The organism is Microcoleus sp. AT3-D2 (assembly GCF_036705715.1).
Classification (GTDB): domain Bacteria; phylum Cyanobacteriota; class Cyanobacteriia; order Cyanobacteriales; family Microcoleaceae; genus Microcoleus.
In genome coordinates, this window is record NZ_JAUBVE010000018.1 from 1 (window position 1) to 57,671 (window position 57,671).

Annotated in this window: 48 protein-coding genes, 1 tRNA gene and 1 pseudogene (1 of these 50 running past the window's edge); 16 read left to right on the forward strand and 34 right to left on the reverse strand. The window is 45.2% G+C overall.

What is annotated here, in order from left to right:
- Positions 1-16 precede the first annotated feature (16 nt).
- Both QUB44_RS10655 and QUB44_RS10660 read left to right on the forward strand, forming a co-directional pair.
- A complete protein-coding gene (locus QUB44_RS10655) occupies positions 17-961 on the forward strand; it encodes a hypothetical protein (RefSeq protein ID WP_333366681.1) in 945 nt (314 codons plus the stop codon).
- 78 nt (positions 962-1,039) lie between these two features.
- Positions 1,040-1,600 (forward strand): Uma2 family endonuclease, encoded by a 561-nt coding sequence (locus QUB44_RS10660; protein ID WP_333366495.1) that lies wholly within the window; start codon positions 1,040-1,042, stop codon positions 1,598-1,600.
- 94 nt (positions 1,601-1,694) lie between these two features.
- Here the strand turns inward: QUB44_RS10660 and QUB44_RS10665 are convergent.
- The 4 genes and pseudogenes from QUB44_RS10665 to QUB44_RS10680 all read right to left on the reverse strand — a co-directional run bounded on the left by QUB44_RS10665 (position 1,695) and on the right by QUB44_RS10680 (position 7,352).
- Positions 1,695-3,063, reverse strand: a pseudogene (locus tag QUB44_RS10665) (IS4 family transposase).
- A 144-nt stretch (positions 3,064-3,207) separates the two neighbouring features.
- Complete coding sequence (locus tag QUB44_RS10670) at positions 3,208-3,603, reverse strand: SH3 domain-containing protein (protein ID WP_333300690.1); 396 nt, start codon at positions 3,601-3,603, stop codon at positions 3,208-3,210.
- Positions 3,604-3,683: 80 nt separating this feature from the next.
- Positions 3,684-5,477, reverse strand: coding sequence for an N-acetylmuramoyl-L-alanine amidase (locus QUB44_RS10675; protein WP_333366498.1), 1,794 nt, complete (start codon positions 5,475-5,477; stop codon positions 3,684-3,686).
- Positions 5,478-5,666: 189 nt separating this feature from the next.
- Complete coding sequence (locus tag QUB44_RS10680) at positions 5,667-7,352, reverse strand: NAD(P)-binding protein (RefSeq protein ID WP_333366502.1); 1,686 nt, start codon at positions 7,350-7,352, stop codon at positions 5,667-5,669.
- A gap of 326 nt (positions 7,353-7,678) precedes the next feature.
- On the opposite strand from QUB44_RS10680, the gene QUB44_RS10685 reads away from it, so the two are divergent.
- Positions 7,679-8,338, forward strand: coding sequence for a COP23 domain-containing protein (locus QUB44_RS10685; RefSeq protein ID WP_333366504.1), 660 nt, complete (start codon positions 7,679-7,681; stop codon positions 8,336-8,338).
- 98 nt (positions 8,339-8,436) lie between these two features.
- Here QUB44_RS10685 and bchH read toward each other — a convergent pair whose 3' ends face one another.
- On the reverse strand, positions 8,437-12,276 hold the full coding sequence (gene bchH, locus QUB44_RS10690) for a magnesium chelatase subunit H (RefSeq protein WP_333366508.1): 3,840 nt from the start codon (positions 12,274-12,276) through the stop codon (positions 8,437-8,439).
- Between the two features lie 208 nt (positions 12,277-12,484).
- On the opposite strand from bchH, the gene cobJ reads away from it, so the two are divergent.
- The 3 genes from cobJ to QUB44_RS10705 all read left to right on the forward strand — a co-directional run bounded on the left by cobJ (position 12,485) and on the right by QUB44_RS10705 (position 17,110).
- Positions 12,485-14,260 (forward strand): precorrin-3B C(17)-methyltransferase, encoded by a 1,776-nt coding sequence (cobJ, locus tag QUB44_RS10695; RefSeq protein WP_333366510.1) that lies wholly within the window; start codon positions 12,485-12,487, stop codon positions 14,258-14,260.
- A gap of 525 nt (positions 14,261-14,785) precedes the next feature.
- Positions 14,786-15,571 (forward strand): hypothetical protein, encoded by a 786-nt coding sequence (locus QUB44_RS10700; RefSeq protein ID WP_333366513.1) that lies wholly within the window; start codon positions 14,786-14,788, stop codon positions 15,569-15,571.
- A gap of 750 nt (positions 15,572-16,321) precedes the next feature.
- A complete protein-coding gene (locus QUB44_RS10705; RefSeq protein WP_333366516.1) occupies positions 16,322-17,110 on the forward strand; it encodes a hypothetical protein in 789 nt (262 codons plus the stop codon).
- Between the two features lie 183 nt (positions 17,111-17,293).
- Here the strand turns inward: QUB44_RS10705 and QUB44_RS10710 are convergent, their stop codons facing one another.
- The 11 genes from QUB44_RS10710 to QUB44_RS10760 all read right to left on the reverse strand — a co-directional run bounded on the left by QUB44_RS10710 (position 17,294) and on the right by QUB44_RS10760 (position 28,063).
- On the reverse strand, positions 17,294-18,055 hold the full coding sequence (locus tag QUB44_RS10710) for a nucleotidyltransferase domain-containing protein (RefSeq protein WP_333366519.1): 762 nt from the start codon (positions 18,053-18,055) through the stop codon (positions 17,294-17,296).
- Between the two features lie 119 nt (positions 18,056-18,174).
- Positions 18,175-19,116: a DNA polymerase beta superfamily protein gene (locus tag QUB44_RS10715; protein WP_333366522.1), complete on the reverse strand. Its 942-nt coding sequence runs from the start codon at positions 19,114-19,116 to the stop codon at positions 18,175-18,177.
- A 172-nt stretch (positions 19,117-19,288) separates the two neighbouring features.
- Positions 19,289-19,882 (reverse strand): hypothetical protein, encoded by a 594-nt coding sequence (locus tag QUB44_RS10720; RefSeq protein ID WP_333366525.1) that lies wholly within the window; start codon positions 19,880-19,882, stop codon positions 19,289-19,291.
- Between the two features lie 6 nt (positions 19,883-19,888).
- The gene (locus QUB44_RS10725) at positions 19,889-20,293 is read right to left on the reverse strand and encodes a hypothetical protein (protein ID WP_333366528.1); all 405 of its coding nucleotides are present in this window, start codon (positions 20,291-20,293) and stop codon (positions 19,889-19,891) included.
- A gap of 4 nt (positions 20,294-20,297) precedes the next feature.
- Positions 20,298-21,098, reverse strand: coding sequence for a TIGR04255 family protein (locus QUB44_RS10730; protein WP_333366531.1), 801 nt, complete (start codon positions 21,096-21,098; stop codon positions 20,298-20,300).
- Positions 21,099-21,225: 127 nt separating this feature from the next.
- Positions 21,226-21,297, reverse strand: a tRNA-Val gene (locus QUB44_RS10735).
- Positions 21,298-21,422: 125 nt separating this feature from the next.
- Positions 21,423-21,635 carry a DUF2839 domain-containing protein gene (locus tag QUB44_RS10740; RefSeq protein WP_333366535.1) on the reverse strand — a complete coding sequence of 71 codons (213 nt, stop codon included), beginning with the start codon at positions 21,633-21,635 and terminating at the stop codon, positions 21,423-21,425.
- Positions 21,636-21,700: 65 nt separating this feature from the next.
- The gene (locus QUB44_RS10745) at positions 21,701-23,209 is read right to left on the reverse strand and encodes a helicase C-terminal domain-containing protein (RefSeq protein ID WP_333366538.1); all 1,509 of its coding nucleotides are present in this window, start codon (positions 23,207-23,209) and stop codon (positions 21,701-21,703) included.
- A gap of 22 nt (positions 23,210-23,231) precedes the next feature.
- A complete protein-coding gene (locus tag QUB44_RS10750) occupies positions 23,232-24,761 on the reverse strand; it encodes a pentapeptide repeat-containing protein (protein WP_333366541.1) in 1,530 nt (509 codons plus the stop codon).
- 80 nt (positions 24,762-24,841) lie between these two features.
- Complete coding sequence (locus QUB44_RS10755) at positions 24,842-26,404, reverse strand: pentapeptide repeat-containing protein (protein WP_333366544.1); 1,563 nt, start codon at positions 26,402-26,404, stop codon at positions 24,842-24,844.
- 96 nt (positions 26,405-26,500) lie between these two features.
- Complete coding sequence (locus QUB44_RS10760; RefSeq protein ID WP_333366547.1) at positions 26,501-28,063, reverse strand: pentapeptide repeat-containing protein; 1,563 nt, start codon at positions 28,061-28,063, stop codon at positions 26,501-26,503.
- 38 nt (positions 28,064-28,101) lie between these two features.
- Between QUB44_RS10760 and QUB44_RS10765 the strand changes: the two genes are divergently transcribed.
- The 3 genes from QUB44_RS10765 to ccmS all read left to right on the forward strand — a co-directional run bounded on the left by QUB44_RS10765 (position 28,102) and on the right by ccmS (position 31,713).
- Entirely contained in the window at positions 28,102-28,941 is an 840-nt protein-coding gene (locus QUB44_RS10765) for a prephenate/arogenate dehydrogenase (protein ID WP_333366549.1), read from the forward strand.
- A gap of 207 nt (positions 28,942-29,148) precedes the next feature.
- Positions 29,149-30,945 carry an ABC transporter ATP-binding protein gene (locus QUB44_RS10770; protein WP_333366552.1) on the forward strand — a complete coding sequence of 599 codons (1,797 nt, stop codon included), beginning with the start codon at positions 29,149-29,151 and terminating at the stop codon, positions 30,943-30,945.
- A gap of 333 nt (positions 30,946-31,278) precedes the next feature.
- Positions 31,279-31,713 carry a beta-carboxysome assembly chaperone CcmS gene (gene ccmS / locus QUB44_RS10775; RefSeq protein ID WP_333366555.1) on the forward strand — a complete coding sequence of 145 codons (435 nt, stop codon included), beginning with the start codon at positions 31,279-31,281 and terminating at the stop codon, positions 31,711-31,713.
- 88 nt (positions 31,714-31,801) lie between these two features.
- Here ccmS and QUB44_RS10780 read toward each other — a convergent pair whose 3' ends face one another.
- The 3 genes from QUB44_RS10780 to QUB44_RS10790 form a co-directional block, all read right to left on the reverse strand.
- On the reverse strand, positions 31,802-32,737 hold the full coding sequence (locus QUB44_RS10780) for a fused MFS/spermidine synthase (protein WP_333366558.1): 936 nt from the start codon (positions 32,735-32,737) through the stop codon (positions 31,802-31,804).
- 86 nt (positions 32,738-32,823) lie between these two features.
- The gene (locus QUB44_RS10785; RefSeq protein WP_333366562.1) at positions 32,824-33,432 is read right to left on the reverse strand and encodes an adenylate/guanylate cyclase domain-containing protein; all 609 of its coding nucleotides are present in this window, start codon (positions 33,430-33,432) and stop codon (positions 32,824-32,826) included.
- Between the two features lie 6 nt (positions 33,433-33,438).
- Complete coding sequence (locus tag QUB44_RS10790) at positions 33,439-34,170, reverse strand: response regulator (protein ID WP_333366565.1); 732 nt, start codon at positions 34,168-34,170, stop codon at positions 33,439-33,441.
- A 325-nt stretch (positions 34,171-34,495) separates the two neighbouring features.
- Between QUB44_RS10790 and QUB44_RS10795 the strand changes: the two genes are divergently transcribed.
- Positions 34,496-34,858, forward strand: coding sequence for a hypothetical protein (locus tag QUB44_RS10795; protein ID WP_333144108.1), 363 nt, complete (start codon positions 34,496-34,498; stop codon positions 34,856-34,858).
- A 152-nt stretch (positions 34,859-35,010) separates the two neighbouring features.
- Here QUB44_RS10795 and QUB44_RS10800 read toward each other — a convergent pair whose 3' ends face one another.
- From QUB44_RS10800 to QUB44_RS10810, 3 genes are all read right to left on the reverse strand, one after another.
- On the reverse strand, positions 35,011-35,919 hold the full coding sequence (locus tag QUB44_RS10800; protein WP_333366568.1) for an ABC transporter substrate-binding protein: 909 nt from the start codon (positions 35,917-35,919) through the stop codon (positions 35,011-35,013).
- A 415-nt stretch (positions 35,920-36,334) separates the two neighbouring features.
- Entirely contained in the window at positions 36,335-37,120 is a 786-nt protein-coding gene (locus QUB44_RS10805; protein ID WP_333366571.1) for an ABC transporter ATP-binding protein, read from the reverse strand.
- Between the two features lie 125 nt (positions 37,121-37,245).
- The gene (locus QUB44_RS10810; protein ID WP_333366574.1) at positions 37,246-38,238 is read right to left on the reverse strand and encodes an iron ABC transporter permease; all 993 of its coding nucleotides are present in this window, start codon (positions 38,236-38,238) and stop codon (positions 37,246-37,248) included.
- A gap of 380 nt (positions 38,239-38,618) precedes the next feature.
- Between QUB44_RS10810 and QUB44_RS10815 the strand changes: the two genes are divergently transcribed.
- The 4 genes from QUB44_RS10815 (at position 38,619) to QUB44_RS10830 (ending at position 42,241) form a co-directional block, all read left to right on the forward strand.
- The gene (locus QUB44_RS10815; RefSeq protein ID WP_333366577.1) at positions 38,619-39,689 is read left to right on the forward strand and encodes a GTP-binding protein; all 1,071 of its coding nucleotides are present in this window, start codon (positions 38,619-38,621) and stop codon (positions 39,687-39,689) included.
- 156 nt (positions 39,690-39,845) lie between these two features.
- Positions 39,846-40,292, forward strand: coding sequence for a SufE family protein (locus tag QUB44_RS10820; RefSeq protein WP_333366580.1), 447 nt, complete (start codon positions 39,846-39,848; stop codon positions 40,290-40,292).
- An 18-nt stretch (positions 40,293-40,310) separates the two neighbouring features.
- Complete coding sequence (locus QUB44_RS10825; protein WP_333366583.1) at positions 40,311-41,216, forward strand: alpha/beta fold hydrolase; 906 nt, start codon at positions 40,311-40,313, stop codon at positions 41,214-41,216.
- A 68-nt stretch (positions 41,217-41,284) separates the two neighbouring features.
- Complete coding sequence (locus tag QUB44_RS10830; protein ID WP_333366586.1) at positions 41,285-42,241, forward strand: DUF6282 family protein; 957 nt, start codon at positions 41,285-41,287, stop codon at positions 42,239-42,241.
- Between the two features lie 75 nt (positions 42,242-42,316).
- On the opposite strand, the gene QUB44_RS10835 is transcribed toward QUB44_RS10830, so the two are convergent.
- The 4 genes from QUB44_RS10835 to QUB44_RS10850 form a co-directional block, all read right to left on the reverse strand.
- On the reverse strand, positions 42,317-43,255 hold the full coding sequence (locus QUB44_RS10835) for a hypothetical protein (protein ID WP_333366589.1): 939 nt from the start codon (positions 43,253-43,255) through the stop codon (positions 42,317-42,319).
- Positions 43,256-43,442: 187 nt separating this feature from the next.
- Complete coding sequence (locus tag QUB44_RS10840) at positions 43,443-44,618, reverse strand: D-alanyl-alanine synthetase (RefSeq protein ID WP_333366591.1); 1,176 nt, start codon at positions 44,616-44,618, stop codon at positions 43,443-43,445.
- Between the two features lie 23 nt (positions 44,619-44,641).
- Positions 44,642-45,703 (reverse strand): DMT family transporter, encoded by a 1,062-nt coding sequence (locus QUB44_RS10845; RefSeq protein ID WP_333366594.1) that lies wholly within the window; start codon positions 45,701-45,703, stop codon positions 44,642-44,644.
- Positions 45,704-45,845: 142 nt separating this feature from the next.
- On the reverse strand, positions 45,846-46,346 hold the full coding sequence (locus QUB44_RS10850) for a thioesterase family protein (RefSeq protein WP_333134979.1): 501 nt from the start codon (positions 46,344-46,346) through the stop codon (positions 45,846-45,848).
- 141 nt (positions 46,347-46,487) lie between these two features.
- Between QUB44_RS10850 and QUB44_RS10855 the strand changes: the two genes are divergently transcribed.
- A complete protein-coding gene (locus tag QUB44_RS10855; RefSeq protein WP_333164049.1) occupies positions 46,488-47,339 on the forward strand; it encodes a universal stress protein in 852 nt (283 codons plus the stop codon).
- Between the two features lie 121 nt (positions 47,340-47,460).
- Here QUB44_RS10855 and psbM read toward each other — a convergent pair whose 3' ends face one another.
- The 8 genes from psbM to QUB44_RS10895 all read right to left on the reverse strand — a co-directional run bounded on the left by psbM (position 47,461) and on the right by QUB44_RS10895 (position 56,422).
- A complete protein-coding gene (psbM, locus tag QUB44_RS10860; protein ID WP_015177760.1) occupies positions 47,461-47,574 on the reverse strand; it encodes a photosystem II reaction center protein PsbM in 114 nt (37 codons plus the stop codon).
- A gap of 294 nt (positions 47,575-47,868) precedes the next feature.
- A complete protein-coding gene (locus QUB44_RS10865; RefSeq protein ID WP_333083505.1) occupies positions 47,869-48,165 on the reverse strand; it encodes a 2Fe-2S iron-sulfur cluster-binding protein in 297 nt (98 codons plus the stop codon).
- 146 nt (positions 48,166-48,311) lie between these two features.
- On the reverse strand, positions 48,312-50,210 hold the full coding sequence (locus QUB44_RS10870; protein ID WP_333366598.1) for a TolC family protein: 1,899 nt from the start codon (positions 50,208-50,210) through the stop codon (positions 48,312-48,314).
- A gap of 140 nt (positions 50,211-50,350) precedes the next feature.
- The gene (locus QUB44_RS10875; RefSeq protein ID WP_333366601.1) at positions 50,351-51,736 is read right to left on the reverse strand and encodes a TIGR03279 family radical SAM protein; all 1,386 of its coding nucleotides are present in this window, start codon (positions 51,734-51,736) and stop codon (positions 50,351-50,353) included.
- A 253-nt stretch (positions 51,737-51,989) separates the two neighbouring features.
- The gene (locus QUB44_RS10880) at positions 51,990-52,577 is read right to left on the reverse strand and encodes a methyltransferase domain-containing protein (protein WP_333366604.1); all 588 of its coding nucleotides are present in this window, start codon (positions 52,575-52,577) and stop codon (positions 51,990-51,992) included.
- Positions 52,578-52,795: 218 nt separating this feature from the next.
- The gene (locus QUB44_RS10885; RefSeq protein ID WP_333366607.1) at positions 52,796-55,354 is read right to left on the reverse strand and encodes a sigma 54-interacting transcriptional regulator; all 2,559 of its coding nucleotides are present in this window, start codon (positions 55,352-55,354) and stop codon (positions 52,796-52,798) included.
- Positions 55,355-55,510: 156 nt separating this feature from the next.
- Positions 55,511-56,014 (reverse strand): ImmA/IrrE family metallo-endopeptidase, encoded by a 504-nt coding sequence (locus QUB44_RS10890; RefSeq protein ID WP_333366610.1) that lies wholly within the window; start codon positions 56,012-56,014, stop codon positions 55,511-55,513.
- 48 nt (positions 56,015-56,062) lie between these two features.
- Complete coding sequence (locus tag QUB44_RS10895; RefSeq protein ID WP_333366613.1) at positions 56,063-56,422, reverse strand: helix-turn-helix domain-containing protein; 360 nt, start codon at positions 56,420-56,422, stop codon at positions 56,063-56,065.
- 355 nt (positions 56,423-56,777) lie between these two features.
- Here QUB44_RS10895 and QUB44_RS10900 point away from each other — a divergent pair, with 355 nt between their 5' ends.
- Positions 56,778-57,671: the 5' portion of a restriction endonuclease-related protein gene (locus QUB44_RS10900; RefSeq protein WP_333366615.1), read on the forward strand. The gene runs 261 nt beyond the window's last position; 894 of the gene's 1,155 nt are visible here — the first part of the coding sequence; it begins with the start codon at positions 56,778-56,780; its stop codon lies beyond the right edge, outside the window.

A 57,671-nucleotide genomic window follows, 5' to 3' on the forward strand; every position in this document is an offset into this window, starting at 1 on the left:
AAATGCTAAAACTTCGTTGTGCTTACCTCAACGACCTCTTGGCTATTTGAGGCTTTTGCAAAACCGGGATGCTCCCTTTGAATTTGCCTTGATTGGCGATTTGCCCTACAGTGCAGAACAGGAAGCAAAATTTCCGAGTTTGATTGCAGATATCAATCGATCGCCCGCAGCGTTTGTCGTCCACGACGGCGACATTAAAAACGGTTCTAGTGTCTGCGATGATGCAACTTTTCTCAGCCGTAAGCAGTTATTTGACAATTTTGAGATGCCGTTTATTCTAGCTTATGGCGATAATGAATGGACGGATTGCCACCGTTCAAAAAATGGCAGTTACGATCCAGTAGAAAGACTCGCTAAACTGCGGGAAATATTTAGCAACGGTAATCAAAGTTTGGGAAAGCGCACCTTAACTCTCACCCGTCAAAGCGAAAATCCGCAGTTTGCTAAATTCCGCGAAAATGTGCGCTGGATTTATCATGGAGTTGTGTTTTTCGCGATTAATATGCCGGGAAGCAACAACAATTTTGGCCGCACTCCCGAAGGCGATGCAGAATATGCCGATCGCAATTGGGCTAACTTAGCCTGGATTAAAGAATGTTTTGCTTTAGCCAAACGCAGCAACAGCAAAGGAATTGTGTTAGTTGCACAGGCAAATCCGGGGTTTGAATTCGTCGATCCGACGGACAAAAGAAGAAGCGGCTACAACGATTTTATCGCAACTCTGGAAACAGAAACAGGCAATTTCCCAGGGCAAGTCGTATTCGTCCACGGCGATACTCACTATTTCCGCATCGATAAACCTTTACCCTATTTTACTGATGAGACTCAACTACCGAGAATGAAAAATTTTACGAGAGTTGAAACTTTTGGTTCTCCAAACGTGTATTGGTTGCGGGCTTTTTATGACCCTACAAATCCTAATTTGTTTGAATTTAAACAACAAATTGTTCCGCAAAATTAGGCTATGTAACACCATTATTATGCAAAATAAATAATTTTTGAATTACACTGAAGATAGGTAGAATTGAGGAATTTATTTATGACAGTCGCAACTAGGCGCTTCACCCTGGAAGAATTTTTGAAACTGCCAGAAACTAAACCTGCTAGCGAATACATTGAGGGGGAAATTCTCCAAAAACCTATGCCGAAAACTAAACATTCTCGTCTCCAGGGGCAATTCCTGCGTGTCATTAATGAAGTGGTAGAGGAACCCAAGATAGCTTACGCTTTTCCAGAGTTGCGGTGTACGTTTGGCGGTCGCTCGATTGTTCCAGATATTGCGGTACTATTGTGGGAACAGATTCAATTTGATGAGAGCGGCGAACCAGTGGATGATGTGCGAATTGCGCCATATTGGACGATCGAAATCCTGTCGCCACAACAAAGCTCAAATCGCGTCACTAGAAAAATTATTCACTGTCTCCAACATAATTGTCAGTTGGGGTGGCTAATCGATCCAGACGATCGATCGATCTTAGCATTTTTGCCCAACCAACAACCGCAATTCTGCGAAGGTAGCGATGTCCTTCCCGTGCCCGAAATGATTCCCCTGAATATCACCGCCGAACAGGTGTTTAGCTGGTTGAGAATGCAACAATGAATCAGGGCGATCGTCTTTTTTGTACTACTTTTAAAAATGTCCCGATTTGGTTGCTAGTGAGGACTTTAGTCCAATGGCACTGAAAAAGTCTCAATCACCTAGCCTGTTTACTTTTTAAGATAGAGCGAGGTTCCTGCATTCGAGGATACGGCTTCGGTCTGCATTTCAAAACTCTAGGTTAGGAACGATCGGGTCGCATCGTGAGTAAATTAGTTGCCACCTGTTCCAACAGCAATTGATGCCATTGTCGCTGTTGGCGTTTTCCTGTAGTTGCCAACAGCGTCAAGAACTGATTAAACTGCTGCCGAGTCGATTGGAATGAGAGTTGAAAAGCGGTATCTTCTGACGAAGATACCGCTTGCCACATTATGGTACGCAATAAAGTGTAAGCCAATAAGTGTGTCCAGATATCTTTTCTTACCATTGCCGGAGTTTTAGCTGTTAACATCTCCATTTTTAATGTTGTTTTGAGATAGCGTAAATTGACTTCAGCGGCTAACCAGCGAAGTCCATATAGCCGAGTTAATTGTTGAACATTGTATTGTTTGGCATCCATCAATGTTGTGACTACAATAATACGTTCGTCTCGAAAGCCACGGCGTTGAATACGCAAGCAGACTTCCCGAACGATGAAATGAGAGGGCAATGCCTCAAATTCCTCATTAGTCATGTGTTTCGGACACTGTTGAGGCTTATCCCAGACAACTTGATGGTCGCCAATTCCCAACTTCTTTCCCCGTCGAAAGTCCGTCTTACGGAGATGATTTTTCCGAAAAACAGCGTTCGCTCCCTGCTGTTTTACCAAAACTAAATCGACATAATTACCATAAGCTCGATCCGCCTAAGATTACATCGTTGGGGAGTAAATTTGCATAAAGCAAACGGCTCATCACAATCTCACTCGTCGCCAACGAAGCAATACCAGCCGATACCACTGCTCCTGTCAGCAGTGAAAACAGCACTACCATTTTCGCGATCGGAAATCCACACCCAGTTTTTTGATTGCTGTGTTGCGGATACTCGGCTTGATTGGCGGCAGTATCACTCATTAACACCGTTGTCCCATCTAGTACCCGCACCCGCAATCCACACCATTGTTTTTCTGTTGGAACTTGCTTTTCTAGAGCTTCTGCGACTATAGGTACTAACTGTTGGACGAGTCTTTCGGGTAGTCGTTGACGAGCTTTACTGTAAGCCCCTGTGTCTGAGGAAGGAGGCTTGACTCCGGCTACACTCAGCCAGGTACTCATCCGCTTCACTGCTTGACTGAGACTTTTGTCTGGATCTAGTACCTGCGATACCATCGCCCATAAGGTCACTATCGGTGTGTAGACACTGCTGTAATACCTCACGTTCTCGTTGGCCAACAGCTCAAGGACTTGAGAGTCTGGTAGCAGTTCTCTCCAGGGTAAGGCGACACTCTGTAAAAATTGTTGCTTGAGAATGGACGCACGATTTGGCATACTAGAGGGAGATATTTTGGTTTGTAAGGCAATTATCTATGTAGATATTGCCTTACAGATTTTTTTTGCTCACTTTTTCAGTGCCATTGGACTTTAGTCTTCATCTAAACTCAGGAATGAAGTCCTCACTACAAACCCAATCCCCTATTGCCGCCACCTGTCAAATTGGTCTTCGGAACAGCCATTAATAAATTGATTGCTCACCCAACCGTCAAGGATTGTAAAAGTTTCATTAGGAGGATTTCCCGAAAATCTGGCCGCAATTTTCACCCAATTACCTTGTCTGCTGACAGCCCTAACTCCGTCTCCTCTTTTGAGTTTAGCTACAACCGGGTACTTATTGCCTGGGCCTTTGCGAATGTTAACAGCGCCACCTTCACCTGTAATAAACGAGCAATGAGTTTGCTTTTTTAAAGCTTCTGCTTTTGCGGGAGCAAGACTTTGCTGCTTGCCGAAAACAGGAAAGCTGTAAAGTGAGAAGCTAAAACTTGCAACGACGGCTGCAATAAAAAAGGCTTTTGATTGAGTAAAAATTAGCATTATTTCATTTCCTGGTATGGGCTAAACTGAAGTCCCGATTATAATTTTTTGAGAATGACTTCAGTTCTTACTACTAACTATTATTTGACCGAGGCAAACCATTCGGTAACACCTTGGGCGATCGCCTCAGCTAATTTCTTTTGTTCTGTCGGATTCACAATCCATTCAAACTCTTCGGGATTAATCAGAAATCCCAATTCCATTAAAACAGATGGAGCAACGGCAGGACGAGTCATGGCTAAGTTGTTCCAGAATACACCATAGCTCGGACGGTTCAACTTGGCAACTAAATAATTGTGCAAAAACATTGCCAAACTGTGCGATTGCGGGTGAAACCAGAAAGCGCCGACGCCTTTAGTCTTAATGGCATCCCCGTTATCCGGCAAAGCATTGTAGTGAATTGAAATTGCGATCGCAGGTTCTTCTTTTTGAATCATTTCCACCCTTGGCGGCAAATCCAAATCGACATCTTCTACCCGCGTCATTAGCACATTCGCGCCCCGATTTACCAATTCCTGTTGCACCAATTTCGACACCGTTAAAGCTACTGTTTTTTCCCTAATTCCCACTGGACTCACAGCACCTCCATCCTCCGGCCCGCCGTGTCCCGCATCGATGAGAATCTTAATTCCTGACAGCGGTTTTGCTTGCGACACAGGCGTCATGCTTGTATTCGCAGGCGGGTTTTTTAAAGACAGCACTAAAGTGGTGCCCTCGTATCTCAATTTATAGCCCCACTGCTGGGCAGATTTGAGATTAAAAGTATATTGTACTTGCAGTGGCGCGATTTGTTGCCATTCCAAACGCAAAATTACTGGGTCATCAGAGAGGCGAATAATGTCAGTTTGAGCGGTAGTATTGTACAGGGTTAAAGTGAAAGTGCGTTCTCCTTCCTGCACCGTGACTGGGACGGGTGTTTCTAAGGGAAATAACACCTCTGTCCAGCCGGAAACTTGACGCGAGCTGGCGCTGCGAATAATCGATCGCGGAGGCACTGTATCCTTGACAATTCGCACTTCCGCTGCTTTAATCCAAGCACCGTAATCGAGTCGAATCCATTCTCCCTCGCGCCCGATAATTGTTGCTCGCGTTCCCTTCGGCAGCGGTGTCATCCGAGAAAAATCTGTACTCGCTCCGGTTCTGGCAACGCCCGGTTCTGCTGTTACTTCTGCTACTTCTAAATCCGCCGGAGAGAGAATAGAAATTTTGCCAGTACCTTGTTGGCTGATAGTTTGATCGTTCATTGTTAGTTCAAACGATGGCACGCCTAAATCAACTGTTTCTCCCTTAGATGAGAGGGCGTTCTCAGGGGTTTTACCGCAGCCTTGATACTGTTGGCTGCCACCTTTTTTGATGGGGGAATTTGCGTCTAAAAGTACAGATGCGTTGTCGGGTAGTTCGACTTGCGATCGCGCTTTTAAAGGAATAGTAACGCCCGCCAATTTTACCGAAACTTGAGCATTCGCAGGTGCGATCGCCCCAAAGCAAATATATTCCCCCGGCAAACTCGCCACATCGACTTTCGGAGTCAGAGAATCTTTAGCAAAAGCCAATCCTACAGCGGCTACCGGCTGATTCGACTCGCGCGTCACCTTAATTTTGACTTCCTGATTTTCGTAACGCAAGGTAAAGACATTTTCGCCGAGTTGCAGCGGAAAAGTCGGGGCGAAATGCCCGGATGCGGTGCGCGCAATTTGGTTGCCATTTACTAATACTTGTCCCGGTGCGGGCGCTGTACCGATTAAAAAGATGCGATCGGCTATAGTTTTGTGGTTAGCGGGAGGATAAGAGACGAACAAAGGTTGAGCGGCGACAGCTACAGAGGCGATCGCCATTATCAGACCAAACACACATAATGCTAAAAATTTTCTCATTCTATATCGCAACTAATTGAGACTCTGTTGGTTATTTATACTAGGACTTGCGCTAAACCCGGGAGAAATCTGGGAAGAAACAAGGTTTCTGAGGATTAGCCGTAAGTCCAATTTACTCTACTGGCCCAATTTTATCAGGTTTGTAGTTGCAATTGAGCGATCGGCAATATAAATTCTCGCGTAAAACCATTAAGTTTTAATTAATTCCGAGGTGGTTCTCCACAGTTGCTCCAGCCGATTCGCCGGCATCGTCAAATACAAAACATCCCCCGTACTCAGACAACAATTTAGTAAATCCCAGCCGTGGAGAGTTTGACTATTAGTTTCCACATACAAAGGCACAAAATCAGCATACTTAGCAGCATCTTGAATGCGCTGACCGCAGAAAGGATGGTTTGGCGTAATCAATGTGGCCAAGCAAACCCAGAGACTGTCAGCAGTCATTCCGTTACCCAAAATTCGGCCTCCAATTGCCGCCGCCGCGAAAGCAGGAGCCGCCAATTCCGTCGGGTTCAAAACTCCTTCAAACTCAAAAACTTGCTGCACCATCAAAGCAAAATGTGGGTCTTGATTGCGAACAATAACCGATAGTTTGGGCGCCAATCCTTTAGCGCTTAAGGCAATTTCGACATTAGACATATCGCTGCTAGTTACCGCCAAAAGTGCTGCCGCTTGCTTAACATTAGCAGCTTCCAGAGTTGCGGGCAAACTGGCACTTCCCTGAATGAGCGGAATTTTCATTGAGCGGGCCGTGTTCAGAAATCGGCTGTTCGGATCTTGCTCGATCGCCACAATATCGTAACCGTTAGTGTGCAGTTCTTTAGCAATTTGGATACCCATTCCTCCGAGCCCGCAAATAATGTAATGATTGCGCTGCGGAACTCGCGCCACATCCCAATATTCGGTAAAGCGAGTTCCCAATACATAATCGTTGAGCAGTGCGTAGCAGATGCCGATGATGCCGGCTCCAACTAACATCATGATAACTGTAAATAGTTTAATGCTTTCAGGAGCTTGTTCGGCCACTTTTTCATAGCCTCCGGCTCCGGTAATCATCCCTACTGAAAAATAAAGAGAATCGACAATTGAGATATGCTTGTCAACACAAATATAGGTAGCAGTAGCAACGGCAATCATTGACAGCAGCGTCAGTACAACAATTACTGCTGCTTGGCTGTGCTGCTGAAATCTGTGCAGCCTAGTTAATGTTTTGAGCAGTTTTGGGATTAAAGTTGTTTGGGGACTGTGGATAGTCGGTTGAGTGGCAACAATTAGCCGATCGCCCTGCTGACACTGCCGATCGGCAAGCACCGCCGATACTAAATCAGTTTTGTTAGCAGCCGGCAGATAATAAATCAACATTCGCGATCGATCGTCCCACAAATCGCTGAGTTTTCGATTTTTCCAAGGATGTGTTTCATCGATATATTCTTCGTGAATCGGCCAAGTGCGATCGAACAAACGCAACTGTCCGATCGCCTGACTTCCGAGAGCCGCAAAAGCAAAAACCGGAGCCGCCAATGATGAAACGCTCATGGAAGCGTGATCGGGCAAAGTGTGGTCAATTCTGTCGCCCAAGCTAGTATTGAACAATCTGTTGATAATGCGAATCTGAGGATTGAGAATCCGCGCCTGCATCAAAATTGCCAAATTCACAGCATCATCGTCTGCTGCAATTACTAAAGTGTGAGCATTTTGAATGCCTGCTGCCAACAAGGTAGAAGCTGCTTGCAAATTACCGACAACCACATCAGAAGTTTCGCCGCGAATTGGGCGATCGCTAATACCAACCACAATCGCTCCTTGCTGTCTCAACAAACAAAAAATCTTGTGTCCCGTGTGACCCAACCCGCAAACAATGATTCGAGGTTTCATAAAAAGTTATTTGCCAGCCTATTTCGGAGCTGTCCTTGTAGTTTTACTTACCATTGTTGACTCTCCTGGCTTTGCAGAATGTAGCTAAAAAGACTATCTAGGAAACTTGTGCCGCAGTGGCCTGGAAGTTTTGAAACAAGGACACGGGACTGCCGTCTCCCTAAAGCCGCGTTCCCAAGTTTGGAAAGAAGGACACGGCAGTGCCATGTACCTACAGATATGAGGTGCAACTAACCTAATTTAATATTTGAAAAATATCCGGGTGCGACAGTCAACCAGCAGAATCTGAATAGGTAGGGACACGACACTGCCCTGTCCCTACAACTATGACATCCTACATAAATTTGACTGCCTTAGCGGCAGGAGGTATTATGAAATTGGCTGCACCCTTATTAGCATCTGCTTTAGTTTTCGCCGGTACTGTCGCCTTTGCCAGCCAAGTGCAAGCAGCTCCCAGCAACCCTTGGAATAGCACTAGAACAACATTTCAGTGCGTTACTTCCGGTCGGGATTTTGTCACAATTGCGCGGCGGGGAAATGTCACGACAGATCCAATGATTGTTTGGAAATCTACCGAGTTCGGCCGCGAATATACACCTTGGCAGCGCTGTCAAATTGTTTCCAATAGATTGACCAAAGCTGTTGCCCAGAATGGCGGAAGATTGAGCAATTTGCAGTTAACAACAGGAACTCTTAATAACTTGCCAGTAGTTTGTTACGTGAACGGACGGGGGCGCTGCAACTCTCAAAATCTGCTGTTCACCCTAGACAAGCGCAATGCTAAAAATCCCGGTGAAGCTTTAACGAGATTGATTAATTTTGCCCAAGACGGCAGCGGGCCAGTTACAACGTTGAGAACCAGCAGAGGTCCATCGTCTGCACCGCAGTTTGTTCCCTTTGGAGATATGGTCGATCGGGCTCTTAATTCTCCAAACAATAAACCGTCCGTTCCTGTAACAAAACCGCAGCGCGATCGAGGTATTTAATAGTCGCGCCTCTAACTTGCACCTGAAAAATTTTGAAACTATTGTGGGGAGTAGGGGTTGGGCTTCTAGCCCGCCCCTAAATATTTATATTAAAAAAACTACACTGTTACCCCTTCAATTTTCTCATCAGTCAACTCGTACAACTCGCGCAACTGCTGCAACTTATCCGCATCCGGCAGCCAAAAACCCCGCCCGTTAGCCTCCAACATTCTGCCGACAATATTGCGAAAAGCTTCAGGATTGGCCTGCCGCAACTTCTGCGCCATCTCTTCATCTAAAGCATAAGTATCAGCCGCCTGATCGTAAACCCAACCATCAGTAAAATCAGCCGTTCCGCCCCAACCAATTAACGCCGTCATCCGCTGCGAAATTTCATAAGCGCCGCCCGAACCTTGATTGACCATCGCGTTAGCCCACTTAGGATTTAGCAACTTAGTTCGATATTCCAAGCGCAGCAAATCTTCTAAATTGCGCGGAGTGGTATCCTGAGAAAAACTTTCTACAAAACTCGTGTTAACCTTTTTGCCACGCTGCTTTTCTGCGGCTTTCTTCAAACCGCCAGTATTCGCATAATACTCTTGAATATCAGTCAAACCGTATTCAACAGAATCAATTTCTTGAATTATGCGATCGCACCCTTGCAACAACTGAGTCAAAACCTCCGGCCTCGCTTCCCCCTTATCCTTCCTCCCGTAACTAAAAACATTGCGACTTTCCCAAGTTTTCCCCAACTCATCCCCCGATTCCCAACTACCATCAACAACCCTATCGTTAACCAAAGAACCAAAATCCCCAGCCGGATTAGAAAACAACCTTGCCGAATAATTTTGCACACCTTTTGCCTGCAAAATTAAAGCGTGTTTGCGAATAAAATTCTCCGATTCCGGTTCATCAGCATCCGCCGCCCGCACGAACAAATCATCCAATAATTCAATAATATTCACAAAGCTATCACGGAAAATACCCGAAAGATTTCCCAACACATCAATCCGGGGATGACCGACATCAGCTAACGGTTTTAATTCATAGCGAACAATGCGGCCAGTACCTTCTTTTAGAGGTTCAGCCCCCACCAATTCTAGCAGAATTCCAATAGATTCGCCCCGCGTTTTAATCGCATCCAAACCCCACAACATCACCGCCACAGTCTCAGGATAATTCCCATGTTCCTCAAGGTGCTTATCAATAATTTTTCGAGCAATTTCGCGTCCTCTTTCATAAGCAGCAGGAGAAGGCATCCGATAAGGGTCTAAAGCGTGAATATTCCTGCCAGTTGGCAACACCCCAGCGCCATCCCGCAACAAATCCCCACCCGGTGCAGGGAGAATATATTCCCCATTCAAACCTCGCAAAAGATTAGTCAACTCATCCGTCGTTTGCAACAACAAATCCCGCACCAACAAACCCTCCTCAAAAACCCCATCCAACCCCTCTTGTGGCACAGGCATCTTGCCTGTGCTTGTTTGTAGCACAGGCATCTTGCCTGTGCTTGCTTGCGAAACAATTGCTTTTACCTGTTCCTGTGACAACCTATCCCCAAAATAAGCCTCAAGATAAGAGGTCATTTCCTCAGAATTAGGCGGTTCCCCGAGAACGTGCAAACCAGAAGAAAACAAGCGACATTCCACCACCTGCAAATACTCGTAAAGCTTCACCAAATAGCGATTAAAAGCATCAGCACTGAACATTCCCACATTCTCAAAACAAAAAGCAATCCCCAATTTTTGAGCATCCTCAAACGGACAATCAGTCTCCAAACCGCTATCTAAAACTTTCTTGCAAATAGCCTCTTTCAGCAAATAATTTTTGGCCGTATCTTCCCGATATTCCGCAATCAGATCCCGCAAAGCCATCAATTCCTTGTACAAGCCAGCGCGACCGTATGGCGGCACGTTGTGAGAAATCAAAACACCGTAACCGCGCCGTTTTGCCAACATCGATTCGGAGGGATTGTTGGCAGCATAGATATAAAGATTCGGTAAACTTCCTAACAAAATATCCGACCAAGAATAGCCAGTATTTCCCAGAGGAGATCCCGGCAACCATTCAACAGTGCCGTGCATTCCGAAGTGAACCACAGCATCAGCCTGCAAATCATTTTGCAGCCACTTGTAAAAAGCAGCGTATTGAGGGTGAGGCGTCAAATCGCGATCGAACATTAAGCGCATCGGATCGCCGGAAATTCCCAGCGGCGGCTGCAAACCTATCCAAACATTCCCCAGTTGAATGCCGCCGATTTGGAACTCGTCGCCGTCTGTCTTAATGCCCGTACCAGTTAAAGATTTCCACTGTTTTTCGATACGACTTGTTGACAAGTAGCCAAGCCATTTCTCCAGAGTTTTAACATTAACAGTATTGCCGTAAACTCCCTCCGTATCTGCGTTCATCTGCGTTAATCCGCCTGCATCTGCGGTTGCATTATCCGCCTCTTTCACCCTGCGAATTAACTCCTCCCCGTCAGCCGGAATTTCTCCAACCGTATAACCTGCTGCTTGAAGTTTGTGCAGGAAATTTAGCAGCGATTTCGGTACATTTAATAAAGCAGCCGTACCCGCCGCACCATAACCCGGAGGAAACCCGTAGAGAATAATCGCAATTTTCCGTTCAGATGGCGGAGTTTGGCGCAATTTTACCAAATTGTTAATTCTACTTGTCAGGCGTTTCGCGCGATCGGGCACCAGATAAATATCCTCACCCACCAAACCGCCCAGGGGAACAGGATCGATCGCGCCATCCAACTCAGGCAAAGCATACAATACCACACTTTGCAAACCCCCAATCCCCTGACGAGTCCAAGAATGGATATCCTGAATCAGCAGAGGTGCGGACACAAAATAAGGTACATTTTTAGCAGTTAAAATGCGCTTAGCAACTTCCACCTGACGCCCACCTTCCATCGAACCAGCAGGCCCGCCCACCAAAGGAAAGCCAATAGTAGAAACAATCGCATCTACTTCCACAGCATCTTTAGAAAGCGAAAGAGTTTCAATATTTCCTTGTTTTCGCCGCGCAGTTTCATCAGCAGTCGTCATCCAATCCCGCACCGCCACATGGCCTTCAACGCCATTGATAAAAATCGGCAAAGGCACAATTCCCGCATCTTCAAAATAGCGAATCAATTGAGGAATATAAGGTTGTTTGGTGATAACGTGCTTCCGGTAAAGCAAGATGCCTACAACAGGGGATTTTACTTGATATGAATTTTGGAACCAATTGGTGTCAAATTTTGTGGAAGGGGCATCTTGTCCGCCCCTAGCACTTTGATTACCGAGATACCAATCCAAATATTGCCGAGGCGATTCAAAATAACCATTATAATCAGGATGCAATAAACCCATATTGGGAGTTTCCACGGGCGGCGGAATTTCTGCAACCTTCAGCCCCAAATACTTTTCTGCAATAATCCAAAACATCGAGACAACATTATCCGCACCGCCCGCATTCCAGTAACCATAAATAATCAGCCAGTTACGCAAATCTTGCACTTTTTGCACCGGCACATATTTTAATAACTTCGGCCCAACCTTCAAAAAGCTGATATAACCAGCCAGCTTATCTTCTTCTCGCCCATTGCTGAACTTATCCAGAATAAACTTAACAGGTTTCGGCATTCCCTTCGGCTTGTCGCCAATTTTAAAAGCACCGATTTGAGTAAGACTCATCAATTCCAAAGCCGACTCAAAAACCAGGCGAATCGCGATATGTTGCACCCTTTCCCGCAGCCACATTACCGCATCGTAATCAAACAGCAAACTCCCGAAAAACACATCAGCATTCGAGAGGGCGGCTGCTACAGTATCGGGTTCATCTGCGAGGGCGCGATCGCTAAAAACCCGTACTTCCAATCCCTGACACCCAGAAACAGCCAACTCGGCAGCTTTCCGGTACAACTCAGCATTAAAAGATTCAAACCCTGCAATTAAGACAATGCGTTTCACAGCCAAACCTCGGAATATTTGCTTATTTTAATGATAAACTAATCGCAGAGATTCACAGACAAGATGCCTGTCCCCGTGACCGAGAATAAAAAAGATAAACTTCTCCTTTCTCTTCCTTCGCGCCTGCGCGGTTCATCAACTATCTCTTATTGAAGTAAGAACCGATTAAAATAATCAAACCAATCCAAACACAGCCATAGTTACAAACGTGAATCGAATTCCTCCCGCAATAGTTATATTAGGTCAAAACAGCCTGCCGATCGCCAAAAAAATCTCCGCACATTTCCCCGGTTCCCAGATTTACGGTTTAATCGATCGCACTTCCAACACAGACATCAACTTTAGCAACTTCGGCGAAACATTGCGGGAATTATTTGCAACAGAAACCCCAATCATCGCCATCTGCGCCGCCGGAATTATCATCCGCACCCTCGCCCCGCTGCTGTCAGACAAACGCGCCGAACCGCCAGTTTTAGCCGTCGCAGAAGACGGAAGCGCCGTCGTACCGCTGCTGGGCGGTTTGCACGGCGTTAATGATTTGGCCAGAGAGATTGCAGCAGCCCTGGGCGTACAACCTGCAATTACCACCACCGGAGATATCCGCTTTCGCACCGCGCTGCTGAATCCTCCCCAAGGCTATTATTTGGCGAATCCAGAGGACGCGAAGACTTTTATTTCAAATTTGCTCGCCGGGGCAAAAGTACGCCTAGAAGGGGCTGCAAGCTGGCTTTCCGAGAGCAATTTGCCGTTAGCGAAGCCCTCGAAGAGGATCGCCCCCGACGCAAAATTGACGATCCGCGTCACCGAAAAAGCAATTGTGCCAACGCCCGATTGTTTAGTTTACCATCCGCAAATTGTGGCAGTTGCACTCACAAAGCTATCGAATATTGAGCCGGAAATAGCGGTTTCATGTGTCCAGCAAGTGTTGGAAAATGTAGGTTTAGCGCCAGCTTCCGTTGCGGGATTTTTTGCATTAAAAGATGAGATGGGAAATCCGGCACTTGAAGCAGTTTCACAATATTTTAAAGTCCCAGTCCGTTTTTTCAATCTCTCCGAACTTGTCGAATTAGACTCAATTGAATTCATCGAAAATAAGGTCGCACAAATTGCCCTGACAGCAGCCGGTGCAAACAGTCACTTAATCGAGTCCGATCGCCCAAACGCATTGAATTGCGCGATCGCCCTGGCCACCCAACCCTTTGATGCTAGGGCGATCGGAATTAGCCGCGGCAAACTGGCGATCGTCGGTACCGGCCCCGGAGGCGCGCCCTGGATGTCCCCGGAGGTTAAGGAAATTCTGCGCGAAGCCACGGATTGGGTGGGTTACAAATTTTATCTCGACTTAGCTGGAACCCTGCGGGAAGGGCAAAAGCGGCACGATTCCGACAACCGCGAAGAGATCGATCGCGCGCGTTTTGCCCTAGATTTAGCAGCATCCGGCAAATCTGTAGCCGTCGTTTCGTCGGGAGATCCGGGTATTTTTGCGATGGCGGCGGCGGTGTTTGAGGCGATCGACCTTGATGCCAAACCCGAATGGCAAGGCATCGATATTCGGGTAGCACCGGGCATTTCAGCCATGCAGGCAGCCGCTGCTGCGATCGGAGCACCCCTCGGACACGATTTTTGCGTGATTTCGCTTTCGGATATTCTCAAGCCTTGGGAGGTCATAGAACAGCGGATTGCGGCTGCTGCTGCTGCCGATTTAGTTATGGCATTTTACAATCCCATCTCGAAACAGCGGATTTGGCAACTCTCCAGGGCGATCGAGATTTTGTTGCAAAGTCGCGATGCTAAAACCCCCGTCATACTAGGGCGAAACCTCGGCCGGCCCGGTCAATCTGTGCGCGTTTGCACCCTCGGCGAATTCCAGCCGCAAGACGCAGACATGAGAACTTTAGTGATTGTCGGTTCGAGTCAGACTCGGATTATTCCCCGCAAATATGGAGATGTTTGGGTTTACACGCCACGCAGGTACGATAAATAAGTAAAGCCGCAAAAACTTTGGAAATAAGCAAATGATTGAAAGCTAAATGACTTTGACAAAGAGATATCTTGATATAGCTGGAGGGAGTCTAGGTTAACAAATGGTGTCGAATCACTTGATCGCGATCGGCCTGTTATTTCATCTCATAGTTGTCACTCTCGATTGAGATGCGATCGTCTTTGATTACAGACATCCTCGGTACTGAGGAATCTCGGCTTCCTGAAGCCGAGTTTTTCTGGCATAAATGGAGTCCATTTAGAACTCGACTCAACCATAGCAAGGGTTTCAGCTTCATTTTGGGAGAGATATAATTTACTTCTCAGTAAATATTTTTATTATTATATAGCAAGAATAAAATTAAGGGCGATCGATGTCTGCTAAATTCCTTAATCCTACAATCATCCTACGGTTACAAAAAGAGGGCTTTCAGCCGGAAGAGTCTTCTCTGTCTTGGGGTAGACCGAATTAGTTTTTTCTTTTGATAAAATTCCCTTAAACACAGCTTAAGAAAACTGTTAAAAAAACATGAAATTCCAAATTCCTTTAGCTCCTGGGGCTGTAACGAAATTTTTGCTTCGATTAGTGACCTGTCTAGCTTTACTCTCTTTTTTAAGTCAGATAAGTCTGTACTTCGGGCCGGAATACCCATTGAGAGAGTATTTGGCAAAGGTATTTAACGTTGATGCCGAGCGGAACCTTCCAACCTTCTACTCATTTTTGGCATTGGTGTTTAGTTCTCTCTTGCTGGGTGTAATCGCCTATGCGAAAAATTTGGATAGCGATCGCTACAAGAATCACTGGAAAATTTTATCATTTATATTTCTATATTTATCGTTAGACGAAGCTGGTCAATTGCACGAAAAGTTTATAAATCCGATGCGAAGCCTGCTAAATGCCACAGGATTTCTTTACTTTACTTGGATTGTGCCGTTTGGTTGTCTGGTAGCGATATTTCTCTCCTCCTACAATAAGTTTGTGTTCCACCTTCCTGTTGCCACAAGAAAATTATTTGTTGCAGCCTGCGCTCTTTACATTGGAGGAGCAATCGGAATAGAAATGATCGGGGGATACCTATTTTCTACCACGGGAATGGAGAGTCTACCCTACCTGATAGTAGCAACCCTTGAAGAGTCATTAGAAATGGTGGGCATCGTTGTATTTATCCACGGATTGATTTCATATATCAAGACATATTTAGGCGGTGTAAGTTGGAATATTTACATCCCAGGCAAAAATACACAAGTTACAGATCATCAAAATATCGGCTTACCTGCCCTTCGCGAAGCAGCCAACACAAATCTATTAAGGTGAATCACTTAAAACTGGGTTTAATGGACGAGGAAAATACTGCATTATGGCATTTAACCAGGAGAAAAAACCTGGTTTTTTCCTACTGATGCGTCCTGGACTGGAGGTTCTGTGATCTGCGGCGCACAAAACGACTAATATAGCAATCCTCGCATCATTTGTGAATTTTTTACTCCTTCCTCTTGATAAGGAGAGGATTGGGGTGGGGTAAAAAGTTTACGACTCATGCAAGGATTGCTATATACGGCGTATTCCAGGTTTATGAAGTACACCGCGCTCTCACGTGGTTTCTTTACATTTCTCGCATGATTACTGATTTTGTTGCTCGAAACCCGGTTGCTCGCGATCTACATCTACATGGAATATGCTTTATACATGGAGTCTGCTGTCTGCTGTAATTTACTTCTCAGTAAATATTTTATTATATATTCAAAAAAAATTAAGGGCGATCGAGGTCTGCTAAATTCCTTAATCCTACGATAATCTTACGGTTATAAAAAATAACTTCCACCCGGAGGAGTATTCGGGAGCATCTCATATTTGTAAAAACACTTCTTCTGCCTCCTTCCTCCTTCCTCCTTCCTTCTTCCTCTTTCCTTCTGGCTCCTGGCTCCTGGCTCCCGCGTCCAATTTCTAGCTTGGCTGCAAAAGTGAAATGCTCCCGGAGTCTTCTCTATCTTTAGGTAGACCTAATTGTTTTTGTCTTTTGATAGGCTTTCCTTAAACAAAGCTTAATATGATGGTTAAAAGAACATGAAATTTCAAATTCCTTTAGCTCCTGGAGCTGTAACCCAATTTTTGCTTCGAGTGGTGACCTGTCTAGCTTTACTCTCTGTCTTAACTCAGATGAGTCTGTACTTCTTACCAGATGCCAAGTTGGCAGGCTTCTTTACAAAAGCCTTCAACCTTGATGCCGAGAAGAACATTCCAACCTTATACTCATGTTTGGCACTACTGTTTAGTTCTCTCTTGCTGGGTGTGATCGCCTATGCGAAAAATTTGGATAGCGATCACTACAAGAATCACTGGAAAATTTTATCATTCATATTTTTATTTCTATCTTTAGATGAAGCTGGGAGTTTACACGAAAAGTTGATTGACCCGATGCGAGGTCTGCTAAATGCCACAGGAGTTTTTTACTTTACTTGGATTGTGCCAATCGGTTTTCTGGTAGCGATATTTCTCTTCTCCTACAGTAAGTTTGTGTTGCACCTCCCTGTTTCTACAAAAAAATTGTTTGTTGCAGCCTGCGCTATTTATATTGGAGGAGCAATCGGGATGGAAATGATCGGGGGATACATAGCTTCTACACTGGGAGAGTGGGGGCTATCCTACATCATAGTAGTGAACATTGAAGAGTCATTAGAAATGCTGGGCATAGTTGTATTTATCCACGCCTTGGTTTCATATATCAAGACATATTTAGGTGGCGTAAGTTGGAATATTTACATACCAGGAAAAAACTCACCAGCTACCGATCATCATCAAAATATTGGTCTACCTGCCCTTAGCGAACCAGCCAACACAAATCTATTAAGGTGAATCACTTAAAACCGGGTTTAATGCACACGAAAATAGTGCATTCTGGCCTTTGATCAGGATCAAAAACCCGGTTTCTTTGATACTGATGCGTCCTGGACAAGAGGTTCTGTGATCCTCGGCGCACAAAACGACTAATATATAGGCTGCTTGCTGCACCAAATGACTAATTAAAGGTGAAACAGCTTATTTCACAGATGACATCCTCACCTTTACCAGAAAATCGTTGAGAGCAACCTTTGCATTAGGACTTGATGGCAAATGACTTGTAAAACTTGCCTCTTCTAATATATTAATTAGCCGATCGCGCTCTTGCTGATAAAATTCAATATCTGTATCTTCCAGCACAGATTTTTCCTTGCCAGCCAGCTTGCGATCGATCAAATCAGGAATATACGACAACTGGAATTTCTCGTTAAGTTTCACCAAATTCGCCTCCACTTCTCCCGTTTGCATCAAGTGAATCCCAGCTAGCAACACCCGGTAAACATACAGCAGCGGCTTAACCCGACGCGGGCGTTCTTTCTCAAACAATTTCCATTGAGTTTTAGCAAAACCGAGATAGTGGTGGCTGTGGTGCTTGGTAATGCAGTGAGAGGCAATAGTCTTTAATTCCTCGTGTTCCTTTGTAGTGTAAACTATCAGTGGCGAATACAGTTGTTCTAGTACGTAGCCGTTGCGCTTCAACAGCAACTCAAAAAATTTCTTGATGTCGTGAGTTACTAAATCGAGTTGCATTCTCTCCCGAATCTCAGAAACTTCTATTGTTTCTTGTCCCGAAATCAGTCCAATTACTTCTGGTAACGGCAAAATATGGACTCCCCGCAAATCAAAGTCAGAATCTGCAGAAGGAAAGCCGTATAAGTGCGAACCGCTGACAGTCGCAAACAGCAGCGGGTAAGGTTGAACGGAGATAATTTGGGCGAGATTCGAGATGTATTCTGTCATTTTTTCAACATTTTATCAATGCTAATTTCAATTCCGGTTAAACAATCGCAAATACCTGTAGGGGCGAGTTTTACCAACCATATATGTCTCAAATTAATGATCTCGTAAACGCGCCCCTTTTAGCAGATCGCACCTCTACGCGCTTCAATCAAAAACAGATTCGCTTTCTCGTAATTAGGACGTTCCGGTAAGGAAGTTGCAGCAAAAGCGCGATCGAACTCACCGTGCAAGCTCAACCGCCAGCGATTCACCTCATCCCAGGATATTTCTTGGTTGCGGATAGATAAAAGTTGCGATCGATAATCCTGCACCCGAACGGGTACAAACCCCTCCTTGAGGACAGTAATTCCTGACAGCAGCAAGCGAATTAAGTGCATCGCGTGCTTCCAACGAATTTCCCCGGTATTGCGGAGGTCTTGCTCCATTTTTTTAAATTGAGACAAAACGTAGCTATTGTAAGTTTGATAAACCAATTGAGAAAGAAAGATTTCCCGAATTTCCAGCAATTCTTGTGCTACAGGAGAAACAGTTTCTACTAATGGGGTGTACAAACATTCTAGCACATTTGGATTAGCTTTTAGTGCCAAAACTAGAAACTTTTGCAGTTCCCAATAGCATTCCTGATTTTCCTTGTTTTCCAATTGTTCTGGAATGCCGTAAAGCGACCAATGAAGGATTGCGGGCGGCAGGTAAATCCCGCGTCTGTCTGTATCGGATTGCTCGTTATCAAGACCGTAGGCTCTGGAACCAACTATGCAGCGGTAAATTACAGAATCATAGAGGTTGTATTCTGCAAGAAAATCTCCTCCTGACTGCAATCCTTCGCTCTGAAACTGCTTGCGGATACTGAGTTCGTGCCGCCGCAGACTAACTTGTGTTCCGTCTGGGAGTTTGACTAAATATGCGTGGGAATTGTCCGTAGGCGATTGAACGATGACGCCTACTAATCCGGGTTTCCAAGATTGGTCGCTGGGGGGGTTGTTGACTTCGATTTTGGTGACAATTTGGGTTCCTGCGGGTAGGATTAAGTTGAAATTTTGGGAAATATTGGCATTTGCCATGAGCGAACCTCCTGCGGGGCACGAGCTACAATGTTAGTGTAGTGTATTTGTAATACAAAAGTTAAGCTAGAATTTATAGCAATTCGGAAAAGTACAGCTACATACAGAATTCTGTTTAGCGAAAAAGCAAAAAGTTCTCTAATTTTCTCGCTGCTTAATTTTTCGCTTTAGCTTATACCCCCTTTTCACTTTCATGTTGTGCAGGAAGTGCTACACGCCCATGAAAGTCATGATAACGATGTGAAAAGTCTTCTAAATATGGACTTTCAAGCACAGCACGTCGTTTAGCAAAATTATTATTTATTTGATGGTATAAGAAATCAGCATCTATCGCAAAAAATTTTTTAAAATCTACTGTTAATTCTGGTATGCCTTCCTGACATGATTCACGTTCTAGAGGTATTTTTTCCAAAAAATGGTATTGCTGATAACGATTAGATTTAACTAAATTCCAATTTTCTGAATTTATCGGAACTGTTTTGTTGTAGCGAGTTTCTTGAGCTGTATCTACTTGACAAAAAAGTATAGAATTTAATAACTTATTAGGTTTATCTCGATTTTGCCGAGCGCTATAGTCCCAATCTAAATCACAGTTTTGAGTGACAATAATTGCATAAGGATAAACAATAGGCTTAAACTGAGTTTGATCGAGGTTGGGAGAAGATTCACTTGGAACTGGTTTAAACTGTATAACTCCAGTCAGAATTTCCCCTTGTCTAAGAGCCTCTTTGTCATTCGAGGCTCTGTAAATCAAAGGTTTACTCATGGTTAGCTACTCAAAATCTAGAATTAAAGGTGGTATGACTTCGCTAGGTAATACGCTACCAGTAAGTAATCCTAATTCTTTAGGTAAGGTAGTTTGTCCTAAATCAGACGGACACTCACTATAATATTCCACCATTCGTTCAAGCACTTCAGATGCTTCTTGCAATCCTTCTGGAGTGTTAGCAAAAAGCAGATTGAGTAGCGTTAAGCACTTAACCCAAGTGATGGTGCTTTGATTGAATTGACCAAACCATTCACCATTAATAGGTGATTCGATGGAAACTTCGATTTTTAAGCTAGGAGTACCAGATGCTAATGTGTGCCGATACTGCGTCTGAGCAGGAGTGGGTAAAACTTCATACCTTTGTCCAATTATATTTTTGCTTTGAGTACCACCAGTTGTTATGTGCATAGGATTATATTGGTTGAGGTCGCATTGCTCTGTGCAACTCTTCCGTAATACCCCAGCGGAAGAGATTTCTGGCTGTATGGTTGTAGTTATCGAGTATTTTCCAGGCATTTTCACTCCTTTCTACTTTATCATCAGTAAAAAAATCAGTATCTAATAAATAAGCTGTTTCATCTATACCTCTTTCTGTATCCCTAACGTTAACAAGCCCATGATTAAAATTAACTTGACCGAATTGAGTTTTTAGCTGTAAATTTTTAACAAAGTTTTGAATAGAATCTGCTACTTCTGGTGTATACAGTTCAGAAGCAATATGTTGCGGTATTAATTCATGCCACTCTTTATCTTTGATATTTAGTTTTGATCTAATAATTAAATCACGATATCTTAGTCCTGTTCGTGAATAAAAAGAGGGATTATATATTTTTTCAAAAAGTTCTACAGCGCGTTTAAATTTCTCAATAAAATTTTCATATCTTTCATACTTTGTCGTAGCAAGCGTTATAGAGTTTTTGTCTAAAGATATCTGGCAACTCAAGTCTTCTGACTTAAATTGATAAGTCAAGTCAATTGAAGTCAAGTCACTGGTAAAATTTGAGCTGAATTGGGTTAAAAGATTAGATAGCTCAACTGGGATCTGCAAATTTCTAGAAGTTTCAAAAATTGGGTATTCAAACCTGATACTATCTTGAAAGTCTACAGGCTGTTGGCTGGCAATTTTCAGGATAGTTGGAAATCTAAGTTGAGCAATAACCTCAATTAGGGGGCTGTCCTCATAAATTACTCTTTCATAGTTTGGGAGCTTCATTTTTTCAAAGTATCCATTACCAATTTGAAGAGCATCTATTACTCTAGCTTAACTTACTTCTAAACAGAATCACATTCAGGATAGATGCCATCGCCTTTTCCAAATCAAATTTTACAACTTAAAAATATGGGCAATACTGGATTTGAACCAGTGACCCCTTCCGTGTGAAGGAAGTGCGCTACCACTGTGCTAATTGCCCGCAGATAATTAAGATACCATACCAAGTCCAAATTTGCAACTAAAATTTTCCTAAAAATTCAGCAGCTTGTTTCGGAGTTAAACTCGACACAATGCCAAGAATACAGGCATTTGTCGAGTCTGGCATCAGTTAACGACCCACCAACCCGCCGCGGGGCCGACAAATCGCACTACCACCCACCAAGCCACCAAAAGGCTAATCCCGATCCAGCTTCCGCGACTTGTCCACTTGACAAAATCTTCGCTTTGGGTTTTCGTGATTGGCAGCCAGGGAACGATGCGTTCTTCTTTACCGTATTCGTCGCCGATCGACTCTTTGCGACGCTTAGATTCACCCATAATCTTTGTCTACTAAATTAGATTTCAACTGGATACCTAACCAAATTATACGCCAACAGGTGATCTCAAGCCTGCGTCAGCCAAGTCGTATCCAAATAATCAATTCTCGCAAAAGGACTCAAAGCCGCTAAAACCTGCTGTCCATAACTGCGGTGAATCACCCTGCTGTCGAAAATCGCCACCACCCCTTGACGTTCTCGCACAGGCGCGATCGCCCGCTGCAACTCATTCAGCGCCGCCGGCAGCAAATACAACCGAAACCAATCCCTGCGCTGCTCCTTATAATAAGCCACACGCGCCGTCACCAAAGGATTTTCCAAAGAAGGTAGCGGCAAAGTTGCCATCGCCAGCAAGTGAGGCGCGCTCAATTCCCCCTGATGTTCCCGCCAAAACTCCCACCCAGTGACCAAAATCGCATTCTCGCCCACATCTGTTTTTTCTACCTGCACCCGAGAACCGAACTCAGAAGCCAAAATTGCCGCCAGCCGAGCCTTGAGCGGTACATCACCAACAATCAGCACCGTTAAACCCGCCACCGACGCGCTCATCAACAGCAAAGTCCGAATTTCTTCAATTAAAACACCCTGAAATTCCGGCGTATTCGGCAGCGGCAGCCAGTTGGGAATGTACAGTTGAATTAATTCGCTTTGTCGATCGGGCGAAAACTTAACGCTCGTCAATTCTGGCAGTCCCAGCATTTGCCGGAAGATCGGAGCCTTCGGTTCCACATCCACCGCCCCCCCAATCAACACGACAGGCTGATAATCCCAAATTTTGCTCAAAACCTCAGCCACCTGCACCGGCGCGCAGAACAGAGAAAATGAGCCAGCCTCCCGATGAATTTCCGCCCACCGCAGTTTTCCGTTTACTTCCCACCGCTGCCAAAAATTGCTCCAAGCAGCCGGAATCAGCGAATTCGGCTCGATCCTTTCAAACAGCCCCTCCAAAATATTTTGCTCTGCAGTTTCCAGCAAATAGCACTCCTCTGGTTTCGCCGGATGCTGAAAGAAAGCCCGCGTTAGCATTACCCGCCCTTGGAGGATTGCATCGGCTTCCAAAGGCTGAGATTGCATTAAATCATTCCAGTCAGCAGGTTGCAAACACGCCGTCAATTGCTGGCGCGTCCAAACTTCCAAGTCATCCACACCGTCGATAATTGTCGGAATATTCCTGTGAAGTTCCGAATTCCCCGCCAAGCGAGCCGCCAGCCAAGACTCGGGCTCTGCTAGCATCAATCCTTGCCCCGTGGCATTATCGGAATAAGTCTCGATCGACTTATCAGTTTGCAGCCACTCTTGCAAACGCGGAATTTCCACAGCTCTCAAATGCTCAATCAGCCGTGTCGGCGCCACCAAAATCACAGGTTCCGGCCACATCAAAATCGGCATCAAATAGCTGACTCGATACCGCTGTCGGTAAGCTCCAGCCGGAAGCCCCGTTTGGATCAGAGCGCTGCGCCCCAAGCGCAATGCCCGCGCCACGAGCCGCGCCATCGTTAAATGGTGGGGCCAGTGCGGCTCGGAGTTCGATCGCAGGAAGCGGAGCAACGAGTTGTGGACTTCTACCTCAATCAATCGGTTTTAAAATTGACATTTCTCACTCAACATAATCAAAACTTGCCAGAAAATCAACTACTTTTTGACCGAGAGGCAAACTGAATTTACTCTCCTGATGAGTTGCACGTCCCTTCCCAAAATTCCCGTGAGAATTCACCATCAAACTCTCCTGTCCCGAACTAATTAAAATAGTTTGGGTAGGTGACTCAAAAAACTTTGTGGGCTGACTCACCCGTGATATATTAGAGACCAAATTTATCAATTCATTTAATTTATTTGTAGCTGTACTCAATGCTTTACGCAACTGCACTATTCGTTTTTCATCCAAATTTTGACTTTCGATATTTTTGCCAATAACCATAATATTTCTCTGAGTTTGTACAGCATCCTTAAAAGGAAGAATCGCTAAAAAAGCTGCTGGCAATAAATGCTCATCGCTCTCAAATCTAAAAGTTAGAGTTGTGCGGCGGTAGCCGACTTCAATATTAGGAGGAAAATTCATTGCCCGGTAATGCCGAGCTATTTCGCTGTAAACTGTTGCTAAAGTGCTGTTTGCTGAGTAGTCTAAAAGTGCGTCAACCACAATTTGCACTAACCCAGGCGTGTGATTTAAAAATTTTCTCGATTCTGACGGCGAATTAAATTGTTGAATGTGAGTGCGATCGCCTGCGGGGCTGAGGTCAACCCACTGGCAAGTAATATCATCTGCGATGATGCCACATCGAGGAACCAAATACAGTTTTGCTCCTGTTAAAGTTGCTCCCCTCAAATCAGCGCCCACCCAATCTGCATTAATCAAAGTTGTTTCTGTCAAATCAGCGTGAACGAAACTAGCACTTGCTAAATTAGTATTTCTTAAATCTGCTCCGTTAAGGTTAGCTCCGCTCAATTTAGCACTGCTCAGATCGGCGCCGTTGAGGTTAGCTCCCGTCAAGTCAGCCCATTTGAGGTTAGCTCCGCTCAAATTGGCACTGCTGAGATTCACCTGTTGCAATGAAGCTTGTCTCATATCAGCATTGATCAAATTGACACCGCTAAGTTCTGCTTTCGTCAAATCTGCGCCGTGTAAGTTAGCTTCTTGAAAGTTAGCTGAAGCAGCCGAAGCACCTCTGAGATTTGCACCGGAAAGATTAGCACCGCACAGGTTAGCTTCCGTCAGTTTTACCTCTCTTAAATCTGCTTCAGTCAGGTTTGCACCGCTGAAGTTAGTTTTGCTGAGTTCGCAGCGGACTAATTCACTTCTAATCAGGGATGCTCGGATTAATTGAGCTGCACTTAAATCGGCTCTCACTAAGTTTGCTACGTTGAGAGTAGCCCCGTTTAAGATTGCCCGCGAGAGGTTGGTACTGCTGAGTCTAGCCACATTCAGGTTAGCTTCGCTCAAGTTAGCGTCGCTCAAGTTAGCGCCGCTGAGGTTGGTGACAAATAAGCTAGCCCCCCTTAAATTTGATTGGCTGAGGTTGATGCGGCTGAGATTAGCTTCATTCAGGTTGATTCCTGTGAAATCTCTGTCGCCTTCAGTGTATCTTTTGACGATTGCAAATCGTTTGAGCAGTTCTTCAGCTTGCATTTTTTTTACTTGAATAAAATGGCGATTGGCTAACTTTTATATGGCATGAATAGAAATGATATCAACTTAATTTATAGTATTTACTCACCGAGCTGATAAAAGCTTTTGACAAACTCAATGACCGTATTGAGCGGCGGGGTGGTAAATCTTTGAGCTTTAATTGAAGGACTGATAGACGTTTTGTTGACTCCGGGCAAATTTGTCAAGTTTCTGCCAAAATCTGGGTGATAGTGAATCATCAAAGTTTCGGCGCTGGAGTTGGCCAGTACAGTTTGGGTAGGCGATTGGAAAAAACTTGACATCGGTTCGCGATCGAGGCGAATCGGCTGAATTTTCATTTCCCCTATTTTTCTCATTGTTTTGGTCAGGGCTACGTTTAATTGCACTACCATATTTGAGACTCTGACGCCCAGGTTATTACCACTTTGGGGTTGAATCATCTTGATCAGAGTAATCAAATTTTTCTGAGTAAATGCTGCATCACTAAAGGGAATAATCGCCACGAAAGCGATGGGAAATAGTTGCTCGTCCTGTTCTATTTTAAATGATATGATTGTGCGTCTGGAATTAACTTCGATACTGGGAGGATGGTTCAAAGCAGGGTATTGACGGGCAATTTGGCGGTAGGTAGCTGCAAGGACAAAGTTAGCATCCGGGTCGAGGGGTCGATCGACAATAATTTGAACGGTCGGCGGTGTAGCATTGAAAAACCTTTGAGATTCTTCTGGGGTAAAGCGCTGAATGTGGCTGCGATCGCCGTTAGGACTGAGGTCAACCCAATCGCAGGTAATGTCATCTGCTTTGACATCAAACCTAGACACCGCGTAAATTTTTGCCCCCGTCAGGGCCGCCCCCGTCAAATCTGCGCCCACCCAATCAGCGTGAATCAAATTCGCTTGAGTCAAATCTGCGTGTACCAGAGTAGCGTTCAACAGATTGACATTGCTCAAATTTGCCCCGTACAAGTTGGCCCCGCTCAATCTCGCTTCATCGAGGTCAGCGCCTGTCAGGTTCGCCCCGCTGAGGTCAGCCCACCGGAGATTAGCGCCTCGCAAGTCAGCGCCACTAAGGTTGGCCTGAGATAGATTAGCTTGTCTGAGTTCGGCATTGCAGAGGTTGACTCCTCGCAAGTCTGCCCTGCTGAGGTCGGCTCTGTGCAAGTTGGCCCGTTCCAAGTTGGCCGCTGTTAGAAAAGCGCCTCTGAGGTGAGCCCCGCTGAGGTCGGCTTGCTCTAGATTAGCTTCTCTGAGGGTTGCTTCTCTCAAATCTGCTTCGCTGAGGTTTGCCCCGCTCAAGTTTGCACTGCTGAGGTTGGCTCGGATCAGTTCGGATCTGATCATTGTAGCTTCGACGAGTTGGGCTTCGCTGAGGTCGGCTCGAATCAAGTTAGCCACGTTGAGGATAGCGCCGCTGAGGTTGGCTTTGTAGAGATTTGCACCGCTGAGTCTGGCAACATTGAGTTTGGCTTTTCTCATGTTGGCGTTTGACAAATTGGTGCCGCTCATGTTGGTGAGACTCAAGATTGCCTCACTGAAATTAGCCCCACTGAGATCGATCCTGCTGAGATTTGCCTCGCAAAGGAGGATGGCAGTAAAGTCTCTTTCTCCTGCTGCATATTTGGTGATGAGTTCTTCGGCATCCATGCTTTTCAATTTCCCTGATGTCTTAGCTAGAACAAAGCTTTATTGTGCCAACCTTTAAACTAGAATAAGCATTTTTTGTAACTTGATGCAATATGCTTAGACATCTATATTGTGGAAGCCTTTTATAAAATCCAAAATGCTAGTGATATTAGTTTGAGCCAATTTTGTGCTTTCGGCTAACTTACCCGATGTTGAGTTACTTGGATCGTATTTTTTAATCAGGCGCTTGCCGAAGGCTGGGTGGTGATATACGCTCAGTCTTTGATCGCGGGAATTAATTAAGATCATCTGTGTGGGAATTTGAAAGAAATTGATACTTTCGCCGATTTTTGGAAAAGAACTGGAAATTTTTATTTGGTCTACTTTACTGATAGCTTGGTTGAGAGCTTTGCTGCATAACTGGACGTGTTTAGATTCTTTGACGTTAAGTTTGCCTGCATCGTGGGATTGAATCATTTTCATCAAAGCGATTAGGTTTTTTTGAGTTATGGCAGCGTCGTTAAAAGGAATGATGGCAACGTAAGCGGTGGCAAATAATTTATCGTCGCTGTCCATTTTAAACGCGAGTACGGTGCGCCTGGAGCTGACTTCTATGGTGGGAGGCTGACTTAAACTCGGGTATTGTTGGGCAATTTGGTAATAAGTTGCAGCTAGTGCAAAATGAGCGCCTTGGTCTAAGGGCGAGTCAATCACAATCCGAACTGTGGGTAAGGTTTCATGAAAAAATTCGTGAGTTCCTCCCGAGTTCAACCAGTAAATTTGGCTGTGGTCGCCGTTGGGGCTGAGATCAACCCACTTGCAGGTCATACCTTCGGTTTTGATGCCAAGCCGCGAAACTGCGTGAAGTTTGGCTCCGGTTAAGGTGGCTCCGGTTAAGTCTGCTCCAATCCAGTCGGCGCGGATCAGATAGGCATTTGACAGGTCGGCGTGAACTAAGCTGGCATTCAGCAAGTTGGCGTGGCAGAGGTCGGCTCGGCTGAGGTCGGCGCCGCTCAATTTGGCTTCGCTCAAGTCGGCCCAGCGGAGATTGCAGCCGCTGAGAATGGCCCAGCGCAAATTGACGCCGCTGAGGTCGGCGCCGCTGAGTACGGCTTGAGTGAGGTTGGCTTGTCTCAGTTCTGTGCCTCGCAAGTCGGCGCCGCTGAGGTCGGCGCGGCTAAGGTCGGCTCCTTGCAGGTTGGCTTGTTCGAGGTTGGCTTCTGTCAAGCACGCGCCGCTGAGGTGAGCGCCTCGAAGGTTGGCTTGAGCGAGGTTGGCTCCTCGAAGGGTGGCTTCGGTGAGGGTGGCGCCGCTGAGGTTGGCTCCGCTCAGGTTGGCTCCGCTGAGCTCGGCTCGAATGAGCTCGGCTCTGATCAGTTTGGCTCCTGTGAGTGTGGCTTTTTTGAGGTCAACTCGCACTAGGTAAGCGACGTTGAGGTCGGCGTCTGTGAGGTCGGCGCCGCCGAGATGGGCGCCGCTGAGTCTGGCGATGTTGAGTTTGGCACCTGTGAGGTTTGTTTTGCTGAGGTTGGCTCCGCTCAGGTTTGCTACACTCAGATTCGCACCCTTGAGGTTGGCTCCGCTCAAGTTGACGCCGCTGAGGTTGGCCTCAGTCAGGTTGATTCCGGCAAAGTTTCTTTCTCCGGCGGCATATTTTTTCAGGAGTTCCTCGACTGTCATGGGGGCGGCACCGTATCAAATATCCCCATTTTATTGCTATGAATATCGGTATTGTAGGACTGGGTTTAATTGGTGGCTCGATCGGGCTGGATTTACGATCGCGCGGGTTTAATGTTTTTGGGGTTTCGAGTCGGCAGCAGACTTGCGATCGGGCGCAAGCTCGCGGTGTTGTCAATGAAGCCAGCATAAACCTGTCTCTGATGGCAGCAGCCGATGTGGTTTTTATTTGCACGCCGCTGGGGTCGATCGAGCCGATCGTCCGAGAGTTAGTGCCCTATCTTTCCCCTGATACTATTGTAACCGATGTCGGTTCCGTAAAAACACCCATAGTGCAGGCTGTGTCTCCTCTGTGGCCGAATTTTGTGGGGGGACACCCGATGGCGGGGACTGCTGAAAGCGGAATCGAGGCGGCGGTGCCGGATTTGTTTGTGGGCAGGCCTTATGTGGTGACGCCGCAGGCTCAAACGCCGGCGCTTGCGGTGGATAAGGTTGAGGAAATTGCGCGGTTGCTGGGTGCTAAAGTTTACCGATGTGAGCCGGAAGAACACGATCGAGCTGTGGCTTGGATTTCTCATTTGCCGCTCATGGCGAGCGCGACGCTGGTTGCTGCGTGCGATCGTGAGGGCGATCGGGATATTGTTAATTTAGCCCAACATTTGGCGAGTTCGGGTTTTCGGGACACGAGCCGCGTTGGCGGTGGCAATCCCGAGCTGGGAGTGATGGTGGCAAAGTACAATCGAGAGGAATTATTGCGATCGCTCTCTATTTACCGCGACTGTCTCGACGAGTTCATCAACGATATCGAAGCGGAAAATTGGCAAAGTCTGGAACAAAAGCTGAAGCAGACTCAACAAGCGAGACAGAATTACAAATTGTGATCCAAAAATTACAAGCCAATTCAACCAGTAATTGACGTTCAAGTTGAGACGCAAATAGTTGGTGTAGTCGCTAAAATAAAGCCAGTGTTAACGTTTAAAGCCTAGGAACGGGGCTTTTGAGAATTTAAAATTAAACAAGAGTAAGGTGCGCGCCGATCACCCTACTAATTTCTAATTCTCGGCTCTATTTCCCATGCCCAATGCCCTATGAATGATTCTCAAGCATCACCAAATCCATCAAAACCTGTCCATCCCCTAAAGCGGCTGCTGAAGTACGGGCGCCGCTACCGCCTGAAAGCTTGGCTGGCAAGTATCTGTTCGCTACTCAATAAATTCTTTGATTTAGCCCCGCCAGCATTAATCGGTATTGCCGTTGATGTGGTGGTGAAACAGCAAGATTCTCTCCTCGCTCAGTGGGGCATAAAAGATGTCTTTTGGCAACTGGCAATTATTACTTTTGTGAGTTTGATTGTTTGGACGTTGGAATCTGTTTTTGAATATGCCTATGATTATTTGTGGCGCAATTTGGCTCAGGATATTGAACACGATTTGCGTCTGGAAGCTTACAGCCATTTGCAGGAATTAGAATTAGCTTATTTTGAAGAACGCAGCACTGGCGGTTTGATTTCTATTCTCAATGATGATATCAATCAACTGGAACGTTTTTTGGACGACGGTGCTAATGAGGTGATTCAGGTAATTACCACTGTTGTTGTGATTGGGGCGGCTTTTTTTGCTGCATCTCCTGGTGTTGCTGGGCTGTCAATGCTGCCGATACCTTTTATTATTTGGGGTTCGATCGCCTTTCAAAATCGCCTCGCTCCTCTCTATGCTGATGTGCGGGAAAAGGTGAGTTTTCTGAACGGGCAACTGTCGAATAATTTGACGGGAATTACTACTATTAAAAGCTTTACTTCCGAAGATTATGAAATTCGGCGCATCGAAACACAAAGCCAAGCTTACCGCCAAAGCAACCGACGGGCGATCGTACTTTCGGCAGCTTTTATTCCGCTGATTCGGGTTGTGATTTTCTTGGGGTTTATTGCAACGCTATTTCTAGGCGGTTTGGAGGTTGTGGCGGGTCGGTTGTCTGTAGGAACTTACAGCGTTTTGGTGTTTTTGACCCAGCGGTTGCTGTGGCCGCTGACTCGCCTGGGAGATACTCTGGATCAATACCAGCGCGCAATGGCTTCGACTAATCGGGTGATGAATTTGTTGGATACTCCGATCGCCATTCGCACGGGTGATATTCGGCGGCCAGTTAGTTCGATTAAGGGTGAGTTGGAATTTAAAAATGTTACTTTTTCTTACAATCAAAGAAAGCCGATTTTGCAGTATTTTTCCCTGACTCTGCCGGCAGGAAAAACTACTGCGATTGTTGGGGCTACTGGTTCGGGAAAAAGTACACTGGTGAAACTAATTTTGAGGCTGTACGAGGTACAGTACGGCAATATTTATCTCGACGGTATAGAATTAAATAACCTGAATTTAAAAGATTTGCGGAGAGCTATCGGATTGGTGAGTCAAGATGTGTTTTTATTTCACGGTACGGTGGCAGAAAATATTGCTTACGGCAGTTTTGAGACTAACAATCGAGAGATAGTAAATGCTGCGAAAATTGCGGAGGCTCACGAGTTTATCGTACAATTGCCGGACGGTTACAACACTATTGTAGGGGAACGCGGTCAAAAATTGTCGGGGGGTCAGCGGCAGCGAATTGCAATTGCGAGGGCTGTTTTGAAGAATCCGCCGATTTTGATTCTTGACGAAGCTACTTCAGCGGTGGATAACGAGACTGAGGCGGCAATTCAGCGATCGCTCGAACGAATTACCAAGAATCGCACTACAATTGCGATCGCCCACCGTCTTTCTACTGTCCGCAATGCCGATTGCATTTGTGTCATGGAAGAGGGGCTGGTGGTAGAATCGGGGCAGCACGAACAACTGATCGAACAGGACGGAATTTATGCGGCGCTCTGGCGCGTGCAATCTGGTATAAGATAGAAACGCAGCGGTTTTGGGTAATTGGGAATTGGGAATTGGGAATTGGGAATTGGGAATTGGGAATTGGCAATTGGGAATTGGCAATTGGTAATATCATGTCTGGTAGCATCATAAGTATATGGGCGGGGCGGGTTTATGAGATAATTAGTTTGACTGGTAGATTGTTGGTAAAACCAGCCCCCACGAGAGCGAAAATTATCCGATCGCGAATCAACCAGAGATGATATAGTTGGTAATTTGAATCCTAACTAATGACAACGGCCAACTGCTAACTGCCAACTGACTACTGACTGCTGACTGTAAAATATTAGTTTATACAAACAAGAAGAGAAAATGTTTCTATTTGATAGCCCTGAGTCCAAACCCAACGAAAATAGCTGGAGCCGCAAATTAGATAAATTTGTGAAAGCTAATGAACATGAATTGGCTGCTTTGGCTTGGGGACTATTTTTGGAAAGGGGAGAAGAAAGCGAGGAAATTTTGGCAATTGATATTGCAGAAACTGCGCGTTTTGTGTATTGTAAGAAAGAGGCGGTTGAGGAGTTGAATCGTCAAGTAAAAAGTCATATTCAGGAAGTTGTAGGTGTGTTGAACGCTCACAAACCTGAGACAGAAGTGGCGATTTTGGCGATCGGTGAAGGTCAAATTAAGTTGATTCTTTTTGAACCTAAGCCTGAACCTCCTGTTTGTTTTGAGGAAGCCGCAACAGATGTTGATACATTGTTGGCTAAGCTGGAACAGCAGATGGTTGAATGTATGAAAGGATAATGTAAAATGCAATCGCTGCTCGATACTCGCAGCCCTTAAATTGCTGCGGGGTTCAGGATATCCTGTTTTTTGAGCCGTTGCTCACTTATCAGAATAACCAGCAATCAAAATAACCAGCGGGCGGCGAATCGTCATGCAAAATTTGAGCTTTGTCTAAAGTAGGTACAGCCTCCGCCAATTCTCTACCTACTTTTACCTCAAGCGCCCTGTCTGTTAATGGAAAGGAAAATTGATAGCTATCTTGCAAATATTTTGCCTTAGCAACAATCTTATCTTTCTCCAAAATCGGGCTGTTGCTACCAATTAAAATGCTATTACTTTCCTGGCCAACACACAGGCACACCTGAGAAAACACACTTTGAAAAGTTGTGATTTTTTCGGCATAAAACTGATCTCTGTGCAGCAGATTTGCTAGCAAAACTCCCTCGCTTGACAAGTGTTTTTCGCAGATTTGATAAAATTCTTTGGTGGATAGGCGGTGCGGAAAGTAGCCGTTGCCAAAAGCTACGTCGATCATGATGATATCGTACTGAGTATCTGATTTTTGCTGCTCTAAATACTCTCGGCCGTCTTGAATTGTTACAGTTAGCCGATCGTCGAATTTCACCCCAAAACACTGTGTAGCTGCTTCGATCGCGATCGGATCGACATCCGCACATTCTATAACAGTTTCCGGCAAATAGTGGTGCAAAACTAAGGGAATTCTGCCGCCGCCAAATCCAGCCATATAGATTCTTTGAGGTTGGCTTTGCCACACTAAACCCAACATCATCGCCTGAGTATATTCAGACACTAGATGTAAAGGATTGTTGAAATCGAAAAGAGATTGCAGTAAATCTGTTTGCCGATTTACTTTTTCTACTAAAGATAGCTTAATGTGCGATCGCTCTTTTGTGACTGCAACATAGTGAACACCAGACTCTTTGCAAAAAATAACTTTGTCTGGCTGTTGCTGCAGCCAAGCCAGCCGCTGTTGAATGGCAGCTAAATTCATAAGTTGCCAATTTTTGCGATCGTCAATCATTTAATACCAAATCCCACTTATTTTTTAGTCTGTACAGGCGGACGAGAGTTTGTGTAAATGCGATTTTAATCGCCGATATGTATAAATTAAGCAGACAGTATCCGTTTATATGCCACCAACTCCAAACCTGAAACCGAAAGTTCCACTTTTTCCCAGTCTTCCTTGTCACCTTCCAACTTTTCAAAGGCTGCTGAGGTGAGCAAAATCTCTCCGCGTTCCGCCAAATCCTCTCCCAGCTTTGATGCCAGATTAAATTCAGATCCGTACATATCCTCTCCTTCCAGCATCAAAACATCGCCACAGCCAATACCAATGCAGAGGTAAATATCCATTTCCGGGGGCAGTGTCGTGTTGACAGCCGCCGTGTGTTTCAAAGAGTCGATCGCAGCTTCCACCGCTGATTTTACATCTGGAAAAACTGCAAAAATATTGTCTGCTTCCTCCTTAACTACAGTGCCACCGTATTCGGAAATTAGCGGTTTGACAATTCCGTGCATCCGGTGAATCATTGCCAAAAAATGAATAATTCCGTAGCGGACTGTCGTGCGCGAAAATCCCGACATATCCATTACTAAAATGGCGTAATTTTTGCGAAAAGTGGCATTAATTTTTTCATCAATTTCAGCAATTCTTTCGGGATATTCGTTTCTTTCTTGCAGCAGCTTTTCTAAGTTAGCGCGGTTATTTGTTTTCATTTTATTTTAATTAAATTCCCAATCGCGACACAGTTCTTGAGGGCGGCCAGCAGGATGCACCGCACAATTTATCCCATCCTTACCGTAATAATAATCGCAGACTTTGCAAGGTTTAGTTTGCTCTAATTTTTTCATCAAAATTGCCCGGATTGTCTGGACTCGGTTGCGATACTTGTTTGCATTCGAGTGACTCGGTTCAATTGCCAAAGCTTGCTCGAAAGCTGCTAAGCTGGAATCGTACAATTTAATAATTTGGGAACTGTATTTTGTCCAAGCATCGGCATGGCTTTGATACAGTTCGACTGTACTTAAGTTTAAAATTCCGTATTCTGTCCAAGCGTCGGCTGAAGCTCGATCGAACTTAATATTGGCATTGAGCAAAACTTTTTTTATCGTTGCCAAAAGTTCCCTCGGCTGCCAAGGTTTGCTAACATAAGCCTCGGCGCGATCGCCTTGGAACCTCGCAAATAAAGCTAACTGCTGTCCCTTGCCTGTTAAAAATACCACTGGTATATTCCGAGTTTCGGGATTAGCTTTAATTAAACGGCAAACACCGTAACCGTCCAGGCGGGGCATTATGACATCTAATAATACTAAATCTGGGCAATTTTTCTCAATTCTAGCCAGTGCTTCCACACCGTCAGATGCCTGAATTACATTCAATCCGCTGCATCTCAACTGATGTGAAATGCACTCGCGCTGACTGCGGGAATCTTCCACCACTAAAACTGTACTCATCACTCCCCACCTGGTTTTTGAGGTAAACTTGTTCGCTGCTTCGAGTTGCCCTTGCTGAAATCAGTTTACCCGCCTTGGATGAATTTGTTATCACTGGCGAGCTAAACTTATTAAAATTGCAACAAATCTTAAAATGGGGAGCGAAGGTGATACTTATCAGAAAATGCTGGTTGCCAATACGCGGATCATTGTTGAAGGTTTAGGCGGTAAATATTCAACTTTTAAGCCTTAATAACGGCAAATCGTACTGATATCGGACGAAAACGTTGTTGAATTGCAACAGATAATCGGCTACTGTGTACGTTGAAGCTCTTAAGGACGACAAATGAATCGATTGCTCCTCACTTTACTTGTAAGTCCGACGCTGTTTGGATCTTTGATGTCTTTGAGCGCGATCGCAAATCCCGCTCAAATTGGCGAAACACCAAGCCAATCGGCTGATTCGCCCCAATGCGTGCGATCGCCCCACACTCAGCGTCTGACTTGCGTGCGGCTTCCTGGCAAGTCTGCTGCTGTGGCTTCTAAGCCGAGAATTACTTGGCAGCGTCCGGGTGAAGAACGGGTGGCGATGCTGGATTTTTCGGAAGAAGAAAGCGATGCGGCGGCGGCGCTGTTTGGCTGCGACTGCCAAGCGTGTATCAACTCGCTGCGGCAGTTGCGCGGTTTGCCGCCTCTGGATCTAACTTGAGGCCGATCGGACAGCATTGGGAGTCAGGCTCAAAAACCAGGTTTCCGATCGCTGCGGGCTTTGGAATGCCTTTAGCTTTCTCACTTTTAGAGAAATTGTAGTCAATTTGTTCCATGATTTCTAGAGATTTTTTATGTCTCAAAATCGGGTCTCTACTTTTTAGCTAAAACTTGTCTAAGTTGAGCAGTTGCTTGCTCAATTTTTTCGATACTACCTGGGTTTACCAATCCGTAGTAGTCAAAAACGTAAACTCGATTATTTTTTGTGGCTGTTAGTTGATTCCAAAATGAATCAGATTTAAATTCATCTAAAATTCCTTCTCCCCGATCGACAATAATGATTACTTCCGGATTAGCCTCTAAAATCTTTTCCGCTGAAAGGGTCACGTAGCCTCGCATGGGGCTATCTCCTTGCAATTGGGCGGCGACATTTTTCACATTAAACTTACCCAGCAAATCTCCAGCCCAACTGTTTTGATTGGGCGATAAAATCGGTTTTCTGCTTACCAAAACTAAAGTGGCGGGGCTTTGATTCGGAATGTCTGTTAAAAATGTTTGGTAGCGTTTTAACAAAGGTTCGGGATTAACATTGAGGGATTTAGCTAAGGTTGTTGTTAACTCTTCTAGGGATGTCCAGCTATCAATTTGAGTGAGTAAAGTTTTAATTCCAAGCTGCTGCAATTTTTGCATTGTTTGGTCATGAAATCCCGATGCACCTACCACCAAATCTGGTTTCAATGCGATGATTTTTTCCAAATTAGGAGGGGTGCGTTCGGCAGTGACTGCGGTAATCCCTGTAAATTTGGAGTTGCTGCTGACTAATGCGCTGCCGGGAATTCCTACAAGTTTGGTGTTGTCGAGTTGATGGATAATATCGGCGGTTAAAGGTGTTAAAGCTACAACTTTTTGTGCTGATTCGCTGTTAGTTGTTTGTGGTTGATTAACTGGCGGCGAACCAGCAGGAGTTGATTGCTCAATTTGGGGTGAAGTGGCGGCGGAGCAAGCGGTAAACGCTAAACTCAGCAACAGGATAGCGATCCGAGAAAAAAAAGTTTTGTACATAGTTTAGGCGGAAGTTATAGCGAGTTTAGACCAGGTTGAGACAGAATTGACGGGAAGTTCGATCGCACTTTAGCGCTTAATGATTTAAATATCAATAGTTTACGGTAGATTTTGTATCAAAAACCGCACTTATTGCCTGAATTATGATGTTTTAAGTATCTCTTAAGTTTTATTCGATCCTTTGGAATCACTACTAGGCAATAGTTTAAACCCTGTGGCGCTCATATCGAACAGCGGATTGTGGGAATAAGTTAAGAGAAATAATTATGAATAAATTGATAACTTAGTGCGAGGGCAAGGTTAAGCTGTTGCGGCATTTAAATTGTATGTCCAAAAAAATTCAAGTCCTGTGGGGTGTCCCGCCCGCCCTGAATATACAATTTAAATGCGACACATTATACTTTTTATAAAAGTATTAAGTGTGAATAGTAGGAGCGATCGCACAAATCTGCAAGCCTACAGAAGTTTCTAAAATGATAGCTTCTACGCCAAAAATCTTAGCTAAATTATCAGGAGTTAAAACTTGTGCGGGAGTTCCTACACAAAAAAGTTCCCCTTTATTTAACATAGCAATCCGCGAACTGTACCTAGCAGCTAAATTAATTTCATGTAGCACCGTAATAATCGTCAATTTGTGTTTTAGATTTAGTTGATTAAGCAACTCTAACAATTGCAACTGATAGCAAATATCTAAATAAGTAGTAGGTTCATCTAATAGCAAAACTTGCGGATTTTGAGCCAAAGCTAAGGCGAGAAAAGCGCGCTGGCGTTCGCCTCCTGAGAGTTGTTCGACGGGGCGATCGCGAAATTCCTCAATTCCAGTTTGACTGATAGCAACCTCCACCTTTTCCGCATCTTCCTTGCTCAATTCCCACTGCCACCACCCCTGGTGAGGAGAACGCCCCAAACTAACTAATTGCCTTACCGTCAAACCTTCTGGCACTGTTTGCTGCTGCGGCAAAATTGCTAATTTTTGAGCGACAACAGCAGCAGGTTGAGTATGAATTGCTTTGCCGTCAAGCAACACACTTCCTTGCTGCGGAGTTAGGATGCGACTAACTAACTTCAAGAAAGTAGACTTACCAGAACCGTTGGCACCGATGAGACTCAACCACTCACCAGGTTGTAAAGATAAAGTGATGTTGTGGGCGATCGTAACTTCGCCGTAACCACCAGTTAAATTTTGAATTTCTAAATTCATTCTATTTTGGTAATGGGTAATTGGGCATGGGGCATGGGGCATGGGGCATGGGGCATGGGTTACTAATAACTAATGACTGATGACTAATAACTAATGACTGATGACTAATGACTAATGACTAATAACTAATAACTAGAACGCCGATAAAGCAGCCAAACAAACAGCGGAGAACCCAACAAAGCCGTAACCGTACCCACAGGCAATTCTACCGCACCCAAACGAGCCAAAAAATCAGCAAAAGTCAACACCCAAGCACCGCCGATCGCACTCAGCGGCAACACAAAGCGATAATCATTACCAACCAACAAACGCACCCCGTGAGGCACAACCAATCCCACAAAACCAATCAATCCGCCGATGCTGACAGCACTCGCAGCTAGCAAAGTAGCAACACCCCCAATCAATAAGCGCGATCGCACCAGCGAAACCCCCAAACCAACAGCTAAATCGTCGCCCAAAGCCAGCAAATTTATCGATCGACCCAAAAAACATCCTAACAGCAAAGCCGTTAAAATATAAGGTGCTGCAACCTGCAAATCCGACCAACCGCGACCATTCAAACTGCCAATTAACCAATTCAAAGCAGCTTGCAAACGGCTGTCTTCAGCTAACAGCAACAGTGTAGTTTGTATAGCCCCGAAAAGAGAACTCACCGCCACACCAGCTAAAACCAAACGTTCCACAGAAATCCCCGTTTTAGTTTTTCCTAAAAAGTAGACCAGCATCGAAGTTAAAATAGCACCTATCCAAGCCGCCAATGGCACCCAAGTTTGAAATATTCCCAAAGTCAGCATGGTAATCGCAACTAACCCTGCACCTGCCGAAATTCCTAATACAAAAGGATCTGCTAAACCGTTGCGGAGTAACCCTTGCAGCAAAGCCCCCGACATTCCTAAAGCCGCACCAACCGTCAGCGCTGCCGCCACTCTGGGCAAACGCAATTCCCATAAAATAGTCTGATTGACAGCATCACCTCGGTGCAGAAATGCTTGCCACAATTGAGCTGAACTCATGGGTACCGCACCAAAAGAAAGCGAAAGAGCGATGGTTAACAGCAAACCCAATCCTAAGAATACAACTGCCTGAAAAACTCGATATTTTAGCCAGATTTTTTTCACAATATATTATACCGCTTTGCTTTTAGATAAATAGCCTTTTGGCAGAGTTATTTCTGGGAGATCGCCCAAACTCCTAAGAGACAATCTGGCTAGTTACTAAATACCATATATTCTCCTGTTTGTGGATAGATCGCGCTAGTTAACTACAGTAACCTATTCAGATTAACGCTCGATCGGAGATATTGCACCGCTCTGTAATTGTAGAGCTTGCGCGCCAACCGCATTTTCAGTACAATGAGAATGATTATCACATAAAGCGCGCGCGATCGGCTTGATCGCCCGTATCTTAGCAGAGGCGATCGCACTGGGCTTTCAGCGATGAGGTGCGATCTGCTTTGCAAATTAACAGCAATGCCTCTACAATTAACCAATGAGTAACAATGACTAATCTCACCGTACAAACCCCAGATTTAATAGCCAATCTTCGCAAAAGAGGGATGCCAGTAACTATAATTACCGGATTTCTCGGCAGTGGAAAAACCACTTTACTCAATCAAATACTCAAAAATCGCCAAGACTTAAAAGTAGCCGTTTTAGTTAACGAATTTGGCGATATAAACATCGATTTGCAGCTTCTTGTTTCTACAGAAGATGACATGGTAGAACTCAGCAACGGTTGCATATGTTGCACTATTAACGAAGGCTTAGTCGATGCAGTCTACCGAGTTTTAGAACGAGAAGAACGCATCGACTGCATGGTAATTGAAACCACTGGAGTAGCAGACCCGCTGCCGATTATCCTGACATTTGTCGGCACCGAATTGCGGGATTTAACCAATCTAGATTCTGTACTTACCGTAGTCGATAGCGAAACATTCACTCCCGATCATTTTGACAGCGAAGCAGCTTTAAAACAAGTGGCATTTGCAGATATTGTGCTGCTGAACAAAACCGATCTAGCTCCTCAAGAAAAAGTAGCAGAGTTAGAATCTTACATTCGCACAGTTAAGGAAGGAGCGAGGATTTTACACTCTCGATATGGTGAAGTTCCTCTACCCTTAATTTTGGGTGTAGGTTTAACGCAAGCCGATCTTTTCAACAGTCTTGAAACTGAGGAAAAACACGAACACCATCACGAACACGAACACCACCATCACGAACATCACCATCACGAACCCGATCATCATCACGAACATCACCATCACGGACATCACTCCAATCACTTAGACAATGACGGATTTATTTCACTATCATTTGAGAGCGATCGACCTTTTGATGTCCACAAATTTCAAGAATTTCTCACCGAAAAAATGCCCTTCGATGTATTTCGGGCAAAAGGAATTCTCTGGTTTAACGACAGTCCGATGAGACACATCTTTCAACTCAGCGGCCCCAGATACCAATTAGATGCTTCGGAATGGTTTACCGCACCTAACAATCAACTGGTAGTCATCGGCCGAAACTTAGATACCGCTCAAATTAAAGAACACCTGAACAGTTGCTTAGTTTAAGATCGTGTCTTAAAAACCCATGAGGACACGGCATTGCCGTGTCCCTACTATCTCATGCGTAGGTCCTAATCTCAAATCTCAAATCTCAAATCGATCGACCTTACCTGCTACAATCGAAGGTATAATATTAACAAAGTAAACCGTTACGAGTGAATCATGTCTGCAAACACCACGCTACCCGCAGCCTTAGCTAAAATCGTCCAGCGCTTTCAGCGACACTCCGATCCGAAACAGCGCTACGAACAACTGCTGTGGTATGCCAAGCGACTCCCAGCATTTGCCGAAAGCGACAAACTGCCGGAAAACAAAGTTTCTGGCTGCGTGTCGCAAGTTTATATTACTGCAAATTTGGCAGACGGAAAAGTTTTGTATCAAGGCGATTCAGACGCTCAGTTAGTCAAAGGATTAGTTGGCTTGCTGGTGGAAGGTTTGAGCGGATTAACCCCTGCTGAAATTGTCACCATTACCCCAGATTTTATTCAAGACACGGGATTGAATGTGAGTCTGACACCTTCTCGCGCTAACGGATTTTACAACATCTTTCAAATGATGAAAAATAAGGCACTTGCTTGTGAATTGAGCAAGCAAGCTGAAACAAATTAACAGAAAGAATCAACAGCCATGACTCAAACTACAAATTTAACAAAATCAAATTCTGGCAACTATCCCGCCGCAGTTCAAGAATATCTGTGGAAGTGGCAAGAAACGCAAATTAAAGTTATTTACGAAACCCGAGGACAGGGAAATACTGTATTGTTGCTGCCTGCTTTCAGTACGGTTTCGACGCGAGAAGAAATGCGTCCTTTAGCAGAATTGTTGGCTCCCCAATTTCAAGTTGTGAGCTTAGATTGGCCGGGTTTTGGCGAATCCGATCGCCCGCGAACCGACTATCAACCGCAATTATATCATCAATTTCTCAAGGATTTTGTTGAGTCAATTTTTAAGAGTCCGGTGGCTGTAGTGGCTGCCGGTCACGCTGCGGGTTATGTGATGCAATTAGCGCAATCCCAGCCCAATGTTTGGTCAAAGATTGTATTAGCTGCGCCGACTTGGCGTGGGCCTTTGCCGACGATGAGCAAACAGCAAAGCGGGTGGCATGGAATGGTGAGAGAATTAGTCCGATCGCCCTTACTGGGACAATTCCTATACAAACTCAACACTGCGCCGTCATTCCTCAGTTTGATGTACCGCCGCCACGTCTATGTTGATGCTGCAAAAGTCACGCCGGATTTCATCCAAAGCAAATGGCAAGTGACGCAAAAACCCGGTGCTCGATACGGTTCCGCCGCCTTTGTAACTGGTGGTTTAGATCCGGCAAAAGTGCGATCGGAATTTACCGATAATTTTCAACAATTAGCAGTGCCTGTGATGGTTGTAATTGCTGAAAATGCGCCGCCCAAATCAAAGGCTGAAATGGAAGCATTAACGGAATTACCGGGTGTTGAATCGCGAGTTATTTCTGGTTCTTTGGGTATGCACGAAGAGAATGCAGCAGCTTTAGCAAATGCGATTCAATCTTTTATTTGAGAGGATTAAGAGGGGATGAACCGCAGAGGGCGCAGAGAACGCAGAGGGGAGAAGGGAAGAGGGGATGAATGCAAGCTGTTTTTTTTACGTTAGTTTGGATAGTTTGCTATTGGTTTTGTCTGCCAGTTTATGCTGTCGGATATTCGCCGATGGTGAATTTCTCAAAGAGTACGATCGAAAGTGCGATCGACTTTCACATTCATTCTTCTCCGGATGTGATTCCCCGCAGATTAGACGATTTTGAAGTAGCGAAATTAGCTGCTAGGGCGAAGATGAAAGCTGTTGTATTGAAAAATCATTATGCCAGCACAGCAGCGCGGGCAGTTTTGGTTAATAAAATAGTACCAGAAATCGAAGTTTTCGGGGGAGTGGTTCTCAATCATTCGGTAGGCGGAATTAATCCCGACGCTGTGGACGCAATGCACCACATCGGCGGCAAATACGGTAAAGTAGTGTGGCTGCCAACGGTTGATGCTGAGCATCACTTGCAGGTTTTTCACAAGCCGGGAATTGGGATTAAAGTTGCGGAAAATGGCAAGGTTTTACCGGAAACAGCAGCGGTGTTGAAAATTGTAGCAAAAGAGAATTTGGTATTGGAAACTGGTCATATTTCCTCAGAAGAGGTGATGGCAGTTGTCGGGGAAGCTAACCTGCTCAACATTAAGAACATCCTGATTACCCACGCAATGGCAGATGTACCCGGTTTATCCCTAGAAAATATGCAAACAGCCGCCGCAGCCGGAGCTTTCTTAGAACTCGCATTTGTGAACGATTTGATGGGAGAAAGTGCCGCTGATGACGGACACAAAAACTGGCATCAAGTTTCTATTAGTCAGATGGCAGCAGCGATTAAACTAATCGGAGCCGAGCATTTTGTTCTCAGCACGGATTTGGGAAGAGAACCCGATCCTTTACCTGCGGAAGGTTACAAATTATTTGTTGAAAAGTTGAGGGATGAAGGCATTTCTCAACCTGAAATTGATTTAATGATGAAGGAAAACCCAGCTCGATTGTTAGGGATTTAGGAGTAATATTATATCGAATGGCATAACTATTTTAAAGTTTGTACTGAGAAATTCTGTCCTATCTTTGATTTCTCGTCAATTTGGATCTACTTCAGGTTCTTGAGATTCTGGCTCGCCCGCTGAGGAGTTGGTTTGCAATTCTGATAGCTGCGAATTTAGCTGCAAACGTTCTTGATAGACGGTTTCTAAATGATTTTCTAATTCGTCTACTTGAGATTGCAGTTGATTTTTAGCCTGATTAGCTGTATCGATTTGACTTTGAAATTCCGAGATTTGAGAGTAAAGATACGATCGCTCTCTGTTAGCCGTTTCTAACTGGGATTGCAGTTGCGATCGCTCTGCTTCGACTAATTGCAGTTGAGTTTGCAAACCCGACAGTTGAGACTGAAGTTGCTGCCGCTCTTGAATCGAGCGATCGAACTTAATTTGAGTTTCCGACAACTGGTACTGTACCTGCAATCTGCTTTGGCTAGCCGTTTCCAACTGACTCTCAAATTCCGACAGCAGAGCATGAAATTGAGAACGTTCTGCATCAACCGCCTCTAACTCTGCTTGCATTTCCAGTAATTGAGCGTTAATTTGCGATCGCTCCTGATCCGCAACTTCTAACTGCTCTTTAAGTTCTGCCACTTCTGCTAACTGCGACTCAGCTTGTTGAGCATTTTCTAGCTGAAACTGCAAATCAGTAATCAGAGCATCAATTTGCGATCGATCTTGGGCAATTCCTGCCAAAAATTCTTCCATTTCCGACACTTGATTTTTTAACAATTCTTGCTCGCGAGTCACAGTTTCCAACCGACTTTGCAACTGGGACAATTCTGAATTTAGCTGATTTTCATTCTGCACCTTTTGCCGCAATTCCGAATTTCGGGCATCCAACTGAGCAGCCAAATTCGATATAGCCTCCTGCGAACCCTGCATCCGCACCAAATTGCGTGAATTTCGCTTATTCAAAATTAGCCAGCAGACTAATGCCCCGCCTCCAAATCCTATGAATAAAAGTAATGCTTCCATTTGTTTTATCTAATTAATATAAATTGAGTTATTTTGATGCTTGGCCACAAAAGGGATATCAACAAATCGCTATCTTACTCAAAGCTATCACAACTTGCCAGCCTGTGTTTACTTGGCTCAACAATTTATATTTCTTTACAAATCTCTTTTGTTTACAGGTAAGGTGCAGCGCACCCTCCAAGTCCGATTAATGAAGCAAATCCACAATATGAGGAATAATTTCGATATGCTGAGTCAACAAATAATCCAACCTATCCGCCAATAAACTAAAAATTAAATCGTTATAACTCATCCCGTATTCCGCCAAACCTAAAGCTACCAAACTCGTCACATTTTCCCCTGGATGTTTCAGATCCGGTTTGGGATTTGCTTCCAAAACATAAAGCGAGCCATCAGCATCACTTCGGACATCAATCCGCACCAAACTGTTCAAACTAAACTCCCAATAAATTTTTCGAGCTAACTCAATTAACTCTTGTTTTAGTTCAGGTTCTTCACCGCCCATCAACCGTCCTCGATCAGTAGTAATCGCTTTTTGATCCATAGAAGTAAAGATACGTTCGTCAGACTCTAGTACCCGCTCCACAGTCGAAAAAGCAAAGGGTTTTGTATGTTTATCAAATCTGCCTTTAGCATAAGTAACATAGCCACAGACCGCTACACAAAATTCTCGTCCAGGCAAAAACCTTTCAATTAAAGCAGTATTGTGAGTGTCTCGGTGAACTTCGGCAACCGCCTGAGACAAACCCTCAATCTTGTCTACAAAATGAACGTACAGCGAAGCGCGACCGGATACTGGTTTAACAACAAACGGCCCTTGATAGTCACCAAAAGCAATGGCAAAACGTTGATGCAAATTAGGCTCCAAAATCCCTTGAGAAGGATGCCAAGTCATAAAGGGAGCGGTTTTAATTCCGACTGATTGCAGTTCTCGTTTAAAAGCGTGTTTGTTATCTAAAGTTGAACTATTTAAAGGATTATGACCGACATAAGGCATTCCCAACATTTCCAACAATGCGGGAGTGTGACAAACAGGATTGTAGCCCTGAACTCCGCCAGTATTCAGCCACACTAAATGGATATTTTTTTGTTTGAGTTGTTCCGGCAAATTCATGTCATCAGGCATGACAAAGACTTGCTGAAAGCCAATTTCTGCTAAGGCTTTAGCAATCTCGCGGGCGACTACTTCGTAACTCTTCCAAGAGCGGGGATTGTGAGTTTTGTAAATCACTGAGCCGGGGCGATCGCAGTCGCCGCCGAACACCACAGCAATTCGCAATTTAGCAAACAGCACCTCCAAATATTGAGGCAGCAAACTAAAGTCATAATGCCAGCGATTCAGGTTAATTGATATTGGAATCATTTAAGTATTTTTTCCTGTGTGTTTTATTTTTTATCGGCCGAACGGCTAGATTTTGCCAAATATATTCCCGCCAAAACTACGGAGAAAGCAAACCAATTAAACAAGCTCAAACTTTCCGCAAACAGCACCCCGGCAATAATCGCAGTAATCACGGGTTCTAGCAGCAGGAAAAGAGCGACAAATCCCGACGACAAACGACCGAGACTGTGGATGAGCAGTCCTTGGCCGAAAGCTTGACAAATCACCGCCAAACCAATTACAGCCAGCCATCCCTGCCAAGAATAAGGGAAAACTCGATCGCCCGCCAGCAGAACCAGTGGCCAAACCAAGATACTACCAATAAAACAGCGCCACATCAATATAGTTGTCGCCGGAAACTTCGTTCGCAAATGTTCTGCAATCAGCAGATTTCCTGCATAAAACATCGCCGATAAAAGAGCAGCAATGTCGCCGACAAGAGTGTCTCCCGCCGTTTGCAAATCGTCGATTCCGATCGCAATTGCGCCAGACAAAGCCACCGCCAGTCCCACCAAAAACCTGTTGTCAAAGCGCCGCCCCAACAGCAGCCATCCCCCCAAAGTAGTAAATAAAGGAGTTAAGTTTCGCAGTACAGTAGAATTAGCGACATTAGTCTGAGTCAGTGACCAGGCCCAGAAACCCAAAGAAGCAGAAGAAACCACACCTACGGCTGTTAACAGCATCACATCCCGTAGAGTGTAGCTCGATCGCTCTTCAACTTGGGCCCCAGACATTCGGCGGCGCGCAGCATCAGCACCATTCCACACTCCAAATACTACAGTTGCTATCCACAAACGGTTAAAAACAGTAGCATTCGGGCTGATTTCCCGTTCGCTTAACCTAATAAAAATCGCAGCCAGCGACACCGCTAGCAGCGCCGCAGACAGCGAAACGATCGCCCAAATTTTGCCTTGACTGTCAGCTAATTCACCGTTATTTAAACCGTCTTGCTTTCCCGAAACAATAGTTTGGTCTTCAGTTGTTAAGGCAGAGTTTAACTCGGTTTTTTCCAAAATATGGCGCTGAAGTTCAATATTTGGCTCTGGCAATCCCAGTTTTTTTGACATTATTAAAAGTTCCAATGAAGGCAAAAGGCAGTTGTCTAGGGTGCGTGACCAAAGAAGATTTTGGTGGCGAAGGGAATAACTCAAAAGTCACGCACTCTACTTACTGGGGCTGCACCAACTATTTTTTATAGTTAACAGCAGCTTAGGTTGAAGGTTTAACAGAAAGCCTTGTCAAAGCCTCCTTGAGCGCCGGCGGCAATTGCCGGATAATCTTGTTCTTGTCACGATCGACACCAACCAAAGTTACCTGTGCTGTCACATATAACTCCTGAGTATCAGCCGATCGAATTTCGTAATCCCAAAGCAGCCGCACACCCTCGGTAGCAGCGATCCGCGTTCTGACTGCCACAGATTGACCCATTTGTACAGCCCGGTGGTAGCGCAGCGAAAGTTCCACCACGGGCAATTCCAAACCCTGCGCCACCCAATCTGCATACTCGATGCCAAGAGAGCGCAAACTTTCGACCCTAGCTTCCTCCATCCAAGCAATATAAGTCCCATGCCAAACCACACCGCTGTAGTCAGTATGATGAGGGTACACTCGCACCAAATATTCAAACCAGCCCTCAGAGTCCATCCCGGGCCGATTTTGAATAGCACCAGCCGGTGCGAGTTCTGGTTGAGTTCGATCGTTCTCTAACACTTTACAAATCGTTCCAAAACGCTACATTTCTACAAATCATAAGACAAACTTCAGGCTTATGCTTGACTGTAAGAAACTAGAGTACCAACGCCCTAGTTTAACGTCGCACAAGAAAACTCAACTGTTTTTACCGCCAAAACCATGATAGAAAAAATTTTAGTAGCCGTAGCCGGTCGCGGCTTGTGCGAAGAGATGTTTAATATGTTGATGGACATCCCTTCCTTGCAACAAACCTCTGTCACCGTCTTGCACGTCGTGCCGCCACAAGTAACCTCCGATGGCATGGCCGAGAAATTGGAAGAAGGAGGAAAGATTTTAGCACAAGCAGTCCAGTCTTTGAAAATAGATCCCAGCAAAGTCAACCCCCGGCTCAAACAGGGAGACCCGAAAACCACAGTTTGCCAAGTCGCAGAAGAAGAACAATCCGACTTAGTAATTATGGGTTCCCGCGGACTCGGACGGCTGCAATCGATTTTGGAAAACTCAGTCAGCCAGTACGTTTTCCAGCTAACATCCCGACCGATGTTGTTAGTAAAAGACGACATCTACGTCAAAAAAATCAAGCGCGTCATGGTGGCGGTAGACAAATCAGAAGCTGCCAAACAGTCATTAGAGCTGGCGCTATCTTTGGTCAAAGAAGTCAGCGGCGGAGAGATAATTTTAGTACACGTCACCAAAGATTTGACGGGAAAAGCCAGCGAAGATTTAACAGCAAGTGCTGAAAAAGACCCCGTATTAGCTCCGGCAGTAGCACTAGCGAAACAAATGGGAGTTAGCTACCGCTGCGTGAGTGCTACAGGCAAGCCAGGGGAAGAAATTTGTCGGATTGCAGACGACTTGAATGCCGACTTGTTGGTAATCGGTTCCCCGGATCGGCGACCCAATGTTGCCAAAAACTTTGTGGATATCGATCGACTCCTGGGAAATTCGCTATCAGACTACGTGCGAGTTTATGCCAACTGTCCCGTCTTGCTAGCCCGCACAGTTGGCTAGAATCTCATCGTTAAGAGTTAGCAGCTAACACTCAACAGTTAACAAAAAAAGCGCCTCAGCAAAAAGCTGTTGGCGCTTTTTTTTGCAAGCAGCTTGCGCCTGACAGAAATAGCAGCAGTTGCTAATCTTTTCTACCTTGACGGCTAGCTGTTTGAATGTACAGAATGATTAGAAAAACACTGGGAACCAATACAAACAGAATGGTTGCCACAAACCCTAAATCGTTAACTTCCATGAAGACGCTCGCCTCTATCGGAAAATAGAAAAACACACACAACTAGGATATCACTCAAAGGCAAAAGGCAAACTCGAAGACAGAAGAAGAGCTGACGGACAAGCCTCTAAACCCGCTTTCTGCCTGGATGCCTCGCTGCCCAATCTCTTATTTGTCCTAGAAACCAAGTTTCTTTTCCTAGGCCGGCAAAACGCGTGATTATACAGTGAAATAGGAAAAAACACACAATTATTGCATTCTGCATTTTTCTTTCCTTCTGCATTAGAGCATCTCTAGCCTTCTGCCTTCTGAAAGTCACGGTTTAGTCTTCACGCTCACCTGGCCATTGACCATAGCTTGACAAGCCAACCGATAGTTTTCGGGCTTTTTCTTGAGCTTGCGGTTCTCAAAGTCAGTGCGGGGCGACAGATTTTCACTGCCCTCGACAATTTCCACAATGCAGGTGCCGCATTGACCAATGCCCCCGCAATTCATCATCTTTCCCGAAAATGTGTACAAATCGATGCGGTTTTCTAGAGCTTTGAGCCTCAAATTAGCCCCGTCTGCTGCGATGACTTCCTGATTTTCCTTCACAAACTTGATATTGGCCATTGCCGATTCCTTAACGCAGTTGACATCGAACTCTATTACAAAATATTAACTAATGTGTCGGACGTTTAATACCCGATGTCTAATTACCTTTGTGATTAAAGATCCTGAAGCGTAGCTCTCCCGTAGGGAATCGCCCCAACTCAATCTCAAGGAGCATCCGAGAGGTTATTAGTCGGAAGATTGCTCACAGCCCGCTGGAGAGACGAAAGCCCCAGGTTGTAGTTGATAATTGCAGACAATCGGTTTCTCTCAGCCCTAGTCAAATCAGTTTCCGCCTGAATCACATCCGTCTGAGTACCCACACCAGCTTGAAACCGCAGTCTCGCCAGACGCAGAGCTTCCCTCGACTGCAAAACCCCCGCCTCCGAAGTTTCGATATTCTCAAAATTCGACTCTAAGCCAAAATAAGCTTGTTCCACTTCGCGGCGCACCTGATTGCGGAGTTGGTCAAATCGACTTTCGGCGATCGTAATATCAGCATCCCGCTGTTTCACCCTGGCGTTCGCCGCGCCCCCGTCGAAGATACTCCAAGTCAGACTCGCCCGGATCGAATAACCATCGGCCCACCCACGAGGAATAAACGGAGCGGGGTCGTCAGGGTCTTGTCCCAGTACGTTGTAACTACCCCCAACACTCAGTTGAGGCAAACGCCCCGCCTGAATCGATCGCCTCTGCTGCTTGCTGATATCCCTCTGCACCAACTGCTGTTCCAACTCGGGGCGATTCCTAAAAGCCTGCACGATACTCTCTTCCAAAGACAGCCTCCAAGAGCCCGCTTGCTCTACCGGATCAGCCGCCGTCAAGTTCGCCGACTGGCTGATATTCAAAATCTCAGCCAGACGCCGCTGGGCAACTCGCTGATCGCGGCGGGCCACTGACAGTTGTTGCTGTTCGTTAGCCAAATTTGCCTGAGCCTGCAACACAGCAAACCGGGTTCCTACCCCGGCCCGTTCCAGGGCTTCGGCATCCCGCAAACTTTGCTCGGCATTTCTGACCGAAGCTTGGCGGATGGCAACTTGTCCGTCCGCGTTTTGCAAGGTGTAGTAAGCCTCAGCAGTGTCGAAGCGGAGTTGCTCGGCTTGGCGTTCCACATCCAGTTCCCGAAGGCGCAATTGTTCCTCTGCAGCGCGGATGTTAGCGCGCCGCCTTCCGAACAAATCGATGTCATAGTTCAACTGCAAAGTGCTGTTGAGACTGTTGTTGCCGAAATTTGTGCCGGCTTGGTCGGCGGGCTGCCCGGTTCCGTTAGCCCGAGAGTTGAACAGGCGCTGCCGAGCCCGGATTCCGAGTTCTCCGCCGGCACTCACAGAACGGCTGGCGTCCATTTGAAAATTCAGGTCTGGATAAAGAGCAGCTTGCTGTTCGCGCAAAGCGGCTCTGCTTTGTTCCACTTGCTGTCCGGCGATTTGCAAAACTTGGCTGTTGCGGCGGGCGAGGTCGATCGCCTGCTGCAATGTAATTGACTCTGTTTGCTCGATCCTGACATCCTCCGGGTTTGTCGGAAACTGCAGGGGATTCGGGTTGGGTTCCAGGGAAGCCGGAGGCTTGGTGTTTAAGAGGCCCCTCGGAGGGAGAGGGGGGAAACTTTCGTTCGGAGTGCCCCGCAGAATGGGTACCGGGGAACTCGGCACAGGAACATTGCTGGGAGGGATCGGGGAAGGCTGCTGAGTCTCTGTCGGTTCCAACCCTTTGAGAGGCGTTGAATCGGCCTGAGACAGAGTTGATGGGGAAGCCGGAGCAGCCTGTTGAGGCTTTGATGCTTGCTCGGGCTTGGTTGCGGGAGTTGATGCGATCTTCGCTCCCCCTTGCTGCTGAGACTCGGAGGTTTGAGGGTTAAGGGCGATCGACTGTTCGGCCTGTGATGCTGATTCTGCAGCTGTGTTCGAGGTCGATCGAACATTCGGCCCTAATTCGACGAGCTGATTGCTAGGGGCCAAGCTGTCCTGAGACTGAGCCGGAGGCTGTGCTGAAGCACTCTGTGCGGCGTTGCCCAAAGTAATTGCAGCGCCCACTCCGACTCCGATGATTTGACGAAAAACACGCATAATTTTTTAATTAGTCTGCAATCCTAGAGACAATTTTAGAGCAAGAGTTGGCTTCAAGTTTCTAGTTTGTAGCCTAAACTCGCCAGTTACAAGTCAGAATTACCCTACTCATCTTAACTTTTGAATGTTCGATTCAAAATTTACAATTCAACCTCAGCAGTTGCCAGACCGATCGCCGCCGAGATTAGTTCCTCTACTCCGCTCACTGGCAAAATCCGGGTTTTCAGCGAGCTGGCGAGCTGTTCGAGGCTCATGTCGTCGAGAAAACGCGGTTCCCCCTGTTTTAGCATCACCGACGGCAGCAGGATGCCATCTCCCAAGTCTCTCCCTTGCAAAGCTTCGAGCAAATCTTGCCCAGTGAGCAAACCAGTAACGGTGATACTTTGTCCCCAGTAGTGGCTGCACAGAGCTGCCATGTTGACGGACAAGCCGGGAATTTGGTTTAGTTGTTGTACGATCGGCTCAAAAGCTTTTTCTACAGCATTCCCCACCACCCAAACTAACTTGCGCGGGGGTTCGACTTGCATCGGTTGCAGCTTCTCAAAAGCCGTTTCAAACTGCTGAATAAACTGGCGAATCGAACCCACACCGTTACCAATTTGCGGATAATCTTCGTAATCGGCAGCCGACGGCAAATCTAAACCCGCAATTAAAAACCACTCGTCAGCCAGCCAAATACAGCGCGATTTTGAATTCTGCTTTTTTGCCTTTTGGCCACCTTTTCCTTTACTTAAAAGCACTTGAATTTTCTGCACTTGCTCGATTACTTCTCGCGCTTTTTCCGCAGTTACGGCGCTCAGTTCATCTTCTGCGGGGCGAAAGCGAGTTAAACCCACCGGCACTACAGCCACCGATGCTACAGCGGGAATATTTCCGGTATGGAATTTTGCCAAATCTAACAAAGTGCGTTCTAAATGTTCGCCGTCATTAATACCGGGACAAACAACTACTTGAGCGTGAATTTGCAAGCGACGTTCTTGAAACCATTTGATTTGTTCGAGAATCTGGCCAGCGCGGAGATTTTTTAACAGCCTAATTCGTACTTCCGGTTCGGTAGCGTGCACGGAAACATAGAGAGGAGAAAGCCGCATTTGCTCGATTCTCTCCCACTCTTTTTGAGTCAGATTGGTCAGAGTGAGATAGCTACCATAAAGAAAACTAAGTCGGTAGTCATCATCTTTGAGATACAAAGTTTCGCGCTTTCCAGGAGGCTGCTGGTCGATAAAGCAAAAAGGGCAGCGGTTGTTGCACTGAATTAGTCCATCGAAGAGAGCAGTTTCAAATTCCACTCCCAAGTCTTCGTCGTACTCTTTTTCGATTTCTAACTTGTGAGTTTTGCCTTTGGCATCTAAAACTTCTAGTTCAAGAAATTCATCCGCGCACAGGAATTGATAGTCGATCAAGTCACGGGGTTTTTGACCGTTGACGGCGACGATTGAGTCTCCGGGTTCAAATCCGATTTCGGCGCCGATGCTGTCGGGGATAACTTTGGTGATTAGGGCTGGTCGGGTTGATAATTCGCTCATATTTATTAGTTATTCCCAATTAATTATTTGTTATTAGTGGGACTCTGTTACACTTGTTTTGAATTGATAAAACTTAGGCTATTTTATCGCCAACGATGACAGCGATTGGAGCCGCATAATGAATTTTCTCGCCTCGAAAATGCGCGCCAATTCCGAGACTATCAACACCAATATCCTCTCTAAAAATTTCTCTGATTTTCTGGTCATCGCCGGGGTTGGGAAAAGAAGCAGCTAACTGTTGTTCTAGCCCAAGTTATACCTTGTAAAAAGCCAATTTAACATTTTGAAGATTGGCATCTGCGACTAATTTTGGAAACTCTTCCAGAGTCAAGGCGCGAGTATGAGAGGGATCGCGCAACTTCTCAATCCGGTCATAAGCATTCACTTTATCCGGTGGCAAAGCAACATCAGCAATCAGGATTCGACCACCTGGACGACATACGCGAACCATCTCTGATAGAACAACATCTGGCTGCAAAAAATGATGGAAAGCGTAACGACTCAGAACAATAGAAAAAGTAGCATCGGGAAATGGTAGTGTTTCAATATCTCCTTGTTGCCAGGACAGATTAATCAAGTTTTTCTGTTGCGCCAGAATCTGGGCTTGTTCGAGCATCGCTGGTGTGATATCAATGCCAGTAACGTGACTGGCAACTTCCGCAAAAGCACAACTAACAATACCTGAACCGCAAGCAACATCTAGAACTGTGTCTTTGTCAGATACACTCGCCATTTCTCTCAGCAGGTACAGAGACTCTTGATTTGTGTGAGCGTACAATTTAGAGAAGGGAATTGCCTGACGAGTGAACTGGTCGATGATGGATTCCTGATGTGCGGTCATAGTTTAGGATGTGGCTAGCGGAGAATGTTTACAGTTTAACTTGTCTAGGCTGAATTTGGCGATCGGGCAATTTGCCCTTTGTTTTCACCAGCGACTCATTTCTTCTGGCACCTTTTTAATGGTGTTTTGCTGTACCTGTCAGCAAGAAGCCTGCTCTTAAATTGGTCAGAGCAAGTAAAAAATTAAAACTCAAAGTAATATATCGCGCATACTCCCTCTCAGGTTCCTACGATCGCATACCACAAACTCAGCATCAGGCACAAACTCGCTAAATGTTGCGGAATCAAAGATTTAATTGAGCGCTTGGCAATTTTTTGAGTCACAAATAGTGTAACTAATAATGATACAATCAAAGTTAAACCTTGCAAGAAACTAATCACCGCTGGATCGCCAATAAAACTCGGTAAATCGTCTCTAATTTGTCCGAAAGTGGCAAAAGTTACGGGAATCAATCGGCCGCCTTCCTGCAATCCCAATCGCCAATAGTGAGCCAAACTACCGCCCCAGACTAAGGGTAAATAACCGTATGCTAGAGAGACAAATGAGAGGGGTTTGTAGGTTGTAAATGGCATGGTTTCTGCTTGTCCCAATCGATAAACTGCCTGCATGATTGCGTAGGCAATTAGGGGAATTATCGGCGGGATAATTAACACTGCGATCGACAGTCCTAAATGAGGTAAAAATTGCTCTAAATTGATGCCCAGCCCCAACCAACTATTTATCTCCGGCAAGCGATGCAGATAAATACCGCCTAATAATAGAAATAACAGGGCAACTTCATAACTGTGAGGAACGTGGGTAGTCCATAATTCGATGCCGGGAGGGCGCAGATTTAATTCTACCGATCGATGCGGACAAGCTTTCAAACAAGTCATGCACAAGACGCAATCTTTATTATCGGTTAATTGGGCGGGATGGGAATAAATCGGACAGCCATTAGTAGTTAATCCTTCCCCCAAGCCGGGGCCGCCTTTGTAACATTGGTAGGTGCTGCATTCCGCCCCGCAGGTTCCTTGTTGGGCGCGAAGTTCGATAATTGAGAGTTTAGCAAATAATCCATTCATTCCCCCGATCGGGCATAAATAACGACACCAAAATCGCCTCTCGAAGATTAGGGAAAAAATTACCGCTCCGGCGGTGATAAGCAACAACAAACAACTGGATAAATAGGCGGTATTTTCTAAATTCCACAACTCTTCCCACAGAAATATCAGAGTAAATAGTCCAAATAGAACCCAGCCACCCCATTTTTCGGCTCGTTGGCGCGGCCATTTATTGAGAGTTCGAGGGAAAATTTTCAGCGATAGTTTTTGGACGATTTCCCCATAAATCATAAAAGGGCAAAAAGCACACCACAATCGCCCGATAATGGGGAATAATAATAAAATTAACGGCCACCACCACGCCCAAAATATATTTAGGGCAAAATTATGTTGTCGATCTTGGGGAGCAACAAATAGGATAATTACCACTAATGCAAACACCCAGGTAGTAAACCAATAATTCACGCGATCGGGATACCAATCGCTCCGTAAAAATTGCCGAAATTTTGGATAAATATTTAATAAATTCAGGCGAAACTTTTGTTTCTTCGCTGCCTGTGCCCAAAACACTTCTTCCGTTAATACCTGACTCCCCTGTGCTTGAACTAAGGCGCGATCGACCATTCCCTGCAATTCCTGCAAATTACCTGGAAAATCGTAGGCTTGTAAGCGGCGAATTGCTTCCGGTGTAACTTGGGGCTTGACTAATTTCTTTTGGCGAGCAATGATATTGAGATAATAGTTGACTTGTGCCTCTAAATCTGCTTTTCGCACCCGCAAGGATGGGACTTTAATCTTGTGTTGTGTCAGCTTATCTAGCTTGGGCTGCACAATTTCTGAGATTAAAATTATCCGGGCCTTACTAGAACGCGGTGGTCGCGGTATTTGTCCTTCCTTGACAACGGGCGTATAGGTTCCCTCGGTTAATAATTGCTGAATTTGGGGGCATAATTGAGCGGGTAATTCTTGCACGTCATTTAAAATTAACGTCCCTTCTCCCAACCATTCCAACAGCCCCGGTTTGCCGCCCAACCGCCCGAATAATTCCGCTCCATTGCTCTGAAGTAAAGCAGTTTTAATCTGAATAATTGGCTCGTTGCGACGCTGGGAACCGAAATGAATTAAAGCAGCTAAATTATCTTTTTCTAAACCAGGTTCGCCAGAGATTAATACCGATCGGCTGTCACTCGATGCCATGCGAATTTGTTGGCGCAATTTCACTGCATAACGACTATTGCCAATGACTCCTCGTTTTGCCCTGGGTACTAGATAGCTGCGGAGGGCATTTTGACGCTCGCGTTCGTAGGCAATTTCTGCTTCTAACTGCTCTAATTTCGCTGCCAAGCGTTGAGCGTAGGCTTCGGTAATGCGTGGATATCTTTTTAGCAAATTGCGCCAGCGATCGGCACTAATTACCCAAAATTGACATTCTGTCCGAGTTATAATTCGACTATCGGCAGGTTGCGATCGCTGGAGGGCAGATAAATTCACGATCGCCCCCGGCAACAAACTACTCGCCCACATTAATCCCGGTTGTTTGCTGCGGTAGCGATCGGCCTGTCCTCGTTCTAGGATATAGAGATTAGTGACTGGTGTATCTTCGATTACCACTCGAAATCCAGGGGGAAAAGTTGCCATTTCCATTTCACCCGCGATCGCCTGTAAAATCTCGCGGGATAATATGCCTAATTCGGTGGTCGATTCGAGCCAGTTAACTAATGTTTCGGTAGACATCGCTTAGTGTCGGCGAAAGCCGAATCGTGGTAGTTGGTGTAGAGTCTATTATATTCAAAAACTCGACAACCATTCCTCAGCCATTTTATTTGCATAAGCCTATTTTAGCGTTACCCTTGAATTTTAACCCGATCGATAGCCCATTGTAAAAGTTAATTAAACTATATCGATACCGCTAACATTAATACGAAAATTCACCATCTCCTCACTAGCATTAAAATGTAAGGCAATTTGAGCAACGGTCATCTTTTTCTGAACAGCCCACAATAAGCCACGTCTGGGAATTTGCAAACATCCTCCTAAATATACTGCTTCGTCTTCGTCTTGTGGTCGGCGTTGAGGAAGCCCTGTTTTAGGATCGAAACCAACCATCTTATGTTTAAGAATGACATGGGCGAATTCGTGCATCAAGTTAGATTCTTGTCTGGTAGGTGCATGACGAGAATTATGCACGATGCAAAGTGGATTTTTTTTACGGATAATTCCTGCAGACCAATTGTCACTATCGCATAAGATTTTCACTTGTTCTGGTTCGGTATTAGGTACTGTTTCAGCAGTGAAAATTGTTGCTTGAAAATATGTTGCTAAGACTTCTGCTGATAATGGTTGGTAGGCTTTAAAACCTAAATGATGGCGTTGGTCTGTTGCGATCGCTTCCAATCTCTGCCTGTTCTCTCTTGACAAGCTAGTTATTAATCCCACTATAAATTATTTCCCCTCCTTTTGATTTTGAGATAAGTCTTTATATGCCGCTTTAACTAAAGATGCTAAAGCACTCGCGATCGCAGGATCGAGATTTTTGTCAGCCCGTAACTGAATAGCAATAGCTTCAGGAGTATTGACAGCTTCTTCATCTTCGGTATTTTTAATTAGTTCTGCTGGCGGTACTCCCAACCAATCGCATAAAGCTAAAAAAGTTTCCATGTCTGGAGTCTTGCCGTTTTCGACTCGCGAGATAGTAGAAGGGCTAACGTTGCCTATTTCCTTGGCTACTTCCCGCAATCCGCGATTGAGACGCTTGTTGCGGACTAGGCTAGCCAATTTTTCTATGTCTAAATAATTTCCCATCGTTGTTTCACCAAAGATATTTTCGTTTCTCCCTTGACACGGCAGGTGAGAGTCGTGTATGCTTGGTGAAACGATTGTATCGCTCGTAAGAAGCCGTGGCTGTTAAGTAATGTGTACTTAGCGGTGCAGAAATTAAAAAGCGGCGATCGAAAATCGGGTTAGCCTCAAATCTTGCACCCTCAAATGCCGTATTTGCGTTGGCAAAAAATGGCTAGAGGATTTTATTCAGCAACAAAGTAGCTTTATGCACCACCAAGGTAATGTGTACGCGCAATTTATTTTTTAGCGATATCAAGAGTAAGAGGAGGCACATCCCACCTTATCAATTTTGTTCACTTTACAAAGGATTGCTTTGATGGTTACTAGCAAGAAAACAGAAGTCTTTGACTATCTAGTAATTGGGTCAAAAGAATATCTAGAACGAGACAAAAAATATCCTTATCCAGATTTGCTGCGTCACGCAATGAATTGTTTGGCTTTTGAAATAAAGCAAAGTATTAGTTTTCCCAAAACAATGAATGGTTTTTTGAAGTTATTGGAAAAACCAGTAAAAAAATGGTGTCCTAGTTCTTCTATCCCCAAGGAATTCGATCGCGATTTGGGTTTAATGGATGAAGGGAGTCTCAGCGAAGAGGCTAATGATTATCTGGCTGAAGTATTATTAGAGAAAGGAGGAATCCCTGAATACGCCCGCGCCAGTATTAAACAACTAGCAATTGACAATTTAAAGTTCACAAAAATTTTAAACAAGCTGCGAGAGGTTTATAACGATAGCGATTCGGAACTAGCGCAGAAGGAATATTTATTAGTGCGTCGTTTTCTGATTAAAAATCCCTACACTACTCCCAGTCAGATTCGTAAGACTTTTATGCGTGGCAAGCATATTTCTACCGAAGAAGTTGGAGAGTTATACGAAGAATGTCAGGAGAATCAAACCTATTGGTATTGCGATCGCTGTGGTGTGTTAACTGAAAAACACGGAAAATTGAAAGGCATAAAACCTCGTTTGTGCGGAAATCATCATAAAGATCAGTCTTATGCCCATCAGGTTGAGTGGGAAACGGGTTTACTTCGGATTAAAGATGGCATTCATCAACGAGTTTGTTTTCCTGGGATTCCCGAACTTAATTTATGTTCGGCTGTAGAAGAATTAAAAGAAAAACATCCAGCCTATTTACACCAAGTCAAATTATATCCGGGTTTAGATCGTTACGATTTACAGTTGGGTTTCGGTGATGGTACGGTATGG

What these genes read in the sequence shown, in the direction of transcription:
- QUB44_RS10730 (WP_333366531.1), bottom strand. Translation starts at nt 21,098, where the DNA reads ATGAAGCTCCCAAACTATGAAAGAGTAATTTATGAGGACAGCCCCCTA.
- QUB44_RS10685 (WP_333366504.1), top strand. Translation starts at nt 7,679, where the DNA reads ATGACATCCTACATAAATTTGACTGCCTTAGCGGCAGGAGGTATTATG.
- QUB44_RS10825 (WP_333366583.1), top strand. Translation starts at nt 40,311, where the DNA reads ATGACTCAAACTACAAATTTAACAAAATCAAATTCTGGCAACTATCCC.
- QUB44_RS10720 (WP_333366525.1), bottom strand. Translation starts at nt 19,882, where the DNA reads ATGAGTAAACCTTTGATTTACAGAGCCTCGAATGACAAAGAGGCTCTT.
- QUB44_RS10865 (WP_333083505.1), bottom strand. Translation starts at nt 48,165, where the DNA reads ATGGCCAATATCAAGTTTGTGAAGGAAAATCAGGAAGTCATCGCAGCA.
- ccmS (WP_333366555.1), top strand. Translation starts at nt 31,279, where the DNA reads ATGTTTCTATTTGATAGCCCTGAGTCCAAACCCAACGAAAATAGCTGG.
- QUB44_RS10840 (WP_333366591.1), bottom strand. Translation starts at nt 44,618, where the DNA reads ATGATTCCAATATCAATTAACCTGAATCGCTGGCATTATGACTTTAGT.
- QUB44_RS10805 (WP_333366571.1), bottom strand. Translation starts at nt 37,120, where the DNA reads ATGAATTTAGAAATTCAAAATTTAACTGGTGGTTACGGCGAAGTTACG.
- QUB44_RS10700 (WP_333366513.1), top strand. Translation starts at nt 14,786, where the DNA reads ATGAAATTCCAAATTCCTTTAGCTCCTGGGGCTGTAACGAAATTTTTG.
- QUB44_RS10885 (WP_333366607.1), bottom strand. Translation starts at nt 55,354, where the DNA reads ATGTCTACCGAAACATTAGTTAACTGGCTCGAATCGACCACCGAATTA.
- QUB44_RS10680 (WP_333366502.1), bottom strand. Translation starts at nt 7,352, where the DNA reads ATGAAACCTCGAATCATTGTTTGCGGGTTGGGTCACACGGGACACAAG.
- QUB44_RS10740 (WP_333366535.1), bottom strand. Translation starts at nt 21,635, where the DNA reads ATGGGTGAATCTAAGCGTCGCAAAGAGTCGATCGGCGACGAATACGGT.
- QUB44_RS10705 (WP_333366516.1), top strand. Translation starts at nt 16,322, where the DNA reads ATGAAATTTCAAATTCCTTTAGCTCCTGGAGCTGTAACCCAATTTTTG.
- QUB44_RS10750 (WP_333366541.1), bottom strand. Translation starts at nt 24,761, where the DNA reads ATGCAAGCTGAAGAACTGCTCAAACGATTTGCAATCGTCAAAAGATAC.
- QUB44_RS10780 (WP_333366558.1), bottom strand. Translation starts at nt 32,737, where the DNA reads ATGATTGACGATCGCAAAAATTGGCAACTTATGAATTTAGCTGCCATT.
- QUB44_RS10675 (WP_333366498.1), bottom strand. Translation starts at nt 5,477, where the DNA reads ATGAGAAAATTTTTAGCATTATGTGTGTTTGGTCTGATAATGGCGATC.
- QUB44_RS10820 (WP_333366580.1), top strand. Translation starts at nt 39,846, where the DNA reads ATGTCTGCAAACACCACGCTACCCGCAGCCTTAGCTAAAATCGTCCAG.
- QUB44_RS10800 (WP_333366568.1), bottom strand. Translation starts at nt 35,919, where the DNA reads ATGTACAAAACTTTTTTTTCTCGGATCGCTATCCTGTTGCTGAGTTTA.
- QUB44_RS10845 (WP_333366594.1), bottom strand. Translation starts at nt 45,703, where the DNA reads ATGTCAAAAAAACTGGGATTGCCAGAGCCAAATATTGAACTTCAGCGC.
- QUB44_RS10795 (WP_333144108.1), top strand. Translation starts at nt 34,496, where the DNA reads ATGAATCGATTGCTCCTCACTTTACTTGTAAGTCCGACGCTGTTTGGA.
- QUB44_RS10770 (WP_333366552.1), top strand. Translation starts at nt 29,149, where the DNA reads ATGAATGATTCTCAAGCATCACCAAATCCATCAAAACCTGTCCATCCC.
- QUB44_RS10835 (WP_333366589.1), bottom strand. Translation starts at nt 43,255, where the DNA reads ATGGAAGCATTACTTTTATTCATAGGATTTGGAGGCGGGGCATTAGTC.
- QUB44_RS10670 (WP_333300690.1), bottom strand. Translation starts at nt 3,603, where the DNA reads ATGCTAATTTTTACTCAATCAAAAGCCTTTTTTATTGCAGCCGTCGTT.
- QUB44_RS10660 (WP_333366495.1), top strand. Translation starts at nt 1,040, where the DNA reads ATGACAGTCGCAACTAGGCGCTTCACCCTGGAAGAATTTTTGAAACTG.
- QUB44_RS10715 (WP_333366522.1), bottom strand. Translation starts at nt 19,116, where the DNA reads ATGGCAAATGCCAATATTTCCCAAAATTTCAACTTAATCCTACCCGCA.
- QUB44_RS10790 (WP_333366565.1), bottom strand. Translation starts at nt 34,170, where the DNA reads ATGAGTACAGTTTTAGTGGTGGAAGATTCCCGCAGTCAGCGCGAGTGC.
- QUB44_RS10830 (WP_333366586.1), top strand. Translation starts at nt 41,285, where the DNA reads ATGCAAGCTGTTTTTTTTACGTTAGTTTGGATAGTTTGCTATTGGTTT.
- QUB44_RS10895 (WP_333366613.1), bottom strand. Translation starts at nt 56,422, where the DNA reads ATGGGAAATTATTTAGACATAGAAAAATTGGCTAGCCTAGTCCGCAAC.
- QUB44_RS10755 (WP_333366544.1), bottom strand. Translation starts at nt 26,404, where the DNA reads ATGGATGCCGAAGAACTCATCACCAAATATGCAGCAGGAGAAAGAGAC.
- QUB44_RS10785 (WP_333366562.1), bottom strand. Translation starts at nt 33,432, where the DNA reads ATGAAAACAAATAACCGCGCTAACTTAGAAAAGCTGCTGCAAGAAAGA.
- psbM (WP_015177760.1), bottom strand. Translation starts at nt 47,574, where the DNA reads ATGGAAGTTAACGATTTAGGGTTTGTGGCAACCATTCTGTTTGTATTG.
- QUB44_RS10815 (WP_333366577.1), top strand. Translation starts at nt 38,619, where the DNA reads ATGACTAATCTCACCGTACAAACCCCAGATTTAATAGCCAATCTTCGC.
- QUB44_RS10870 (WP_333366598.1), bottom strand. Translation starts at nt 50,210, where the DNA reads ATGCGTGTTTTTCGTCAAATCATCGGAGTCGGAGTGGGCGCTGCAATT.
- QUB44_RS10765 (WP_333366549.1), top strand. Translation starts at nt 28,102, where the DNA reads ATGAATATCGGTATTGTAGGACTGGGTTTAATTGGTGGCTCGATCGGG.
- QUB44_RS10880 (WP_333366604.1), bottom strand. Translation starts at nt 52,577, where the DNA reads ATGACCGCACATCAGGAATCCATCATCGACCAGTTCACTCGTCAGGCA.
- QUB44_RS10875 (WP_333366601.1), bottom strand. Translation starts at nt 51,736, where the DNA reads ATGAGCGAATTATCAACCCGACCAGCCCTAATCACCAAAGTTATCCCC.
- QUB44_RS10725 (WP_333366528.1), bottom strand. Translation starts at nt 20,293, where the DNA reads ATGCACATAACAACTGGTGGTACTCAAAGCAAAAATATAATTGGACAA.
- QUB44_RS10855 (WP_333164049.1), top strand. Translation starts at nt 46,488, where the DNA reads ATGATAGAAAAAATTTTAGTAGCCGTAGCCGGTCGCGGCTTGTGCGAA.
- QUB44_RS10710 (WP_333366519.1), bottom strand. Translation starts at nt 18,055, where the DNA reads ATGACAGAATACATCTCGAATCTCGCCCAAATTATCTCCGTTCAACCT.
- QUB44_RS10760 (WP_333366547.1), bottom strand. Translation starts at nt 28,063, where the DNA reads ATGACAGTCGAGGAACTCCTGAAAAAATATGCCGCCGGAGAAAGAAAC.